This is a genomic window from Pseudorhizobium tarimense (genome assembly GCF_022968135.1).
GTDB classification, from domain to species: Bacteria; Pseudomonadota; Alphaproteobacteria; order Rhizobiales; family Rhizobiaceae; genus Neorhizobium; species Neorhizobium tarimense.
On sequence record NZ_JALJRA010000019.1, the window covers coordinates 1 to 57090 of the forward strand.

At 60.0% G+C, this 57090-nt stretch carries 50 protein-coding genes and 4 pseudogenes (1 of these 54 only partly in view); 28 read left to right on the top strand and 26 right to left on the bottom strand.

Annotated elements, in window-relative coordinates; all coding sequences use genetic code 11:
* Positions 1-246: 246 nt before the first annotated feature.
* Positions 247-384, bottom strand: a complete 138-nt coding sequence (locus MUU54_RS19930) for a hypothetical protein (RefSeq protein ID WP_247245720.1) — start codon at positions 382-384, stop codon at positions 247-249.
* Between the two features lie 615 nt (positions 385-999).
* On the opposite strand from MUU54_RS19930, the pseudogene MUU54_RS19935 reads away from it, so the two are divergent.
* Positions 1000-2657: pseudogene (locus MUU54_RS19935) on the top strand (ISL3 family transposase).
* Between the two features lie 223 nt (positions 2658-2880).
* On the opposite strand, the gene nanR reads toward MUU54_RS19935, so the two are convergent.
* From nanR to MUU54_RS19950, 3 genes are all read right to left on the bottom strand, one after another.
* Positions 2881-3579, bottom strand: a complete 699-nt coding sequence (nanR, locus tag MUU54_RS19940; RefSeq protein WP_247245721.1) for a transcriptional regulator NanR — start codon at positions 3577-3579, stop codon at positions 2881-2883.
* 99 nt (positions 3580-3678) lie between these two features.
* Positions 3679-5064, bottom strand: a complete 1386-nt coding sequence (locus MUU54_RS19945) for a four-carbon acid sugar kinase family protein (RefSeq protein WP_247245722.1) — start codon at positions 5062-5064, stop codon at positions 3679-3681.
* Positions 5061-6314: a ribulose-bisphosphate carboxylase large subunit family protein gene (locus tag MUU54_RS19950; RefSeq protein WP_247245791.1), complete on the bottom strand. Its 1254-nt coding sequence runs from the start codon at positions 6312-6314 to the stop codon at positions 5061-5063. Before MUU54_RS19950 ends, MUU54_RS19945 begins: the two co-directional genes overlap by 4 nt.
* 222 nt (positions 6315-6536) lie before the next feature.
* Between MUU54_RS19950 and MUU54_RS19955 the strand changes: the two genes are divergently transcribed.
* From MUU54_RS19955 to MUU54_RS19985, 7 genes are all read left to right on the top strand, one after another.
* Complete coding sequence (locus MUU54_RS19955) at positions 6537-8174, top strand: D-apionate lactonase family protein (RefSeq protein ID WP_247245723.1); 1638 nt, start codon at positions 6537-6539, stop codon at positions 8172-8174.
* On the top strand, positions 8171-9217 hold the full coding sequence (locus tag MUU54_RS19960) for a Gfo/Idh/MocA family protein (protein ID WP_247245724.1): 1047 nt from the start codon (positions 8171-8173) through the stop codon (positions 9215-9217). The genes MUU54_RS19955 and MUU54_RS19960 overlap by 4 nt, the downstream gene beginning before the upstream one ends.
* 82 nt (positions 9218-9299) lie before the next feature.
* Positions 9300-10304, top strand: a complete 1005-nt coding sequence (locus tag MUU54_RS19965; RefSeq protein ID WP_247245725.1) for a sugar ABC transporter substrate-binding protein — start codon at positions 9300-9302, stop codon at positions 10302-10304.
* 68 nt (positions 10305-10372) lie between these two features.
* Positions 10373-11500 carry an ABC transporter permease gene (locus tag MUU54_RS19970; RefSeq protein ID WP_247245726.1) on the top strand — a complete coding sequence of 376 codons (1128 nt, stop codon included), beginning with the start codon at positions 10373-10375 and terminating at the stop codon, positions 11498-11500.
* Positions 11497-12996: a sugar ABC transporter ATP-binding protein gene (locus MUU54_RS19975; protein ID WP_247245727.1), complete on the top strand. Its 1500-nt coding sequence runs from the start codon at positions 11497-11499 to the stop codon at positions 12994-12996. The genes MUU54_RS19970 and MUU54_RS19975 overlap by 4 nt, the downstream gene beginning before the upstream one ends.
* 8 nt (positions 12997-13004) lie before the next feature.
* A complete protein-coding gene (locus MUU54_RS19980; protein ID WP_247245728.1) occupies positions 13005-13982 on the top strand; it encodes an ABC transporter permease in 978 nt (325 codons plus the stop codon).
* A 169-nt stretch (positions 13983-14151) separates the two neighbouring features.
* Complete coding sequence (locus tag MUU54_RS19985; protein WP_247245792.1) at positions 14152-14994, top strand: phosphogluconate dehydrogenase C-terminal domain-containing protein; 843 nt, start codon at positions 14152-14154, stop codon at positions 14992-14994.
* 341 nt (positions 14995-15335) lie between these two features.
* Here MUU54_RS19985 and MUU54_RS19990 read toward each other — a convergent pair whose 3' ends face one another.
* The 5 genes from MUU54_RS19990 to MUU54_RS20010 form a co-directional block, all read right to left on the bottom strand.
* Positions 15336-16391, bottom strand: coding sequence for a siderophore-interacting protein (locus MUU54_RS19990; protein ID WP_247245729.1), 1056 nt, complete (start codon positions 16389-16391; stop codon positions 15336-15338).
* Positions 16388-17608 carry an MFS transporter gene (locus tag MUU54_RS19995; protein WP_247245730.1) on the bottom strand — a complete coding sequence of 407 codons (1221 nt, stop codon included), beginning with the start codon at positions 17606-17608 and terminating at the stop codon, positions 16388-16390. The genes MUU54_RS19990 and MUU54_RS19995 overlap by 4 nt, the downstream gene beginning before the upstream one ends.
* A complete protein-coding gene (locus tag MUU54_RS20000) occupies positions 17608-19680 on the bottom strand; it encodes a TonB-dependent siderophore receptor (RefSeq protein WP_281433411.1) in 2073 nt (690 codons plus the stop codon). Before MUU54_RS20000 ends, MUU54_RS19995 begins: the two co-directional genes overlap by 1 nt.
* A 530-nt stretch (positions 19681-20210) precedes the next feature.
* On the bottom strand, positions 20211-20507 hold the full coding sequence (locus MUU54_RS20005; RefSeq protein ID WP_247245732.1) for a type II toxin-antitoxin system RelE/ParE family toxin: 297 nt from the start codon (positions 20505-20507) through the stop codon (positions 20211-20213).
* Positions 20504-20770, bottom strand: coding sequence for a type II toxin-antitoxin system ParD family antitoxin (locus MUU54_RS20010; protein ID WP_247245733.1), 267 nt, complete (start codon positions 20768-20770; stop codon positions 20504-20506). The genes MUU54_RS20005 and MUU54_RS20010 overlap by 4 nt, the downstream gene beginning before the upstream one ends.
* 230 nt (positions 20771-21000) lie before the next feature.
* Between MUU54_RS20010 and MUU54_RS20015 the strand changes: the two are divergent.
* A pseudogene (locus tag MUU54_RS20015) lies at positions 21001-21759 on the top strand (IS256 family transposase); the annotation flags it as partial.
* A 17-nt stretch (positions 21760-21776) separates the two neighbouring features.
* Here the strand turns inward: MUU54_RS20015 and MUU54_RS20020 are convergent.
* Entirely contained in the window at positions 21777-23183 is a 1407-nt protein-coding gene (locus MUU54_RS20020; RefSeq protein WP_247245734.1) for a transposase, read from the bottom strand.
* Between the two features lie 68 nt (positions 23184-23251).
* Here MUU54_RS20020 and MUU54_RS20025 point away from each other — a divergent pair.
* The 4 genes and pseudogenes from MUU54_RS20025 to MUU54_RS20040 form a co-directional block, all read left to right on the top strand.
* A pseudogene (locus MUU54_RS20025) lies at positions 23252-23722 on the top strand (transposase); the annotation flags it as partial.
* A gap of 79 nt (positions 23723-23801) precedes the next feature.
* Positions 23802-24476 carry a GNAT family N-acetyltransferase gene (locus MUU54_RS20030; protein WP_247245735.1) on the top strand — a complete coding sequence of 225 codons (675 nt, stop codon included), beginning with the start codon at positions 23802-23804 and terminating at the stop codon, positions 24474-24476.
* A gap of 281 nt (positions 24477-24757) precedes the next feature.
* Positions 24758-26008 (top strand): metallophosphoesterase family protein, encoded by a 1251-nt coding sequence (locus MUU54_RS20035; protein WP_354532459.1) that lies wholly within the window; start codon positions 24758-24760, stop codon positions 26006-26008.
* A gap of 383 nt (positions 26009-26391) precedes the next feature.
* The gene (locus MUU54_RS20040) at positions 26392-28296 is read left to right on the top strand and encodes a HAMP domain-containing methyl-accepting chemotaxis protein (protein ID WP_247245737.1); all 1905 of its coding nucleotides are present in this window, start codon (positions 26392-26394) and stop codon (positions 28294-28296) included.
* Positions 28297-28562: 266 nt separating this feature from the next.
* Here the strand turns inward: MUU54_RS20040 and MUU54_RS24665 are convergent, their stop codons facing one another.
* The 5 genes from MUU54_RS24665 to MUU54_RS20060 form a co-directional block, all read right to left on the bottom strand.
* A complete protein-coding gene (locus MUU54_RS24665; protein WP_281433412.1) occupies positions 28563-28697 on the bottom strand; it encodes a hypothetical protein in 135 nt (44 codons plus the stop codon).
* Between the two features lie 48 nt (positions 28698-28745).
* Positions 28746-29414, bottom strand: coding sequence for a nucleotidyl transferase AbiEii/AbiGii toxin family protein (locus MUU54_RS20045; protein WP_247245738.1), 669 nt, complete (start codon positions 29412-29414; stop codon positions 28746-28748).
* Complete coding sequence (locus MUU54_RS20050; RefSeq protein ID WP_247245739.1) at positions 29405-30496, bottom strand: type IV toxin-antitoxin system AbiEi family antitoxin; 1092 nt, start codon at positions 30494-30496, stop codon at positions 29405-29407. Before MUU54_RS20050 ends, MUU54_RS20045 begins: the two co-directional genes overlap by 10 nt.
* A 430-nt stretch (positions 30497-30926) precedes the next feature.
* Positions 30927-32057, bottom strand: a complete 1131-nt coding sequence (locus MUU54_RS20055; protein ID WP_247245740.1) for a M24 family metallopeptidase — start codon at positions 32055-32057, stop codon at positions 30927-30929.
* Positions 32058-32099: 42 nt separating this feature from the next.
* Positions 32100-32801, bottom strand: a complete 702-nt coding sequence (locus MUU54_RS20060) for a type 1 glutamine amidotransferase (RefSeq protein WP_247245741.1) — start codon at positions 32799-32801, stop codon at positions 32100-32102.
* Between the two features lie 129 nt (positions 32802-32930).
* Between MUU54_RS20060 and MUU54_RS20065 the strand changes: the two genes are divergently transcribed.
* Entirely contained in the window at positions 32931-33695 is a 765-nt protein-coding gene (locus MUU54_RS20065) for a LamB/YcsF family protein (protein ID WP_247245742.1), read from the top strand.
* A gap of 37 nt (positions 33696-33732) precedes the next feature.
* Here MUU54_RS20065 and MUU54_RS20070 read toward each other — a convergent pair whose 3' ends face one another.
* Genes MUU54_RS20070 through MUU54_RS20090 form a run of 5 tightly spaced genes read right to left on the bottom strand, consistent with a single transcriptional unit; the run spans position 33733 to position 38369 of the window.
* A complete protein-coding gene (locus MUU54_RS20070; RefSeq protein WP_247245743.1) occupies positions 33733-34674 on the bottom strand; it encodes a 5-oxoprolinase subunit C family protein in 942 nt (313 codons plus the stop codon).
* Positions 34671-35411, bottom strand: coding sequence for a 5-oxoprolinase subunit PxpB (gene pxpB / locus MUU54_RS20075; RefSeq protein ID WP_247245744.1), 741 nt, complete (start codon positions 35409-35411; stop codon positions 34671-34673). The genes MUU54_RS20070 and pxpB overlap by 4 nt, the downstream gene beginning before the upstream one ends.
* Positions 35412-35443: 32 nt before the next feature.
* On the bottom strand, positions 35444-36397 hold the full coding sequence (locus MUU54_RS20080; RefSeq protein WP_247245745.1) for an NAD(P)-dependent oxidoreductase: 954 nt from the start codon (positions 36395-36397) through the stop codon (positions 35444-35446).
* Positions 36398-36399: 2 nt separating this feature from the next.
* On the bottom strand, positions 36400-37713 hold the full coding sequence (locus tag MUU54_RS20085; RefSeq protein ID WP_247245746.1) for a hydantoinase/carbamoylase family amidase: 1314 nt from the start codon (positions 37711-37713) through the stop codon (positions 36400-36402).
* On the bottom strand, positions 37710-38369 hold the full coding sequence (locus MUU54_RS20090) for a GntR family transcriptional regulator (RefSeq protein WP_247245747.1): 660 nt from the start codon (positions 38367-38369) through the stop codon (positions 37710-37712). The genes MUU54_RS20085 and MUU54_RS20090 overlap by 4 nt, the downstream gene beginning before the upstream one ends.
* 180 nt (positions 38370-38549) lie before the next feature.
* On the opposite strand from MUU54_RS20090, the gene MUU54_RS20095 reads away from it, so the two are divergent.
* From MUU54_RS20095 to MUU54_RS20135, 9 genes are all read left to right on the top strand, one after another.
* A complete protein-coding gene (locus tag MUU54_RS20095) occupies positions 38550-39719 on the top strand; it encodes a M24 family metallopeptidase (RefSeq protein ID WP_247245748.1) in 1170 nt (389 codons plus the stop codon).
* Between the two features lie 79 nt (positions 39720-39798).
* A complete protein-coding gene (locus MUU54_RS20100) occupies positions 39799-41349 on the top strand; it encodes an ABC transporter substrate-binding protein (protein ID WP_247245749.1) in 1551 nt (516 codons plus the stop codon).
* Positions 41350-41353: 4 nt separating this feature from the next.
* Positions 41354-42304 (top strand): ABC transporter permease, encoded by a 951-nt coding sequence (locus MUU54_RS20105; protein WP_247245750.1) that lies wholly within the window; start codon positions 41354-41356, stop codon positions 42302-42304.
* Positions 42297-43118 carry an ABC transporter permease gene (locus MUU54_RS20110; RefSeq protein ID WP_247245751.1) on the top strand — a complete coding sequence of 274 codons (822 nt, stop codon included), beginning with the start codon at positions 42297-42299 and terminating at the stop codon, positions 43116-43118. Before MUU54_RS20105 ends, MUU54_RS20110 begins: the two co-directional genes overlap by 8 nt.
* Positions 43115-44791 (top strand): nickel ABC transporter ATP-binding protein NikE, encoded by a 1677-nt coding sequence (nikE, locus tag MUU54_RS20115; RefSeq protein WP_247245752.1) that lies wholly within the window; start codon positions 43115-43117, stop codon positions 44789-44791. Before MUU54_RS20110 ends, nikE begins: the two co-directional genes overlap by 4 nt.
* A gap of 10 nt (positions 44792-44801) precedes the next feature.
* A complete protein-coding gene (locus MUU54_RS20120; protein WP_247245753.1) occupies positions 44802-46022 on the top strand; it encodes a M20 family metallopeptidase in 1221 nt (406 codons plus the stop codon).
* Positions 46019-47236 (top strand): M24 family metallopeptidase, encoded by a 1218-nt coding sequence (locus tag MUU54_RS20125; RefSeq protein ID WP_247245754.1) that lies wholly within the window; start codon positions 46019-46021, stop codon positions 47234-47236. The genes MUU54_RS20120 and MUU54_RS20125 overlap by 4 nt, the downstream gene beginning before the upstream one ends.
* A gap of 19 nt (positions 47237-47255) precedes the next feature.
* A complete protein-coding gene (locus MUU54_RS20130) occupies positions 47256-48041 on the top strand; it encodes an SDR family oxidoreductase (RefSeq protein WP_247245755.1) in 786 nt (261 codons plus the stop codon).
* Positions 48042-48095: 54 nt separating this feature from the next.
* Complete coding sequence (locus tag MUU54_RS20135; protein ID WP_247245756.1) at positions 48096-49022, top strand: dihydrodipicolinate synthase family protein; 927 nt, start codon at positions 48096-48098, stop codon at positions 49020-49022.
* A gap of 41 nt (positions 49023-49063) precedes the next feature.
* Here MUU54_RS20135 and MUU54_RS20140 read toward each other — a convergent pair whose 3' ends face one another.
* On the bottom strand, positions 49064-49573 hold the full coding sequence (locus MUU54_RS20140; RefSeq protein ID WP_247245793.1) for a YfbK domain-containing protein: 510 nt from the start codon (positions 49571-49573) through the stop codon (positions 49064-49066).
* A gap of 61 nt (positions 49574-49634) precedes the next feature.
* On the opposite strand from MUU54_RS20140, the gene MUU54_RS20145 reads away from it, so the two are divergent.
* Positions 49635-49904, top strand: a complete 270-nt coding sequence (locus tag MUU54_RS20145; RefSeq protein WP_247245757.1) for a hypothetical protein — start codon at positions 49635-49637, stop codon at positions 49902-49904.
* Between the two features lie 167 nt (positions 49905-50071).
* On the opposite strand, the gene MUU54_RS20150 is transcribed toward MUU54_RS20145, so the two are convergent.
* Entirely contained in the window at positions 50072-50944 is an 873-nt protein-coding gene (locus MUU54_RS20150) for a LysR family transcriptional regulator (protein WP_247245758.1), read from the bottom strand.
* Between the two features lie 103 nt (positions 50945-51047).
* Here MUU54_RS20150 and MUU54_RS20155 point away from each other — a divergent pair, with 103 nt between their 5' ends.
* The 3 genes from MUU54_RS20155 (at position 51048) to MUU54_RS20165 (ending at position 53374) form a co-directional block, all read left to right on the top strand.
* Positions 51048-52169 (top strand): alkene reductase, encoded by a 1122-nt coding sequence (locus MUU54_RS20155; protein ID WP_247245759.1) that lies wholly within the window; start codon positions 51048-51050, stop codon positions 52167-52169.
* Positions 52170-52583: 414 nt separating this feature from the next.
* The gene (locus tag MUU54_RS20160) at positions 52584-52880 is read left to right on the top strand and encodes a type II toxin-antitoxin system TacA family antitoxin (RefSeq protein ID WP_118852099.1); all 297 of its coding nucleotides are present in this window, start codon (positions 52584-52586) and stop codon (positions 52878-52880) included.
* Entirely contained in the window at positions 52880-53374 is a 495-nt protein-coding gene (locus MUU54_RS20165) for a GNAT family N-acetyltransferase (protein ID WP_247245794.1), read from the top strand. The genes MUU54_RS20160 and MUU54_RS20165 overlap by 1 nt, the downstream gene beginning before the upstream one ends.
* A 400-nt stretch (positions 53375-53774) precedes the next feature.
* Here MUU54_RS20165 and MUU54_RS20170 read toward each other — a convergent pair.
* The 4 genes and pseudogenes from MUU54_RS20170 to MUU54_RS20190 all read right to left on the bottom strand — a co-directional run.
* A pseudogene (locus MUU54_RS20170) lies at positions 53775-54152 on the bottom strand (SLAC1 family transporter); the annotation flags it as partial.
* Positions 54153-54317: 165 nt separating this feature from the next.
* A complete protein-coding gene (locus MUU54_RS20180; protein WP_247245761.1) occupies positions 54318-55550 on the bottom strand; it encodes an MFS transporter in 1233 nt (410 codons plus the stop codon).
* A 58-nt stretch (positions 55551-55608) separates the two neighbouring features.
* Entirely contained in the window at positions 55609-56367 is a 759-nt protein-coding gene (locus MUU54_RS20185) for an SDR family oxidoreductase (protein WP_247245762.1), read from the bottom strand.
* A 121-nt stretch (positions 56368-56488) separates the two neighbouring features.
* A complete protein-coding gene (locus MUU54_RS20190) occupies positions 56489-56908 on the bottom strand; it encodes a winged helix-turn-helix transcriptional regulator (protein WP_247245763.1) in 420 nt (139 codons plus the stop codon).
* 119 nt (positions 56909-57027) lie between these two features.
* Between MUU54_RS20190 and MUU54_RS20195 the strand changes: the two genes are divergently transcribed.
* Positions 57028-57090, top strand: the 5' portion of a protein-coding gene (locus MUU54_RS20195) for a zinc-binding alcohol dehydrogenase family protein (RefSeq protein WP_247245764.1). 957 nt of this gene lie beyond the right edge of the window; the window shows 63 of its 1020 coding nt (coding positions 1-63); the start codon lies at positions 57028-57030; its stop codon lies beyond the right edge, outside the window.

Genomic DNA, 57090 nt, shown 5'->3' on the forward strand with positions numbered 1-57090 from the left:
TTCCGACAGCCTGAAGCGAACCTGCCAACGCTATTCAAACCAAAACCGCCCCTCCTGCATGCCGCTTAACCCCAGTATAATTACCGCTCTCACAGTGATCGGCATCGGATTTCACTACCGCGCGTCCAGTCATCTAAGAGCGGGGCTCGGCTTACCTACGGATTATTACCCCGTCGTTATCTGTTCTTCCGGAGCCCGGCCAGTTAGATCCGCTGTAGTCTCTGTCAATACGATTTGGACGGTTATCTATGTGGGGGCGGACTTGGTGACGGTCACGGTCTCTCCCTCTGTCGCGCCTCCAGTCGTGGTGGCGGTCTCGATCCCGGTCGGCGCTGCGCCTGTAAGCTGGCCGGTCATAGCGATCATAACGGTCGTAACGGTCATAATCCCGATATCCGCTGTAGTATGTGCCGCTTTCGCTGACGCAACTAGTGAGGGCAAGGCAAGCGAATCCGATTGCAGCGGCAACGCTGAAAGGTCTTAGTTTCATTGGATCCTCCTGGTGCCTTAAGATAAGCCGTAACCCTGAGACCGTGGGAAAGTTCCGCATGACCACCCTCTCGGAACGTGAAGCCGCACGTGGTGCGTTGCTCACGAGCCGCGAGCTTCCCGAAGATCGGGAATGATCCTCCCCCACCGTGCCCCGCCGGTTGGCGTGGTAGGCGGTAATGACATCGGAGTGATTGCGTCTTCGACGCTTCCGTCCGCCGAGCCGTTCCTGTTCTTTATGCCCGGTGGCCCATAAGCTGTTGGACCAGATCGTTAGGAGAAAAGCAGCTACATCTTGAGCGCCTTCGACCGATAGGCTGAGATTCATTCGGCACTTTAACCGCGAGGATGCGGTCGCTTCGGTCCAGCTTGGCATTAACGGGTCTTCCTCGCTTTATGTGGTTAGCCTCGTCAGACCGCATTTTCGATTTGTCGGTTGGCACTTAACCGGGGTCTGCCTCACTTTGTGTGGTTAACAGATCGTTAGCAGGCACTTCGCTATTGGCGGGCATGAGAACAAAATCAAAATGGTCGCCCGGTCCGGGCATTAAGGTGAAAAGCGTTGTCTCCAACGGTGATGGTGATTGGGTCGTGTCTGCTTGCGGACCATCCTCGGGTATTTGCCCGAATTGCAGGAAACAGAGCGGAGTCGGCACGGCTGGTCGTACCGCAGTCTTCAGGACCTGCCAATCTAAGGCAAGGAAGTCACAGTATGGCTTCGGTTGAGCCGCTGGCGTTGCATATATCGGCAGTGCAACGACGAACATTCTCGGACCCGATCCCGAATATTGCCTCGCCCTACGCCCGCAGGACAGCGAGGGTCACAAAGATAGTGGCCCTGCTGGTCACGGCACAGGCGGACGTCCGGGAGAGCGCTTGATGAACCAGCTCGGGATGCCGGTCAGCGACGACACCATCCTTCGGCACTTGAAGCAGAGTGCTTCATGGGCCGACGACGAACCGCCTGCACGGATCATTGGCATTGATGACTGGAGTTGGAGGAAATCGTGGCGCTACGGCACGATCATCGTTGATCTTGAGCGCCGAAAGGTCTTGGACATTCTCGAGGACCGGAGCGTGGCGAGCGTTGCACAATGGTTGAAGCGGCATCCCGCCATTGAGGTGGTCAGTCGAGATCGATGCGGGCTGTACGCGCAGGCTGCTCGCGAAGGTGCCCCTCAAGCATCTCAGGTGGCGGACCGCTTCCATCTCTTCCAGAATCTGCGTCTTGCTATCGAGGAACAGATGAGCCTCTCTGGACGAGCTACAGGCAGGGCACTGCTGCCAGACGACGTCATTGAAATTGATCATTACGATCGAGCTTCGCATGAGCAGGCGCCTGAAACTCCTTGGCGCAATCAGCTTCGACGGACACATAGGCAGTCCCGGAAGGAGGTGTTCGAGACGGTGCACGCCTTGAGCAAAGAAGGCCTGACCTGCTCGGAGATTGCGCGTCGCACGGGATACGGCCGTCGCAGCATCGCGAAGTGGCTGACGTTTGAAACGCCACCCGACCGACGCAGGGGAGCGTTGCAGCCGACATCTCCCCTGTACTTCGAAGCCTTTCTCACCCAATGCTGGAAGGACGGCAACCGCCGTGGGCGGCACCTTTTCATGACATCAAGTACCGCGGGTACACCGGCAGCTTTTCCAATCTTGAACGTCTTCTGGCAACCTGGCGCCGCGCCGAGAGGCCGGAAGCGGATACGGATAACAATGATGCGGCGCCGGCTCGGATTGGCCTCGCCGACAGCAAGTATCACGACGCGCCTGTGCGTGATCCGCACACTGGTCACTTCATCTCACCGGTTGTCGCCGCTGCTCTTTGTATCAAGCCGCGCGGGACGCTGACCGTCAATCAAGAGCGGAAAGTGGACGCCCTTAAACAGGGCTCCCAGACGTTCGCCACCTTGCGCAGCTTCTCCATGCGGTTTAGCGGAATATTTCATAGCCGAAAGTCGGCAAGGCTCGAAGAATGGATTGATGATGCCATTCGTTCTGGCCTAGTTTCCCTGGCCCGTTTTGCCCGCGTCCTTCGCCGCGATGTCGACGCCGTCTGTAAACGCATCGACATGCCCTGGAGCAATGGCCAGGCGGAAGGTCAGATCAACCGACTAAAGACGATCAAACGCTCAATGTACGGTCGAGCGGGTGCAGAGCTTCTCTGAGCACGGATGATGCCGATCAAAATCGGCTGATCTCCAGACAAAGTGAGGCAGACCCCGGTTAACTGCAAAGCGACATAGGGTGCGATCAAGCTTGGTCGCCGGTTCGTATCCGCTCAAGAGCGAGGTAAAGAGAAAGCTTTGCGGATGCGTGCATTGATGAAAGCTTGCTCCTCTTGTGAGTCGTTCTGAAATCCGGTCCACAGGTTTATGAAGTCGCTCTAAATCACGTATAGTTGGAATACAGGGCATTTGCACGCGAGAGGTGACGTTGCATGGCAGCTCCCGCTGCCTCGGCATCATTGTTGCGAATAGCATCCAGAATGAGCTTGTGCTCCTCGATAGTTACTTGTTCCGCGCCTTTTACAACCACCATGTCCTGCTTGAATCGAGTCAGCCAGACAAGCATGCCCGACACCGCGGCGGCTATAAGGGAATTGCTGCTGATGCCGGCGAGGATCTCGTGGAAGCGCATATCGGCTGCCACGAAAGCTGCAGAATCACCCTGCCGGGCTTGCATGTCTTTTATGCACTCATCAAGGAAACGAATGTCGTTGGCTGTTGCGCTCGCTGCGGCCATTCGCGCAAGTCCCACCTCGATCATGATCCGGGCCGACTTGAGATCTTCAAGGCCTTTTGGGTTGTCGGCCAGGAGCATGATCATGGCGGCAGAGATCTGATCGATGATCGCCTCGGGTGTTGGCTTTACGACGCGAGCACGCTCACCGTGCGAAATGCGGATCAACCCCATCTGCTGTAACGTGAGCATGGCCTCGCGGATGGAAGGACGTCCCACGCCGATCATCGCCATCAACTCCCGCTCGGAGGGGAGCTGTGATCCCGGCGGGAATTCCTTCGAGGCAATCGTCTCAATGAGGCGATCCAGTACGGACTGATACAGTTTCTTTTTCTGAATGGGTTCCATTACGGCTCCGGGCGGCGGATCAGCGGCATGATCGGGTCATCATCACCAGTGACCCAGAGGGTCTGTAACTATCAAATTGCAAGGCTGTGCGTCGACGGCTTATCTCAGCATGCCGTCCACGCCACCGCCGGTCCTCACCCAGCTGAAGAAATCGACTGTACCCATCTGCCCGCCTTTGAGAGCGAGCTGCAGTCCGTCAATTTGCGGATCCTCGGAGCGGGCTACGGTGATGGAGGCGCCGGGCACGGTCGGCGCGAGTGCTTCAAGCGCCGTCACCCCCAGTTCCCGTGCTGCATGCCCAGACGTATCGCCGCCCGAGATCACTGCTCTTCGTAAGCCGCTCCGAGTCACAACACTGTGGAGGATCCGGCCCAGAGCCTGGCCAATGTTGCGATTTGCGTCGGCTGCAGCCGTGGCGCTGTCAGCGAGCCAAGTGCGGAACCGATCTACGGCCGGATCGTCAGGTCCCCGCGCCGTCGCAAGCAGCACATCCTGCCCGCGCGAAAGCGCTTCCAGCATCTCGGTCACTACCGCCTCTTCCGCAGCGGATGCATGACTGCTCGCAAGATGACGTGGGTCGCCCTCGATCAAATGGAACCCCCTTGCGGCTGCATCGGCGATCTGCTGCGCCGTCACTGGCGACACGGAAGCGGAAACCACCGCAATGGGACCCACATCTCCGGCCGACGGCCGCGGAGCAATCGGCGGTATCAAGCCTTCAGCGCGCCAATGGGCAACGAGCGCATATTCGATCCCCTGCGAGCCAAAGCACATCATGTCGGTGTTGCGTCGCTGCCAAAGGATGCGCCCGATTTCACGTTGGTCGGCTTCAGAAACGCTGTCCATAGCAATACAAGCTCGACCCCTGCGTTCGGCTGCGGCGAGAACCGCATCTGCCTGTCCCTGGTGCAGTTGATCAAGCCTTAGCGTTTCGATCGGCAGCCGGGTCTGCCGGGCAAGGTGTTGTGCAACATCAGCCTCGTCCATTGGCGTCACCGGGTGGCGCGCCATGACGGGGTGGCGATCCAGCCGAAACACGCCATTGGGGGCCGCGGCAAAGAGGGAGCCGAAGGCCTGAAAGCGTTTCAAGGGGATTGCCGCGGGGTAAATTGGCATCAGCCTTGTCCCCAGTGTGGCGACCGCAATCTCCATAGCAGCGCCGATTGAGCCAATGTCTGGTGCTGAATCGAGGGTCGAGCAGATCTTGTAGTGAAGAAGCGGCGCGCCTGTCTTGCGCAAAGCAGCAAACAGGCCGGGGAGCTCTGCCTGCATCCAGTGTGGGCTTTCAGAGCGGGCAGTCCCTGCGATGCCGATCCCACGCATCTGCCCAAAACGGGTGACCTGCTCGGGGGAGGGCGGCTCGAGAAAAAGAACGGAAGGCAAGCCCGCAAAACTCAGGACTTCCATTACCGCAGCGGCGCCCGTGAAATCGTCGCCATACCAAGCAATCAGTGGGCCCGGCGGCAATTGGTCGACCTTCGTCATTTGTCGAATGCCTTCAAGGCGACGGCCAGCTCGGGATGGTCAAGGGCATAGTCAGCAGCCGGGATGCCCGCCATGGCAGCGCCCCACGCCTGCCGAAGTCCCGCGACCCCTGCGGCAGGGCCGCCGGGATGAGCGATGATGCCTCCGCCCGCTGCATGGATCAGATCCGCGCTGCCAAGGGCACGATAGGTATCGTGTGCCTGATGGACCGTCTGGCCGGAGGAGAAGACTGGCATTGCCACACATGGCTTGCTGTCGAACATCGGCTTCAGACATTCGCGTGCTGACGCAATGACGCTATCATCGGGTTCTGCAAATTTGTTGCGCAGGCCGTTGCAGTGCATGTGGTCGACCCCCGCCAGGCGCCAAAACTTCTGCCAGGCGATATAGGACCATCCCAGCATCGGCGCGCGGCTCAGATAGCCCCAACCGTTACGATGGCCGTGGATCGGCAACTGGCTGTGACGCGCCAGACCCAGTAGCCCCGATAAGCCTACCGAATTCAGGCTTGCCATGACGCAGGTGCCGCCCTCCGCGAGAACGAGATCGTGCCGGCGCCGCATCTGATCGACCTCACCAGTCAGGTTAAAGGCGAACATCGCCTTCCGGCCTGTTCGTTGTGAATGGGATCGGATGACCTGCATCACGGCCCGGACCCGCTCGTCAAAGGGGCAGTACCATCCATCCGCCTGCAATTCGTCGTCCTTGATGAAGTCGATCCCCGCGTCTAAAAGCTCCGCCACGGCCGCCGCGGTTTCGGCAGCTGATAGCCCCACGCTTGGCTTGATAATCGTGCCGATCAGCGGCCCTGCATCCACGCCAGCCAGGCTGCGCGTGCCGGAAACGCCAAATTTGGGCCCGTCATAGGCGGAGGCGAAAGCCTCCGGCAGCCGGATGTCGAGGATCCGCAGGCCTGAGAATTGTTTCAGCTCGAAGAGATTGCCGGAGACGGTGGCCATCAGACCGACAAGATCTGTGCCGACGTTGTCGAGCGGCCATGACAGGGTGACGCGGGCACGACGGCATGCCGTACCGGACGCTGCAGATGATCCCGGAAGGCTGGGGGAAGGGACCGCTTCCAGGAGCTCCAATGCCTCAACGCGCGCTGCCGAGCGTGCCTTCAGTTCCGCCGTTTCCCCGGGTACGGGTGCAAAAGTGCCTGACGATTGTTCGCCGGCCATCACTTCGGCGGCCCTTGCTGGCTCCCCCGGTGTCTCTATCAGGTAATCGGCTTCGATGCGCCCCAGCATCATGTCCTCCAATCGTTCGGTTCCTTAGGTCATTATACCAGTGCGTGGCGCCCATCAAGCGGATCGTCCGCAGGAAGGTCGCTGAAGCAGCATCTATGGGTGTATAGGCGATTTGCAGCGGTGCCTGTCATTGGTGTTGACGATCAACTGATATGATGAGTATATGAGGTTGAGCGGCCGGGGAGGGTGCCAGTGCGGTCAAGGACGACAGCGGGATCCGTAATGGATGAGGGCGTGCAAGCAGTGGCTGACGCCATGGGCTCTGACATCCTTAGATATGGCAAGCTTCAGGCCGCCGCTGTCGCCGGCGAACTGCGCTGCCTCACTTTTGATGGCGTCGAAATCCTGCGCGGGTTGAATGCGCTCCTGCGTGATGAAAACTGGGGTGTAGTTGAAACGGAGGTGGTGCTGGAGGAGGCGATCGGCCATTCCTATCGACGCCGGTTCAGGGGCAAGGACGCACCCGTGGAGGGCAGCTTCAGGGTCGAAATGACCGACGAGCGCGAGCTGCGGGCGCATTTCTCATTGGAGGCGCGTGAGGCGGTCTTCCTCAATCGCGCCGGTTTTACGCTTCTGCATCCGATCAAGGGGTTGGCGGGAAGCCGCCTCAACCTTCGCCATCCGGGGGGTGGATCAACTCAGACGGCTTTCCCTCTCAACGTCGCCGCGGCTCAGCCTGCGTTCAACATCGCCGGAATGGAGCACGCCATCGGCGCTCTGTCCGTGGATGTTCAGTTCGAAGGCGACGTATTCGAGATGGAGGATCAGCGCAATTGGTCAGACGCATCATTCAAGACCTATTGCCGACCACTGGCGCTGCCGCGTCCTTTCGTGCTTGAGCGCGGCCAATCTGTCGACCAGTCCATCGTCATCCGCATTTCCGGTGAGGTTGCCAAGGTTGAAGCGTCTCCGCGCACCGAGGCTGAGCGCGTTCGGCTGCCGCAAGTGCTATTAGCGCATGATGCAGGATCGCTGCCGGTCAGCACGGCTGCGCCGCTTCTGTTGCGGGTCTTCTCCGAGACCACGGAAGATGACTTCGCCAGAATCGAAGGCTTGCCAGTCGGCGGCGTCGAAGTGGTCTTCGATGCGATTTCCGACCTGCAGGCGACCGTCTCGCGCCTGATCGAACACTATCCGCAACTTGATCGGCTGACGGCGCTGCCGCGGCTCTACCTGAAGAGCTATCAACCTGAGGGGCCATGGCCTGAGGGGCCGAGACCATCCGACGCTTTGCCCGTCCTGCGTAGGCTCCTGCCAGGGGTTGCCTTGGGCGGGGGGAGCCTTACCCATTTCACGGAAGCCAATCGCTGCGCGCCTGCCAGTGATGCGGACTTCATCACCTTCGGCAATAGTGCCATTGTTCACGCAGCTGATGATTGCTCCGTCACCCAGACGCTAGAGGCCTTGCCCGACATTTTCACCTCGGCGGCAGCGCTCCTACCGGCCAAGCCGCTTCATCTGGGGCTCTTCTCCATCGCCATGCGGTCCAATCCTTATGGCGATGGGCTAGCGGCCAATCCTCAAGGCCGGTACATGACGATGACCAATGCGGATCCGCGGCAGGAGACAGAATATGCGGCGGCCTATGCAGCTGCAGTCCTCGCGCTCGCCGCTAAGGCAGGTTGTGCAAGCATTGCGCTGGCAATGACTTCGGGACCGCTCGCAGCGGCCGGGCCACTTGCCAGCTTCCTGCAATTCGCTCAGCAAAGTGCCGGCGCCATGGCGGATGTCATCGTCGAGCCCGACAAATGGAGCCTCATGACCGAGCGGGGCGGGTATAGCGTCACTGCTGATGCAAGGGGCAGTCTCAGTCTCGTCTACCATTTTGTTGAAGACGCTAGTGTGGACGATGGTCAATGACGCGCCGCGGTGTTCTCATCGGCTGCGGGTTCTTCGCACGCAACCATATGCTGGCCTGGCGCGACCTTCCGGACGTCACAATTGTCGCTGTGTGCGATCTCGATCCCGCCAAGGCTGCGGCGTTCGCAGAGGAGTTCGGTGCCGGGGCATATGGCAACGCGGCCCAGATGCTCAAGGAGGTCCGCCCCGACTTCGCCGATATCGCCACGACCGTGAGTTCTCATCGGAGCTTGGTCGAGCTGGCAGCCGGCCATGGCTGCGCCGTTATCTGCCAGAAGCCGTTCGCAGAAAACCTGATCGATGCGCAGGCCATGGTCGACGCGTGCACACGCGCGGGCGTGGACTTGCTCATCCATGAGAACTTTCGCTGGCAGGCACCAATCCGTCGCATCGCCGAGCTTATCAATCGTGGTGCCATCGGCCAGCCGCAGTTCCTGCGACTGAACTTCCGCCATGCCTTCGATATTTATGCCAATCAGCCGTATCTGGCGCAAGTTGAGGATCTGGCGCTGTCGGATGTCGGGCTGCATCTATTCGACGTTGCACGTCGACTGTTTGGTGAGGTGACCCGCATCAGTTGCGAGACCCAGCGCCTCAATCCAAACGTCACGGGCCAGGACGCATTTCTGGCACAGATGCGTCATGCCAGCGGGGCTGTTGCCAGTGTCGAATGCAGCTTCTTCAGCCATTATGCACCCGACAGGTTCGTGCAGACACTTGCGCTGGCCGAGGGCGACGAAGGCTCCATCGAGCTTGAAGATGGCTACCGCCTAAGGCTGCACCGCCAGGGTAAATGTCTGGAGGAGGTGGTGGAGCCGCCGATCCCATCTTGGGGTGCACGGCCCTGGAACCTCGTGCAGGACTCCGTCATCGCGTTTCAACAACATGTTCTTGATGTGCTGGCGGGACGTACGAAGGCGCAACCGTCCGGCGCCGACAATCTGGAAACTCTGAAGCTCACTTTCGCGGCCGTGCAGTCCGCCAGAAACGGTGGGCGGCAAGTGAAGCTCACTGCCAGCGGGGAGGAAACGCCGGTAGCCTGATCAGCCTTGCGGAAGGATAAAAGGGCCACCCTCCGCAGGGGCCATCTCGGCCCAATTAACAGTATCTATTGGAGGAGAATACATGAAACGTTTTAGACAAATCAGCTTCGGTCTTGCTCTTGCGGCCTCGACCGTCGGTTTCGGCTCTACGGCCAGTGCGGCCAATATCTGCTTTGCGTTCCAGGATCTGGAAACGGAATTTTGGGTGGCAAGTCACAAGGCAATTGTGGAGACCCTCACTGAGATGGGTCACAGCGTCATCGAGCGCAATGCGACCGAAGATGTCAACCGACAGCTGGAGCAGGTGCGTGACTGCGTCGCTCAAGGCGTCGACGGCATCATCCTCATTCCGCAGGACGGTGAGAGCGCTGTGACCATCGTCAAGGAGGCGACGTCGAATGACGTGCCCATCGTCGTGTTCAATCGGCCGCCGGCCAACAATGATAATGGCGTGATCGTTGTCGCCGACAATGCTGCCATTGCCGAAACGGCTGCAGGGTTCGTGCTGGAGCAGGCAATTGCCGCAGCGCCGTCGGATGCAAAGCTTCATGCAGTGGTGATCGTCGGTGACCTGGGCGATACCAACGCCATCCAGCGCAAGAAGGGCTTCGAGGCAGCAGTTGCCAAGTTCCCGGAGCGGTTCGATGTGACGGAAGTCGCCTCCGACTGGGACGCGGCGACCGCCCTTGCCAATCTGGAGGCCGCGGTCACGGCCAAGCCGAAGATCGACGCCATGTTCACCTCGTCTGATTTCCTTTTCCCCACCATCCGCTCGGTACTGGAGCCGCGTGGCATGTGGAAGAAGAGTGGCGAAGAAGGCCATATCCCGCTGGCCGGTCTGGATGGTGATGCGACGGCGTGCAAGCTCATCAAGGAAGGCTATGTCGACGCAACCGGGGTCCAGGATCTGTATTTCGAGGCCGAGGCTTCCGTGAATGCCATTGTTAAGGCGATCGAGGCCGGCGAAACAGATCCGAACGAAGTGATCGCCGACCCTGGCTTTGCCTTGACGACTGCCAATCTCGCTGAACGCGAGATGGATATGTGGGGCTGCAAGTTGCTTGCAGAAGGCTTCCTCGACAATTGATCTGCTGACAAACGCCATGGGACCCAGCTGGCGATGCCCGGCCGGGTCCAACGGCGAAAAGGTATACTATGTCTTCATCACCGGTGCCGAGGAGAGAACTGAAGGACAAGGCGGTTGATTTGCTGCTCTCCGACCAGTTCGTTCTTTATCTCTCCATCTTCTACGTGCTGCTCTTGGCGCCATTTTTGCCGATGCTGGTCACACCGGCCAATTTGGTGAATGTCCTGTCCAATATGTGGCCGCTGCTCATCGTTGCGATTGGCCAGACCTTCGTGCTTGCGATCGGAGGCATTGATCTGAGCCAAGGGGCAGCCATTGCGTTGACCTCCGTCCTTGGAGCGGTGCTGATCACGGGTGCTGCAGATCCGGCGACCTTTGCCAACACGCCAATCTGGGGGTGGCTGCTCACAGATGCCGGAGGGCCGCTCGCAGGAGTGGACCACGGTGTGGTCCTGGCAATCGCCGCCATGCTTGTCGCTGCCGTGGTCATCGGCCTTATCAATGGAATGGCGGTTGCCATGTTTGCGATGCCGGCCTTCATCGTGACGCTGGTGGCGATGATGATCTTCTCGGCCTTTGCACTCTGGCTCACGCAATCGGGCAATGTGGCAAACCTGCCAGACGATTTTATTCGTCTCGGCCGTGGCGATATCGTCTCTGTCTATTTCGGTGCCAAGGAAGAGGCCAAGATAGCCCGACGCGCTATCTATTCTCTTGTCACCTATCCCATGGTCATCGCCATGTGCGTCGCACTGGCGGCGCACATGCTCCTCAATCGGACGGTGTTTGGCAGCCAGGTGCTGGCCATCGGGATGAACCGCAAGGCCGCCGAAATTTCCGGTGTGCGCGTCAGGCGCATCATCATTGCTGTGTTCGTGCTCTCGGCGGTTTGCGCGATGATCGGCGGGCTGTTGTTTGCCGCCCGCCTTGAAGCCGGGCGACCTACGCTAGGTGGTGGCTCCTTCCTTCTGGATGTCATTGGCGCTGCGGTGATTGGCGGAACGAGCCTGTTCGGTGGCAAGGCAAAGGTCATCTGGACCTTCTTTGGCGTCATGTTCTACGTCATCATGGCAAGTTCGCTCTCGGCGATGAACCTTTCGGCCTTCCAGATCGACATGGTCAAAGGCGGCATCATCCTATGCGCGGCCTTGCTCGATGTTTTGCGCACACGGCTAAAGCGGGAGCGGGTACGATGACGGACCTTCTGTCTCTCCAAGGCCTGTCAAAATCCTGGTTCGGGATCCCGGCCAACCGCGATGTCAGCTTTAGTGTCCGCGAAGCCTCAGTGCTCGGCATCATCGGCCAGAACGGCGCGGGCAAATCGACGCTGATGAACATGATCGGGGGCGTCGTGAAGCCGACCTCAGGTCATATGTTGTGGCGTGGTCTGCCCTATGAGCCGGCAGGAGCCGCTGACGCAACGCGCATCGGCATTGCCTTCATTCACCAGGAGCTCAACCTCTTCACCAATCTTTCGGTGGCGGAGAACCTCTACATTGATGGCTTTCCGAGGCGTATGGGCCTCATTGACTGGAAGCGGATCAACGAGCGAAGTCGGCAAGTCCTCTCTCGCCTCTCTTTGGATTTCGACCCTTCTGTCGAAGTTGGACGACTGTCACCGGGCGAGCGACAACTGGTGGAGATCGCCCGGGCGCTCCACAACGAGGCGAGCCTCCTGATTTTTGATGAACCCACCACGTCGCTGACGCCGCGTGAAACGGAGCGGCTGTTTGCCACAATCGAGAACCTGAAAAGCCAAGGCTGCACGATCATCTACATCTCGCACATATTGTCGGACGTGCAGCGGCTTTGTGATGACATCGTCGTGTTGCGCGACGGCGAACTCGTCTCGAAGGGAACGATCACCGAGTTTCCGATCCCGCTGATGATCCGGAGTATGATTGGTCGCGACATGGGCGGAATGTTCCCGCCGCGCAGCAATCAGCCGCAAGGGGCAACAGTGTTGGAGGCGCGTGGACTCACTCAGCCAGGCGTGATCGAGGATGTCGACCTTACCGTGCATGAGGGGGAAATCCTCGGTCTCTTTGGACTGATGGGCGCCGGCCGATCAGAGCTGGCGCGGGTTCTCTTTGGTCTCGACAAATGCGCAAAAGGCACAATCAGCCTCAAGGGGCGACCGCTTGAGGGGCCGGTTCGGGCGCACATTGAGGCCGGGATGGCGTTCGTGACCGAAAATCGGCGTGAAGAAGGGCTCATGATGGATGCAAGCGTTGCCGAAAACTTGACGCTTGCGTCACTGGCCGCCTTTGGCCGCGGGCCTTTTGCACTGATCGACCGCGATCGCGTCGCGGAGCGAACTGAACGAATGCGCGAAGAGCTCAACATCAAGGCCAGCGACATCCACAGCCAGCCCGCCAAGGCTCTTTCCGGTGGCAATCAGCAGAAGGTCGTGATCGGCAAATGGCAACTGCGCGATCCCGATCTGTTCATCCTCGATGAGCCCACCCGGGGTGTGGATGTCGGCGCCAAATACGAAATCTACAGCCTGATCGACCAGATCGCTGCTCGAGGGGGTGGCATCATGATGATTTCGTCAGAACTTGAGGAATTGATGGGAATGGCGGATCGGATTGTCGTGATGAACCGCGGAGAAATCAAAGGACAGGTCCTGCGTCAAGATTTCGATCGCGAGCGTATCCTCGCACTTGCATTTGGAGAGATCGCAGAATGAAGCGGATCATGAAAAGACTGGTCGGCTTCACGCTCAGCCATTCGACTGCCGTGTTCTTTGTGCTGATCCTTTTGTGGTTTGGAGTTCAGGCACCACAATTCCTGCAGCCAGAGAGCCTCGCCAACATCATTAAGCAATCATCCTTCATCGGCATCGCGGCACTTGGGATGACCGTCGTGTTGATCACGGGGGGCATCGATCTTTCGGTCGGGTCGGTGATGTTCCTCGCGCCGCTGATTGCCGGCATGGCAATGCGTTCCTTCGGGCTCCCGGTTGAGGCTGGTTTCGTCGTGGCCATGGTCGTCGGCGCGGGGCTTGGCGGTCTCAATGCCTTCTTCATCGTCGTGCTTCGGGTCGTACCCTTCATCGTCACCCTTGCGAGCCTCTTTGTCTTCCGAGGCTTCGGGACCTGGCTCACCAGTTCGACCCAGTTCGATTTTCCCGAGCGCATGCGGACGTTCGGATTGTCGAACGTGTTGGGGATTCCCACGCCGATCCTTGTCTTCGCCGTCACCGCCGTGGCCATTCACATCATGTTGCGTCACACAGGCGCCGGTCGTCAGATCTATGCCTTTGGCAATGATCGCGAGGCAGCGCGCAAAGCCGGTTTGGCGGTTGAGCTGATTGAAGCCAGGGCTTACATCATCTCCTCGGTGTGCGCGGCGATCTCAGGCTTCGTGATGATCTCGCAGATCGGTCGCCTCGATGTGGGGTTCGGGCAGGGTCGCGAGTTCGATGTCATTGCAGCGGCGGTTTTGGGTGGAGCGAGCCTTTTCGGGGGTGTCGGCACTGCGCTCGGCGCTGTTGCTGGGGCAACGTTGATCCAGACCGCCAAACTCGGCCTCGTCTTCACGGGGGTCAACCTTTACATGCAGCCGATCATCCTGGGAACGGTCATTTTCGCGGCCATGGTCGCCGACGGAATACGGGGCCGGCGGCTGCGAGACAAACTCGCGCGGACAATTCGCCCTCTAGGATCGTCGTGAGGTGAACCTGACATGGAACACGTCAAACCGCCATAGCGGCAGGTCCGCCAACAACAGAATGATGCCGGATCAACTGTCTCCTGCCAGTGCAACAGCGCGACGGCAATCAAGGTCCTGCGTCTGCATGAGCATCAAGCGTCGTCGCAAAATGCAACGGAAAGGAAAACCAATGACCAATATCGCCCTGCTTGGAGCTGGCGGGAAGATGGGCGTGCGCCTGTCAAAGAACCTGAAGCAGTCCCCCTTTACAGTTTCGCACGTTGAGATTTCAGACGAAGGACGTCGTCGGCTGCGCGAGGAAGTGGGCGTCGAAACCGTGGATCAAAATACGGCTTTGGCGGGCGCCGATGCCGTCATTCTGGCCGTGCCGGATCGCCTCATCGGGAAGATCTCCCACGCCATCGTCGATCATCTGAAACCGGGTGCCGCGGTGATCGTGCTTGATGCGGCTGCCCCTTATGCGGGGGAGATGCCGGAGCGCGCGGATATAACCTATTTCTGTACCCATCCATGCCATCCCGCTTTGTTCGATTTCACGCCTGACGTAGATGCCCAGAAGGACTTCTTTGGTGGCATCAGCGGCCCTCAAGGAATCGTCTGCGCATTAATCCAAGGACCCGAGGAGCACTATCTGCTGTGCGAGGAGATTGCCCGCACGATATATGCGCCCGTTACTCGTGCCTATCGCTGCTCGCTGGAGAGCATTGCCATCCTCGAACCAGCTCTATCAGAGACAGTGGGCGCAACTTTGGCGCTTGCCCTTCGCGATGCGACTGATCGGGCCGTTTCAATGGGTGTTCCTGCTGATGCGGCGCGTGACTTCATGCTTGGTCACCTGAAGATCGAACTCGGGATAGCCTTTGAAGCCTTTCCGGAGGGAAAATTTTCAGACGGGGCTCTTCACGCCATCCGCCAGGCTCGCCCGCTGATTTTCAGGGATGACTGGCTTGACCGCATCTTTTCCCTTGCGGCTGTAAAGCAGTCGGTGAGGGACATCTGCAATCCGCAGTGAAAGCGCTCCAAGGGTTGACGTTCGCTGCCTGCAGACAGTCGATCCTCGAGATGACGGGTCAGCCAGAAACGGTCAGCCGCCGAGGATGAAAAGTCGGCTGCTGGGTCGTCTCTCCCCGACAACCCTTCCGGGTGCACCTGATGCCCGGGAGGATCAGAAAAGCGCATGCTTCGGGCCGACTGTAAACATCAGCAGCTCTGCTGCGATGCCCGCTCTTCCCTTTGAGCGTGGTACAGCTGACCCTTGGCTGTTGGTCGGTCGGTCTAGGAAAGCCCATCTCGATGAAGTATCAGAGCATTGGTTTCTCAGCGACGGATGTCGAAGGTTCATATCCTCTCACATCAGGATTTTTGTCTCCGCCAGTAGGCGACCGCGCTGTATTGGTTGCGCTGCAGATTGAGCTCCTCCCGGACGAGGTGCCGAATGGTTAGATAATCGCTGAACTCGCACCCGGCCCAAATGAACGGCAGTTCATCTTTGCGCCGACTCGTAGCTTCATTAAGGACTTCAGCCAAGGCACCAGTGGCTCCCTCTGGTCGCTCGCACCGGTAGAGGTAGTGCACCTCTACATTGTCAGTTTCCGGGAACTGGTAGTGGTCCTCCACGCTCTCGACTTCTGCAAAGACCTTCGCTCTTGACGTAGCGGGCAGCGCTTCGGCGATGCGTGCCATCGCAGGAAGAGCGGTTTCATCCCCTAACAGAAGGATCGACTTGGCGTTCGGGATTTCGTTGCCGCCAGGTGCAAAAATGCCAATGACGTCGCCGCAACGGGCTTGTTCGGCAAATGCGGTGCCGGGCGCAGCGATATCGCCGGAATCGTGCAAGACAAAGTCTACCTCGACTTCTCCAGTTTGAGCGTCGATGCTGCGAAGCGTGTAGACGCGAGCCACCAAGGCGTCTTCGCCGTCGGGCCAGATAATTCGGCCGTCCGCCGCAATTGTCGGCCACCGGGGATGTCTTCCCTTCGGAGGGAACAGAAGCCTCACATGAAGGCCACCCGCCGCGAAATCTGCAAACCTCTCGCCGCGGAATCGGATACGCTTCATCTTGCGTGTGACCAGGCGCGAGGACAGGACTTCGATGGTCTGAAAGAACGGCGGCCTGGAGGCGTCAGCGTCTGCACCCTCCCAAACGAGCTTGTGGCTGCTGCCAAGGGGATGGCTTGACCAGTGCTCGGCCACAGCCATCTTTACGTAGGAAAGCCGGATCGCATCCTCTGCCTGTGCTGTGATGGCAATCTGCGCCGGCAAAAGTGCCAGCTCCGCCTTCCCATACCGCAGGCGCACGACATGCCTGCCGTCCTTGGAGGAGACATGGGCATATTCACGGAAGCCCCGCAACAGCCCCTCCAATGCCAGTGGCGCGTCGATGTCGGAGAGGACCGCTTTAGACTTCATGCCTGCCTCCTTAACAGCAGATAAATGGGAGCGGCTACCGCAACGCAGAGCGTGCTCGCCCCACCGAAGATGCTGACATAGCCGAAGTGCTCCGCAATCAATCCAGTACCCAAACCGCCTACAATGCTCACGAGACCGTCCATGCACTGAAACACGGTGAAGTCGACCCCTGCCTGGCGGGGGTCCGACCAGTCCATGAACTGAGCATAGAGCGCGACAAAGCCAATCGACATTATGCCGGAGGAACTGGCCACCGCAGTTGCAAGAATCGCTGCAGGCGGAAGCATCCCTCCTTGACCGACATAAGCGAGCAAGAGCAGCAGAAGTGCTTGAACAACCAGCGAACCCGCCATGACCGCACCGGAGCCGAAAGCCCGAACCAAGGCACCGCCAACGAGCGCTCCCGCCAAACCGATGAACATGCTGCCTGTGCCGTTCAGGATCCCGATGGTCGCAAGATCAAATCCTTGGTCAATGAGGAACGCTCCCAGCATTGACAGCCCCCACTTATGCGCCGCGACGAAGAGCGCCGTCGTCACTAGGCCGCGGCGTATCTCCGGCCGCTTCACAGTTGTAACAAGTGAGGGGACGTGGACGCGCTGCGCCACAACTTCTCGCGCCGCCGGCCCTAGCGAGAAGGGCAGGCTGAGTAAGAGGATCATGACAGCCATTCCGAAGCAGGCCGACTGCCAGCCAATCCCATTGACGAGGACAAGAAACAAACCTGCACCAATGGCTGAGCCGAGATAGGAGCCGCCGACCTGGGCAGCATTCCCCCAACCGTGATGCCGCTTTGCAAGCTGTTCGACTGCATAGCCGTCGCAAGCGATGTCGACGGTTGAGGCCACCAATGCGACAAACGCCAAAACGCATATGACAGGAAGAAGCTGCGCGGGCTCAAGCAGCCCGACTATTGCGATGCCCGCGGCAGCGATCAGACTGCCGGTGAGCACGATGATGTTAGACCGGTTGCGCCCGATCGAAGGCAGCCGAAATCTCTCGACCTGCGGAGACCATAAGAACTTCAGCGCCCATGGCAGGACCGTGAGGTAAAGAAGACCGATCTGATCGAGCGGCAAACCTTGGGCTCTCAGGACGGCCGGAAGCCCCAGCATGGTCAGTCCGCCGATCACACTCTGCGCCACGTAGACTCCGCCGATGACGAAGAAGATCGTTATCGGCGAAGGGAGGTGCGGGCTTGCTCCCGTGGTCGCCATCAGAAGCGGTATCGCATGCTGGCGATGACCTTGCGCCCTTCATCAAAGTAGCAGAAGCCGGTGGTGCACACCTGGTTGATCTCGTCCAGGAGGTTGGTCGCGTTCACCTGCAGCTTTACGCCTTCCATTTCTGGGGTGATCTTCCCAAGATCATAGCGAATGGCAGCGTCGACGAAGGTACGAGCGCCATTTTCGAGCACCGGCGTGTGGACGTTGTCCCCGAAACTTGAGCCAACATAGCGAACACCGGCACCGACGCCCAATCCCTCCAAAGCTCCTGTCTGGACCTCATAGTCCGCCCACAGCGAGAACATGTGGTAGGGGCTGGAGTTATGCTGGTTCCCCACCGTCTCCGGTGTAAGCTTGGTGATCTCCACGTCATTGTACGAGTAGCCACCGGTCAAGCTCAGCCCATTGTCGAGCGTGGCGGTGATCTCCAATTCCACGCCGCGCGACCTTAGGTCGAGTTGGCGCAGAAGATTGACCCCCGAAGACGTCTCGTAGACCGACGCATTCTCTTGGTCGATGTTAAAGAAGGCGGTGGAGATCAGGACGTTGTGATCCGGGATCTCATACTTCAGTCCAATCTCATACTGCGTTCCACGCGTCGGCTCCGCTTGAGAGGCACCTGAGCCAAAACTGAGGATGACGCCTGGGTTGGCTACATAGGATGTGCCATAGCTCACATAGGGCATGATGTTCCAAGGCGTAACATAGCCGACGGATGCGCGGCCGGTCGTTTCGCTGTCGTCACGGGAATAGGCGGTTCCACCAGGCGTGTATTCGCTTGAGTGCCAATCATGGCGCAGGCCCATCCCAATGCGCCAGGCGTCGATCTCTATCTGGTCCTGGATGTATAGGCCGATAGAGCTCTGCCTCTGCTTTTCGTAGTAAGTGAGCGTGGGCACATAGGTGTAGGTGTCCGTGAAGAGATCGGGACCGCTGCCCTGGCGCGCCTCGTACTCCATGAAGCTGTAGTCGATCCCACCAATCAGCCTGTGCCGCGCGTTGCCTGTGTCGAACTCGGTCTCGAGATAGGTGTCGGCTGCGACACCACGGTTGTCCTCGAGGCTGAGGCCAGGGAAATCCTCAAACACCCACTCCTGCCTGTTGGACAGTTCCGAGTAGCGCAGCTTGTGGTGGAGGGTCAGGTGATCGCCGAGCGCATGCTCCAGTTCATAGCCAATCCGCCACTGCTCCTGATCAAAATCGTTGAAGCGAGCATCGCCGCCATAGACGGGTGTTGCGCCGATCGATGTTCCGCCGGGGCCATAGTTGTTGATGTAACCCCACGTGCCGCCGGTCGTGGAATCCATATATTCCCCGAGGAGGGTGAATGTTGTGCCGTCGTCAGGCTGCCAGGTGAGTGCCGGCACGATCATCAGCCGGTCGTCCTTGATGGCCTCGATCTCATTGCGGCCATCGCGGACCACACCTGTGAGCCGATAGAGCAGTACGCCGTCATCGGTGACCGGTCCCGAAAAGTCGAAAGCCGCCTGCTTGCGACCATATGAGCCGTATTGCAGCTCCACTTCCCGCAGTTGCTCCTCGGTGGGTCGCTTGGAAATGATATCAACAATGCCACCCGAACTGCTCGCGCCGTAGATAGAGGCTGCGGGCCCCCGCAGAACGGTCAGCGCTTCGACGCCGTAAGGTTCGATCCGGAAGAGGCCGTTCGGACTGCTGATCTGGCGCAAGCCGTCACGAAACACACCGGTATAGGTGAGATCGATGCCGCGTATCTTGAACGAATCGAAACGCGGCTCGGCGCCGAACTGGCCGCCGCGAACTCCGGGGATATAACTGATCGCCTCAGTGACGTTCTGGGGCTGCCGGTCATCGAGTTGCTTTCGGCTGACGATGGAAACGGGTTGGGCTGTCTCGGCAACAGGAGTGCTCGTCTTGGTGGCCGTTCGCGCGGATTTCGCTACGTACCCTTCCGTCTCAGCAACACCTTTCACGCCGTCACCGCTTCCAGTGATAACGATGGGTTCTAATGTTGTCGCACTTCCAGTTGCGGTTTCGCTCGCGGCCTGTCCGTAGGCCGTTGTCGCGAGCGTCAGGCTACACATGATAAGCGCGCCACTGCGCAGCAAGCTTACCCTAAATCTCCCCAGTCCCATATCAACCCTCTCGGCTAACGACAAAACATGATTCAAAAGATCATGTTTTGTCGTTAGCCGAGAGGAAGTTCCCGAGTCAAGAAATACGGTGTGCAGTTATCACTTTGGTGGGAGGTGCTCGCGCTGTTGCCAAAAGGTTAGCTTTCGCCGGATTAGACACACCCCAGTCGCAGCTTAGGATTGTCGTTGGCCGCCCAACGTCATAAACCAGACCAAGTTCAAGGCTTGAAAGCAGGATCTATCAATCGAGAGTATCCATAGCCAGGGTCGTCGGTTCGGATCCCTTCAAGGCGGAGGCTACGACAGCTTCACCCGAAAACAGGTCATCGTGAGCGGCACCCGTTGCCAAGGCCTGAAGAATAACAATGCTGGAACCGCTACTCCACGACGGGGTGCGGGATCGAACCCATTCAACTGCAAAACGATCATTGGATGCCGGGATTCTCTGCGCGAGGTCGCGCCAGATCGACCTATTTGAATTAGTCGCCGAACAGGATGGCGCCATAGTCCGTGGCACCATGCAGGATATGTATGATGACCACCTTCTCAGATTCAACGCGGTAGAAGATCAGGTAGTTGCCATGAACTCGCCGACGGATACCATGGTGCTCGAACCGGGGGACGAAGGCGAAGCTGTTTGGAGCATCGAGGAGACGCTCGCACTTGCTCCGCAACTCTCGGACGAATGACAGGGCGCGTTGAGGATCGTCTTGAGCGATATAATCGGCGATCTGCTCAAGGTCGTTTTCCGCCTCACTGGAAAACTCAAGGATCATGCAGATTTTTCGGCCTTTTCCGCCATCGCACGGTATTTGGCGTCGAGACGATCGAATACATCGCGCGCCGGCTTCGTCCGTCCAGCGTCCGCATCTGCAATGCCGCGCATGATGGAAGCATCCAGCGCGACAAGCCGGGTCTCGCGGTCCTGGACCAGTCGCACACCTTCACGTAGGACTTCGCTTTTGGAGCCATAGCGACCTGTATCGACGAGTTGCTGGATATAGCTTTCGAGCTGCTTTCCTAGATCGGCGCTGATCATGCGGTCCTCCATCTGATGTGATAGGGACAAGATAGGTTTTTTATTAACTATTATCAACAGCGATCATGCACTCCGATAGCGTCCGCGAAGCTGGTGTAATTTCGGGGGCGATTTTCGTGGAGAAAGCGGTTGAGATTTCTCTTTGGTTTTCCGCGAGACGTCAGGTGGGCACCGGGTCCGTCGGAGAAGGTGGAGTTGCGAGACTTCAACCTGACCGAAAGGACGACCCGATGACCGACGACAGATTACCTCTTGCCGAGCTTGCCGCGAAGAGTGGCGATCCGGATTTTCTTCGATTGATTGCCGAAAGCGTGCTGCAAATGATCATGGAGGCCGATGTTGACGGCCTGATCGGAGCTGGACGCTACGAGCGTGGCGAAAGCCGCCAGACCTGGCGCAATGGTTATCGTGACCGGACGCTCGACACGCGGCTCGGCACCTTGAACCTGAAGATCCCGAAGATGCGCTCCGGCAGCTATTTTCCCGGCTTTCTGGAGCCGAGGAAGACAGTGGAGAAAGCGCTGGTGGCCGTCATTCAAGAGGCCTGGATCAATGGTGTATCGACCCGCAAGGTCGATGAACTGGTGCAGGCCATGGGGATGACCGGTATCTCCAAATCCTCCGTTTCCAAGCTGTGCAAGGATATCGACGAGCGTGTGAACGCCTTTCTCAGACGTCCTCTTTCCGGCGCCTGGCCGTATCTCTGGCTGGATGCGACCTATCTGAAGATGCGCGAAGGCGGACGCATCGTTTCGGTCGCGGCAATAATCGCGGTGGCTGTCGACACGGACGGCAAGCGGGAAATCGTCGGCCTGCATATCGGCCCTTCCGAAGCCGAACCGTTCTGGACGAGCTTCCTGCGTGATCTGGTGCGCCGAGGGCTGACCGGCGTCAAGCTCGTCATCTCCGATGCTCATCAGGGATTGAAGGCCGCCATCACCCGTGTGCTCGGCGCGACATGGCAGAGATGCCGGGTGGGGCTGTTGAAGAAGTCGCCGATGGCTGATCAGGCAGCACCTCGCGCGTTAATGAACGTCTGCGGGAGTAGAATGCGGCTGAAAGCGTTCCTCAGCTCGCAAATGGTTGCCTGGGGTGAAGCCACGAGCAAGAACAGTCGCAAAAAGGCTACCGCGAGCCGCTTCAGGTTGATGGCGGCGGCCGTGAGGTAGGATTGGATCTTCATGTTGGAGAGTCCGCGCCGAACGGCGCGGGCGAGTCCGTGCCAGCTCTTCGCCTCGCCATGGAACCCCTCTGAGCGCCAGCGATGCCGCTGGTACAGACGCCGGTCTTCCTCGGTCCATTTCTCACGGCGTCTTCGGGCTCGCAGGAGCGCCGGGTAATCGTCCCCTACAACGACGGCCTTGTTTGCCCGCCCCTTCGAGAGGCACAGCCTTGCCAGACCGCATCCCCGGCAGTCCGCTGCCTTGGAATAGAAGAACCGACCGTGCTTGACCGGTCGGGTCGGTCTGAGGGTCTTTCCACGCGGGCACTTTAGGGTGTCGTTCTTTGCGTCGTAGCGAAATCGGCGCATCGGCACTGGGCTGCGGATCGGCTCCGCCTTCGTTGGGATGACGGCGCTGATGCCCCGCCGCTCGAACCCGCCGAAGACCCTCGCATAGGCATAGCCTGCATCGGCCGTGACGATCTCGACATCTACGCCCGTGGTCTCAATGGTCGCGTCGATGCGCTCGATGATGACCTGGCCTTCGTTGATTTCGCCGGTGGTTACCTCGACGTCGAGAACCACGCCACAGACGTCATCGACGACGGCGTGCTGCTTGAAGGAGGGTTCGAGCCGACGGTTGCGCCCGCTCGTCGCCATCGTCGCATCGGGATCGGTGACGCAGACCTTCTTGAACTTCCCAGTCTTGCGGCTATCGCGTTCAGCGACGGAAGCATCTTCGTTCGCTTCGGCAACCGCCTCAACGTGGCGCACCGCAAGGCTTTCCCAGCTCACATCCGCGCGAATGAGTGAGGCATCGACATGCACCACGTCCCCCTTCGCGATCTTTGCTGCGATGCAGGCCTCCACCGTGCGTTCGAAAATCCTTCGAAAGCGCTCCACCCCCCGTCTCTGCCGTATCCGCGTCAGAAAGGAATGATCAGGCAGTGCCTCGTGCAGGCCATAGCCAATAAACCACCTGATCCCGAGGTTGACCTGTGCCTCCCGCATCAGGCGACGATCGTGAACGATCCCGAGCAGGAAGCCCGCAAGCATTAGCCGGACGGCGACCTCCGGATCGATCCCAGGTCGTCCGTTATGCTCACAGTAGAGATCCGAAACCTCTGCCCTGAGCCACGTGAGGTCGAGGACACGATCCACTTTGGCGAGAATGTAGTCGTCGGGGATGAGCTGTCGAAGCGAACCCGTCATGAACAGCTCGAGCTGACCGCGTTCCTTATGTCCCAACATCCCGGTGCACCCAGAGAATCAATCCAAAATGAATCGAATCACGTGAGGCTGACTTCTTCAACAGCCCCCGGGTTCACGCCATGCGCAATGCACTTGCCTATGTGCCCAAAGGTCAGCACACCATGGTGGCAGCTGCGGTCCGCCAAGCCTTCATCCAGCCGGACCATGACGGAGCCGTTCAGACCTGACGGCATGTCGCCGACCAACTCCGCGTCAGATGGCCGAAGCTTGGGACATTCATGGACGATGCAGAGGCTGACGTGCTCGCCTATATGGGCTTCCCGTCCCAGCATCGCACCAAGCTCCACAGCACGAACCCTCTGGAGCGCTTGAACAAGGAAGTGAAACGCCGCGCTGATGTCGTCGGCATCTTTCCCAACGAGGACAGCATTGTCCGGCTGATCGGAGCGGTGCTCCTCGAAGCCAACGACGAATGGCAGCTTCAGCACCGCTACATGCAGATCGAGGGTATGGCAGAGCTCAACACACCAACAATCGAGGAGGAAAAGCCCCTTCAGATTACACCGAAAGCCGCCTGATCATGACGGCCCGGTCCCACGCCCCAAATTACACCAACTTGACGGACACTATCTGCTCTCCCCCGCTGCGGGCGGGTGGATGCCCTTCGGATACAACATAAAAGGTGGCGGCAACTGCTGGGTCATCGATCCGATTCCTATCAAGAGCGAGGCTATGACCGCGTTGCGCCCGCGAAGCGGTCATGGAACTGTCGTGCCTCCACGATATGGGCTTGCTCTAAATTTGCGGACAGATGAAATGATAGAGACAGAACGTCTGCTTTTGCGCCAGCCCTCTGGCTCTGATTTTGCTGCCTGGGCCACTTTCCTGTCAGATGCCGAAGCCACTAGGTTCATTGGTGGCAGCCGCGATACTGCTGAGGCGTGGAGAAACCTTTGCCTTTTTGCGGGGGCATGGAGCGTTCAGGGGTACAGCAACTTCTCCGTGATCGAGAAGGCAACAGGTCGCTGGGTGGGGCGAGCGGGCGCTTGGTCTCCTCCAGATTGGCCTGGCCAGGAGATCGGCTGGGCATTCAGTCGGGAAGTCTGGGGACGAGGGTATGCTACAGAGGCGGCCACGAGATGCCTGAAATGGGCTTTCGAAGAACTTGGATGGGCAGAGGCAGTGCACGTCATCCATCCTGAAAACTTTGCATCCATCGCCGTTGCAACTAAGCTCGGCGCGGTTCCCCGAGAGACAGGGACTGCCGAGAACTACAGGCTCTACGTCAGTACTAAAGAAGCCTTTGCTCTAAAATTTGTGACAGCGGTATAGGCGAACAGCGCCTCCATCGGGTCGTCGCGGACCTGAATGCCGCTTCGCGCCTAGTACCGGACGTGCGCCCACGCTTCGGTGAAGACCTATCTCGTTGGGGACATTCGCCTTTGGATTGTCTCGACTGCCAGCAACGTAGTACGATTGCGTATGGCAAACACGGCAGAAATTCCGCAACCGATCACATCGCTTACACCATCCGGCAACGGCCATCGTTTCGTCGTATATGGCGATGCTTGTTCCGGCGTTCCCGATGCGCCACACGAAGCCAATTTGAAAGGGTGAATCACGTCATCCAGAGGTTGGACCCACAGCCACAGTTCATCCTTTTCACCGGAGATGAGGTCGCCGGGTATACGCAGGACCCAAATGAATTGCGAGCGCAATGGCGCTATTGGCTTGATGTGGAGATGCGATGGGTGGCTGAACGCGCCATTCCCATATGGCACGCGACCAGCAACCACACCACCTACGACCGCATGAGCGAGGATATCTTCGCGGAAGCCCTCTGCCATTTGCCGCGAAACGGAGCGCCAGGGCAAGAAGGACTGTCCTACTGGCTCCGCCTCGATGACCTGCTTTTAGTTTTCGTTCACACCCTCTGCACTGACCTCGGGGGCGAAGGCTATGTCGAAACAAGCTGGCTGAGAGAGGTGCTTCGACAGAACAAGGACGCCAAGCACAAGATAGTCGTAGGCCATCATCCTGTGTTCTCAGTCAACGGTTTTTCCGGAGCTTATGGGCGTGACGTCGGGCCTGAATGCGGCCCGACCTTTTGGGACACATTGGTAGAGGCGGGCGTACTCGCATACTTCTGTAGTCACATCCTCGCTTTTGACGTCCAAGTTCATCGAGGCGTGCTTCAAGTTTGCACTGCAGGAGCAGGAACTGGACACCGAATGCCTGAAGGCATCGAGTATCTCCATTGCGTGCAAGCGGCCCTTGATGACAACGGCCTCCGCTACCAAGTTCTTGATACCGACGGCGTCGCGCGCGAGGGCTTATCCTGGCCCATTTCTCTCCCGCCCGCAGAAAACTGGCGCGCTCTTCCCCCTGGCAGACATCCAGCACCTTCCGACATTTTGGCTACTGCTGGTCGCCCCATCATCCTGAGGTTTTCTGGAACTGCGGCAACAGACGGCATTGGCACCGAGCAGACCCTGCTTACTGCTTTCGATGAGGGATCGAGGTCGAAGCTATGGATCGGCTTCCGAGGCGCTGCCCAGAGACTCACCGTATTGATGGCTCCGGACAAAGGCCGTTCGCCATTTTACGGACTCGGTCCCTCGGTCCCCGCGGGAAGGCCTTTCGAGTTCACGATCGTCATTCATCCTGGCATGGGTCCCGGAGGCATTCTTGTTCGAGAAGGCGATGAAAGTCTGTGGTCCTCGATGAGTACGACTTCGCCCTGGGGGGCCGAGCGCTTGCGGTGGCCCTCAACGTTCGGCATCGGCTTTGCACAACAAGGTAAGGATGACCGCCCGTTCCGCGGTTGGCTTAACCGGTGTTCTCTTGCCGTTTGCGGCACATAAATTTTCTGCGTTATTTTCTCCGCTGTGCACCGCGAGGCGTCTTCCGCCTTGCGCCACAAGCGGTCATGAGACAGGCAACTTGGATAGACTGATTCGGACCAATTGGAGGAGCGAATACCCTCGGTGATGGCTTCGAAGATATGTGCGTGGAGCAGATCGAACGAATGGGTTCATAGAAGATTATCTCATCCCGCAGAACGTTGTTCACCCAGGCGATGGACTACCAAATCGTTTCCCTCCTTTGGTCATTTTTAATAGAGTCCGGCTAAATTAGCGTTTGGAGATGAACGCAGCCGGTTGCAGCCTTCGTTGAAGAACAGCCAGTTCGTTCACCCTCTACGCTGGCCGAAGATCGCCTTCGGCCTTTTCTCTGGGGGACATGTATGAAATCCTTGAAAGCATTCGGCGTCGTAGGGCGTCTGGCAGCAGGCTTTGCCTTCCTGCTCATATTGATGGTCGGTCTGACGATTTACTCGACCAGGCAAGTCTCCAAGATTGACCAGGACCTCGCAGTTATAAACGACGTCAACAGCGTTAAGCAGCGATACGCGATCAACTACCGCGGCAGCGTCCACGATCGTGCGATCGCCATTAGGGATGTCACACTGGTGACCTCCGAAGAAGAACGCCGCGCAGCAGTCACGCTCATTGATCAGCTAGCTGCCACCTACGCCGAAAACGAGAAGAAGATGTCGGACATCATGGCCTCGGGGGGAGCCGCGGAGGAGACAGTCATTCTTGCGGAGATCGCCGCGATCCAGTCCAAGACCAATCCTTTGGTTGCCGAAATCATCGAACTTCAAGAGAACGGCAATAGTGAAGTGGCTCGCAACGTTTTGCTTGAGCAGGCGCGTCCGCTTTTCGTTGACTGGCTCGGCGCGATCAACAAATTCATCGATTATCAGGAAGCTCTGAATAAGTCGATTGGTTCAGAGGTACGCGAGGCGGCAAGTGGCTTCCGTTCCCTTGCCGTCACGGCACTGGGACTTGCTGTCGTTTTGGCCCTTGGTGTCGCCGCGCTCACGGGGCGTTCGATCGTTGCGCCACTCAGCAAACTGCAGGAATCTCTGAAGTCGATGGCAGGCGGTAACCTTCAAGGCGATCCTTCCCTAGAGCGTCGCCGCGACGAGATCGGGAAGCTGGCGAGGGCTGTCGCAGCGTTGCGTGATACCATTGCTGCAAAAGCACTTCAGGATGCCGATGACGAGGCACGAAGAGCGGCGCAGGAGCGCACGAGGATGGAGACGGAAGCGGTGCAGCGCCAATCGCTCGCGGATCAGACGGATGCGGCGGTCAGGCAGCTTGCGGATGCGCTTCAGGCTCTGGCGAGCGGTGACCTAACTCGTCGAATCACGACGCCTTTCATTCCATCGCTCGACCAGCTTCGCACCGACTTCAACGACGCTGTCGAGAAGCTTAATGCTGCTATGCGAAACGTCGCCGAGAACGCCAATGCCATAGCGTCAGGTGCCCAGGAGATAAGGTCGGCGTCTGACGATCTTGCACGAAGGACGGAACAGCAGGCGGCGTCAGTCGAAGAAACCGCGGCGGCACTGGAGGAAATCACCACTACCGTGGCAGATTCTAGCAATCGTGCGCAGGAAGCAGGTCAACTCGTGCGCCAGACCAAGGAGAATGCCGAACACTCGGGGCGGGTCGTTCGTAATGCAGTCGACGCGATGGGTAAGATCGAGGCCTCCGCTACCGAGATTGGCAACATCATCGGGGTGATCGACGAGATCGCCTTCCAGACGAACCTTCTTGCGCTGAATGCTGGTGTTGAAGCTGCACGTGCAGGCGAGGCCGGAAAGGGATTCGCTGTCGTCGCACAAGAAGTACGCGAACTGGCGCAACGCTCAGCCCAGGCCGCTAAGGAGATCAAAGCGCTAATCAACACGTCAAACGACCATGTGAAGAGTGGCGTGACCCTTGTTGGAGAGACCGGCAAGGCGCTCGAACAGATAGTTGTCCAGGTCCAGCAGGTAGATGGGAACGTGGGCGCTATTGTAGAAGCGTCCAGGGAGCAGTCGCTGGGCCTAAAGGAGATCAACACCTCCGTTAATTCGATGGATCAGGGGACACAGCAGAACGCTGCCATGGTGGAACAGGCAACAGCGGCTGCGCACAAGCTCGCTTCCGAGGCGCAAGCATTGTTCCAGTTGCTCTCGCAGTTCAACATAGACGGCAAATCATCCACGAGCGATACGCCTACGACCCTGAGGTCAGTCGCGTATAGCAAGCAACAGATCGCTCACCCAAGCATCCACAAGATCAGCTTGGTTGGCTAGGTCCAGATACCTCAACCTGCTACTGCGCATCGCTATTGTAAGTTGCGCAGTAGCTCTAAGATAAGGCCCCCTGATTCACAGGTTGTGCGTTACCTCGCCATTGGGCGTATGTCTGCATTGGGCCCGACTCCGGACCAAAGAGGCAGGGCGGTTGGTTCGATTCTCATCAACTGCCATACCGTATGTGGCCCGAGTTTGCAGCCCGTCCGATTACTGTGATGAAGCACGAAGTTCGATGATTGGGGCCTGCGACAGCCGGACAACTTTCATCTGGTCAGCCCGAGCGCGGTCATCCAAGCGTGTACCTGGCCGAAAGCATCAGTCTGCCACTGCTCCGGCGTGCGCTCGCCGATATGGGGCGTTCCCTCGACGAACTGGCGCACCCATACCGGTCCGATCATATCCTTTTTGCGAATTTCTCCGCGATTCCTATATAGCCTTCGAGGGCGTCATCGATGTCGAGCAGCGGACGACAGACCTCCGCAAGCGCCGTCGTAGTTGCGGATACAATAGTATACGTCATAGGCGTCTTTGCGCTTGTGGCGGCGCATGAGTGCATGGCCCTTCATGGCAAGCAGCGCTGGTATCGAGGCGACGGCAATTTGCACTCGATTATGCCCACCGCCAGGCATCTCGCCTTCGATCGCCGTCAGCTGATGAAAGCGCACGGCGAGCTCCGCACCTGAAGCGCGCTGCACCGCGAATTCCGACAAAAGAGGTGGTATGTTCTTCTCGATCTCAGCACCGCGCGGCATCAGGAAGTCGACAATGACGTCAACGGGCAGCCCCCCATCGGCCACGTTAATTGTGCGAACCAGCTGGAACCGCCGGTGCTCCGCGCTCTGCGCGTAACCATGGCCCATGAGGGCTTCGACCAACCGCACATATTCGCCGTCGCCAAGCGCCTCCGCGTCCAGCGTCAGGTCAATGTCGATCGTGCCGACGTGCTGCATGTCGTCGGCTTCCAGAAGCAGCCACGGCACCGCTCCGCCGACAACGGCGAATTTACTCTCGAAGCTCCCAAGGATCTGCCCGATCTCCATGAGCGCGGATTTGACTGCGTCGCTGACGCGGTCGGTGTAGTCGGCAGCGGACTGTGGATCAGGCGCTAATGCCATTTTAGCAACTTTTCTCGCAGATGTTCAGCAGCCTCGCGCCCTCGATCATCGAGATGCGAAAGGTCAAGATAGGTGAGGACCGGTGAAGATACGGGTGGCGCTCCGGGAATCTTGACACGCTCCTTCAGAATGGCCGGATCATCCGGTTCGATGACTTCGACATTGGCGCCGCTCTTCGATGGCTTCAGCTTCAGCGCCTCGATCAGTTCCGGCATGACTACCGGGTCCGCATAAAGCGTCTTCATGCTGCCGCGCAAATATGGAGCGAGCCACTGCGCTGCCGAAAGACCACCAAGCATCGCGTGTCCTGCAATGTGGGGCCGGTCCAACGCTTCGCGAAGCGTCTCCTCCCACTGGCGCCCATGGAGGACACTGTACCAGAACGACCGCTTACCACGGACCGGCTCGTAGGAGTCGCGCCAGGCATCTAGCAAGGCGTCCGGAGCGGTCAGGTGAAGGCCTTCATCATCGACCTTTGCCCACTCCCTATCGCGAAGTGCCGATCGGACATTGCTCACATGGCCGAGGCTGACTTCTGAGGCCCCGGCAAGATCATTGACCTTCCAGGCTCGGGTAGGATCGCGCAAAAGCGTGCGCAGTACCTGTCCCGCCTTCGGCGAGAACACGGCACGGTAGTTGCGCGCCGCCGGCTTCGGTTTCTCAGCTGTTTCCCGCTCGATATAGACGCCGTCGAAGGCTATCCGGCAGTTGCCGGCAAGATCGAGCCAGCTCATTCCCGCCTCGGCGCAGATCTCGCGGGACTCGGGAGATAGCCACGAGGCCGCGACGACGGGCACAACGACATCGGCATCCTCTTGGAGCCGATATCTCGCTATATAGGCATAGAGCTGATCAATCGCGCTTCGGACCTGACGCGGGTATGCTGGCTCTTTCACCTCGCAGACCAGCGTAACTGTACGGTCTGCCATTTTGACATGCGCGAGAACATCAGGGCGCGCCAGCGGCATATAGCGGCTGTTGCTCATGTCCCAGTCGTTGTTGATTGACTCGACTTCAAGTGACGGAATCCGTTCTAGCTGCTGGCGCAGGGCGCCAGCTATCTCGTATTCAATCTCTTTCACTCGTCTGTAGGATTTCATTGGCGAGTGAAATATGCTATTTCGGTGAAATTGACAACTGATTTCAGGATACCACACCATTTCACTGGATAGTGAAATTAGGAGTTTCAGTGAATTGCCGCGGCTGCTCGCCCCATGCTACGTAATAGCCAATGTGTCAAAGGCTTAGCTAAGTAGCGGACATACCAGCGGTTCGCATCCTTTCAAGGCGTTGCAGATAATAATACCACGCCTTTCGGGAGCGGCATTATCCAGCGCGGCCACTTGCGATCCGGCCACGGCACGCTTACGAGCTACAAAAACCGCACAGCCTTCGCCGCAGTGCCGTCAGGTGTCCCAATGGAGTTTGCTGCTAATTGATGCCATGGTGTGAGTTCCTTTCCGATCACTTGCGTACCAGGCGCCTTCCTATGGGAGTAGCCGCCTCCCGCCCTCACTTGACGAAGAGCTGGCGCGGGAAATTGGTCAGCTTTTCGTAGCCGGTTCCGGTGATGGTTATCGTCTCCGACATGCCGAAGCCGCGGGCGAGCACATAGGTATGGAAGGTCTGCCCGGGCTCGAAGGTCCAGCTGCTGCCGGCGGCGGCTTCTAGCGGCTCACCGCCGTTCGGTTGCAGCAGCAGGCCGACCGAATAGAAGGTCTTGTTGGTATAGGTTTCGCGTAGACCGGCGGAAAGAACGCCGTTGCGGTAGATGGCGTCGGGTACGCTGGCCGAGACACCGGGTTTCACCTCGCGCATCGCCATATCTTGGATGGCGATTAACTGCTCCACGACCTTGTAGTCGTCGTCCTGTACGGGTCCGACCCTGATAGGGCGCATGAAGCGGGCGTGGTAATGCTTGACGTTCGGGGTCGTCTCGATCTGGATAATGTCGCCTGCCTCCAGCACGCGATCGGAATAACCACCATGCAGATGGAAGGCGCGCTCACCGGAGGACATGACGCCGGGACCCGGCAGGTCGGAGCCGGCACGGATCATCGCGGCACACACTTCGGCTGCCATTTCGCGCTCGGTGACGCCGACGCCGGCCGAGTCGATCGCGGCCTGCATGCCAGCTTCCGCAGCTCTTGCGGCGCGACGCTGATAGGCGATTTCGGCGGGTGACTTGATGAGGCGCATCTGCGGCGTCATCAGGCTCTCGTCCTGCCAGACGATGCCGGGGAGAGCGGATTTCAGGTATTCGTAGCGACCGGCCGACAGTGGCCAGGCGGAGAGCTCGATGCCGAGTCTGGCCGTCTTGCCGATGCGACTTTCGATGGCTCCGGCTGCCACCGCCATGCGGTCGTCGCTATCCGTCCACATCACCCGGTCGGAAAAGACGCAGGTGCTGTCGAGATAATATTCCTCGACGTCGCGGCAGAACATGGTCGGTTCGCCCTCGGCCGGGATGATGGCGAATTGCAGCGTGCCGTAGGCGCGGGTGAAATAGCCGGTCAGCCAGGTGACGGTTTCCGGCAGGAAGGCGACGAGGCCGTCGAGCTGCTTCCTCTTCAGTTCGGCCTGCACGCGGGACAGGCGGGAGAGAAATTCTTCGCGTTCGAACCAGTAGGCAGGCGTTACCATCGTCATTCCTCGATCGGGTATTCTTGAAGCGGGTCCTTGGGATCAGGCGTTCTGGACGAGTTCGGCAAAGCGGGTCAGCATGGTCTTTGCTTCGGAAGCTTCATGGGCCCGCGCCTTCAGGTCGTCGATATCGGCGCCGTCCTTTTCCATCCGCTCGCGGTTCTCCTCGAACCAGACGACAGCCTGGGCTTTGGTGACTTCCGGGTGGCCCTGAATGCCCCAGATATCCTTGTCCTTGTAGCGCCAGACCTGGTTCGGGCAGTCGTCGGAATAGGCGAGGACCGTCATGTCCGGATGGTCGGCCTTCACCTCGTCATTGTGCCAGACGAACATGTAGGCGTTGTCGACGATGTCGCGGCAGAGCTTGTCGGTCTTGGCCGCTTCCGTGAGCGGCAGGTCCTTGTAACCGATCTCGCAATACGAGCGGCGGAACACCTGGTCGCGACCGCACAGAGCCGAGCCGAGGATCTGGCTGCCGAAGCAGATGCCGAGCATCGGAATTTCCATCTCAGCCGCTTCGCGGATCAGATCGTGCTCGCGCAGGATGAAGGGCACGTCCTCGTAAGCGCCGTGCGGGCTGCCGGAGAAAAAGATGCCGTCATAACCGTTGAGCGAGGAGGGGAACTGGCCGTCATAGGCCCAGTAGCGATCGACCTGCAAGCCCCAGTTCTCGAACCGATCATCCAGTTTGGCAACCGACTGAAACTTGCGCCCGTTGCCGAGATAAAGAAGGCGTCCCGCCATGTCATTCCCCGTTTTCGAAATCTGCGCACCATTGGTATACCAGCGGTCTTTAAGCTGCAATCGGGAATTCGTGGCATTCTGCGGCGGGTCTGCTATGCATCTGTCCGACATGCCGACAAGGGATCAAACATGCGCGTCGACCTCAATTCGGATCTCGGTGAAGGTTATGGCCCGTGGACGATGGGCGATGATGCCGCGATGCTCGATATCGTCAGCACGGCCAATATCGCCTGCGGCTTCCATGCCGGCGATCCCGACATCATGCGTGCCACCGTCCGGCTGGCGAAGGAGCGCGGCGTCGCCTTCGGCGCCCACCCCGGCTACAACGATCTGATCGGTTTCGGCCGCCGGCGCGTGCCGGGTTTGAGCCTTGCAGAGATCGAATCGCTGGTCGCCTATCAGGTGGGGGCGATGGCGGCGATCGCGGCACTGGAAGGCCATCCGATGACCCATGTAAAGACGCATGGCGCGCTCGGCAATGTCTCGGCGGATGACGATGCGACGGCGCTGGCCGTCGGCCGCGCAATCAAGGCCGTCGATCCGAAACTCGCCTTCATGGTGATGCCGGGTACGGCCACCGCGCGGGCTGCAGAGAAACTTGGCCTGACGCCGATCAACGAAATCTACGCCGACCGCACCTATGCCGACAGTTTCAACCTGTCGCCGCGCTCCGAACCCGGTTCGGTAATCCATGATCCGGACCTGCTCGTCGAACGCGTCATCTCCATGGTGTGGGAAGGATGCCTGACATCGACATCCGGCAAGCGGTTGGAAGTGCCGATCGGGTCGATCTGCGTACATGGCGATACGCCCGGCGCCGTCGCAATGGCGCGGCAGCTTCGTGCGGCCCTGGAAAAGGCCGGCTGGACGATCGGCTCGTCGGTGCATCCATAAGCGGGGAAGGCGCGATTGAGGTCGGACATTGTAGCGGTCAGCGCGTCTTGCGTAGGTCGCCAATCACGGCGGCAAGTCGCTGCTGGCTTCCAAGGAAAAGCTCCTCCGCCATGTCCGCTGAGATGGACCGGAACATAAAGCGGCTGCCGGCCGGCATCTGGGCAAGGCGCGTCAGGTCGGACGAGGTTACCGTCGCGATCTTCGGATACCCGCCCGTCGTCTGGCCGTCGGCCGTGAGCACAATCAGCTTACCCGATCCTGGCACCTGGATTGAGCCGAGGACGGTTGCATCGGAGACGATGTCGTGACCCTTGAAGGCTTCCGTCTTGGGGCCGTCGAGCACCATAGCCATTCGGTCGCGCGACTGGGTGACGGTAAACGGCTTAGTCAGGAAGGCACGCCAGGCGTTCTCGTCGAAGTAATCGTCCTGTGGTCCGGGCACGATCTGGATCGGGCCGGATCGGCGCAGATACGGTGTGCCGAGCATGCGGGGCGAAAGGTCGGTCGGGGCGCCGATCGGCAGGGTATCGCCGGCCGCAAGCGCCCCGCCGTCCAGACCGCCGACGCCGGTTCTGAGATGGGTGGACCTGCTGCCGAGCACCGGCGCGATGGTTATGCCGCCGGAAATCGCGATGTAGCCCCATACCGAGCCCTGCATTTCGCCGACCGACAGAGTCTCTCCGACTCCGAGGACATGGCTTTCCCAAGTGGTTACCGGCTTGCCGTCGATCTCGACCGTACAAGCGCCGCCGGTAATGGCGACGAGAACATCCCGGTCTGCGGAAAAGCTGCCGCCCATCAGGGCAAATTCGATCGCGGCGGCTTCAGGATCGTTGCCGACCAATGCATTGCCGATGGCATGTGCGCCGCGGTCGACGGCGCCGGAGGTCGAGACGCCGCGGGAGCGATAGGCGTAGCGGCCGCCGTCCTGCACGGTCATCAGCGGGCCATGCTTGAGAATGGTAAGGAGAGCGGTCATTCGGCGATCTCCTTTACTGCGGCAGTTCCGGCCGTAACCTTTGCGTCCAGTTCCTTTGCCTCATCGGCATCGATGCCGCGGAAACGGATTCTGTCGCCGGCCTTCACGAGGAAGGGTTCCGGCCGGGCGGCGTCGAACAGCCTGAACGGCGTGCGGCCGAGAAAGCGCCAGCCGCTCGGGCCGGGAACGGAATTGATGCTCGACTGCCGCCCGCCGATCCCGATCGCGCCGGCCTCGATCCGCTGACGCGGCACGGCAAGCCGCGGCGTATGCAGGATCTCCGGCAGGCCGCCGAGATAGGCGAAGCCGGGCGCGAAGCCGATCATGTAGACGCGGTATTCGGCAGAAGCATGCATGGCGATAACTTCGGCCACGCTCATATTCTTCATCTTCGCCAGTTCATCGAGATCGGCCTGATGCTCGCCGCCGTAGAAGACCGGAAATTCCAGCAGCCGGCCTTTATGCCCAACGGCTCCGCCACGCGTCGCGAGCTGCATCAGTTCGTCGCCGAGGGCTGCGCCACGGATCTTGCGCGGATCGTAGATCACCGTCAGCGAGCGATAGGTCGGGATGGTTTCGAGAACGCCGTCGACCGGCTCCGCGGCAAGCGAGGCATCGAGCGACAGGACTTCGAGGTTCGCCGTCTCGGTTATCGCATCGGAAAACTCAATGCCGATGGCGCGGTCGCCGCAGCGCAGGATACGGGGATAGGAAATCTCTTTGCCGGGCTGAGGCATGTGGGGCATCACTTCAATTTACCAAGTCGCGATCAGGGCCCGGCTCCCGGAACTCGGCCGATGGCCTTGAGTTCGGCCAGCACCTTGCCGGCGATCTGAAGGCCGGTCTTCTCCAGTGCCTCATTCGTCGAGCCGCCGATGTGGGGAGTTAGCACAAGGTTCGGGCAGTCGAGTAGGGGATGGCCGGAAATAATCGGCTCGACCGTCAGCACGTCAAGGCCGGCGCCGGCGATCATGCCATCCCTCAATGCCGTCGCAAGGGCATCTTCGTCGATCAGCGCGCCGCGGGCGGTGTTGATCAGAATGCCATTCGCTCCGATCAGGGCCAGCCGGCGAGCATCGATTACGGGTGTTGCCTGCGGAATGCCATGCAGAGAGACGATATCCGCCCATGCGCAGAGGCTGTCGAGATCGGGCGAGAAAAGGATGCCCTGCTCCGCCAGTTCCTCGGCCGGCGTGAAGCGGGAGACCGTAGCGACCTCCATACCGAAGGCCCTGGCGATGCCGGCGACCAGTTTCGCGATATGGCCGTAGCCAACCAGCCCGAGCCGCCGGCCGGAAAGTTCGAAGGTCCGGTGCTTCTGGCTGAACAGATGATCGCCGCTGCGGGAAGCCTGATCGGCGGCAACCAGCGAGCGGGCGCAGGTCAGCATGAGGCCGATGGCAAGTTCGGCCACCGACTGGGCATTGGCGCCCGGCGTGTTGGCGAGAGGAATGTCGCGCGCGGCGAGCGATGCCTTGTGCACCTTGTCCGTACCGGTGCCATGCACGCCGACCATCCTGAGATCGGGCGCGGCCGCAATTTCCTCCTCGGAGAGGCCGTGATTGCGGGTGATCACCGCTCGGGCCGTGGCGAGATACGGCTCGAGGTGGGCAAAGGCGGTGGACGCGGCGACATGAACGACGAGCCCCGCATCTTCCAGCAGGCGGACCGCGCTTTGCGCGATCGGCTGGACGATCAGGCAGTCGCAACGAGGCGCGTCCATGGTCAGGCCTTCAAAGGCGGATCGAGGCACAGCGCCGAGACGAGGCGTGCGGCCTCGGCAAAGTCCGCGATATCCATGTGTTCGTCGGGATTATGGCTGCCATTGGCATTGCGGATGAAGACCATGCCGGTCGGCACGCCGGCATCGGCGAATACCGCCGCATCATGGCCGGCGCCGCAGGCCATGGTCTCGGTCTCGATGCCCTGTTCCCTGGCGAAGTCCGACAGCGCCGTGACGATCGAGTCATCCATCTTCGCCGACTTGCTGTCGGTCAGGCGGCCGAGTTCGAATTTGACGCGGTGCTCGGCCTCGATGCGGGCGACGGTTTCGATCACGATCGCCTGCATGCGGGCCAGCGTCTGCGGCTCCTGGCTGCGGACATCCAGCGAGAAGCTGAGCTTGCCGGCGATCTTGCTGAAGGCGGCTTCGGAGGGATCGGTGGAGAACTGGCCGAAGGTGACGACGAGGTCGGCACCCTCCGCCTGCAGTCTGTCCCATGCCTTGTCGAGTTTAGTCACGAGTGCCGAGGCCGCGCGCACCGCGTCGCTGCGATATTCGCGCGGCGTGGCGCCGGAATGGGCATAGACGCCGATGCATTTCGCCTCGCGGTAGCGGAACGATCCGCGGATGCCGGTGACGATGCCGACCGGAATTTGTCTTTCGAGGAGAACCGGGCCCTGTTCGATATGCGGTTCGATGAACATCGCTATATCGGCCGGGTCGAGATAGGATTTGCCGGAGCGGAGGAATTCCGTATCGCCGCCGGCGGCATCGATGGCGGCGCCAAGCGAGATTTGATCGGAGGATCGCTTGACCTGATCGAGTTCCTTGCCCGTCAGGCGCCCGAGCGCCGCGCGGCTGCCGACATAAGAGGCGCCGAACCAGGTGCTTTCCTCGGCGCGAACCGCCATCACGGTGATGTCGCGCGGCGGGCGGATGCCGGCGCGGACATAACCGGAGACAACCGACAGGCCGATGAGCACGCCGGCAGCGCCGTCGAAATTGCCGCCCATCGGCACGGAGTCGAGATGCGATCCGATGAAAATGCCGGGGCGCTTCTCGCGTCCCTTCATCCTCATGTAGAGATTGCAGCCCGGATCGGTCTTCACTTCGAGCCCGAGCTTGCGAGCCTCGCGACGCACCATGTCATGGGCGATCTGTTCACCGAGGCCATAGGAGGTGCGGGTGATGCCGCGGTTGGTTCCCGTGCGTCGCTTCAGCTCGTCGAAAAGACGTTCGGCCAGCTGGATATCCACCGGGGCCGAATCGCTGGTCGCGGACTGATCCATCCCGGCGCTTTCTGCCAAACCTGTCATGCGCGGGTCAGTCTCCCGATAATACTGTCTCTGACGTGGTCGAGGTGGAGGCGCATGGCCTGGGCCGCGTCCTCGCCGCGCCCCTCGCGCAACGCGCCGACAATGTCGAGATGCTCGCGGCAAGTCGTTTCGAACCGTTCCGGCATGCTTCTCAGGTCGAAGATCTGCGTCTGGCGGCGCAGGGTGCGGATGATCTGACCCAGTTGCGGGTTGCCGGCCGCATCGCCAATGCCGCCATGGAGGCGATCATCGACGTCGCGGACCGAACCGCGATCAGGCTTGCCTTCGCCGTCTTCAGGATTGCCGAGAAGGCTTTTCAGGTCCGCCTCGAGTTCGTCGAGTGCAGCAGTCGGCATGCGGCCGGCCGCCAGGCGTGCCGCTTCCGGCTCGAGCAGCTGGCGGATCTGCAGGGCATCCATGTAATCCTCGATGCGCATCTGCTTGACCTGTAGGCCACGGCTGCCCTGGCGGATCAGAAGGCCTTCGCCTTCAAGCATCAGGAGCGCATCGCGGATCGGCGTGCGCGACATGTTCAGCGTGTCGGCCAGGCGGCGCTCGGTCACCATTGCGCCCGGTTGCGCTGCACCGGAAAGGATCAGGTTCAATATCTGTTCGTAGGCCTGCAGCGCCAGCCGCTTATCGGTTTCAACCAGCATAAGTATCCTGTCCCTCCCGTGCGGAGACGGCTTCTAATAATTGTCTGGTGTCACACGCGATGCAGTTGTCACCAATCGGAATTTTTGTATTCCGCTGGTTGACGAGTGGTATACCAAAACGTAGTGTCATGCAACATCGAGCTTTGACGATCTTGTCGAAAGGCCCTTCGCGTGAGTGCAATGCCGCAACCGAACCTTCCTTTCTCCCGGGAAGAGCATCTGCAGCGTCAGGATAAGCTGCGGGCGGAACTTGCGGCGCGGGGCGTAGAGGCAATGCTCGTCTTTGCTCAGGAGAGCATGTACTGGCTGACCGGTTACGACACCGGGGGGTATGTTTATTACCAGTGCCTGGTCGTTCCGACCGACGGTCGCCAGCCGGTTCTTCTGACCCGTCGCCCGGATTTCGTGCAGGCGAAGCAGACCAGCATCATCGAAGATATCCGCATCTGGTGGGATGCCGAGGACGCCAACCCGGCCGCCGACCTCAAGATCATCCTCGATGAGCTCCGCCTCGGCGGCAAGAAGATTGCTATCGAGCTCAATACCCATGGCCTGACCGGCTGGAACCTCTACCGCACCCAGCAGACGATCGGCGACTGGTGCCAGCTGGAAGATGACCGTCACCTGGTCCGCTGGCTGCGCGTCTGCAAGTCGCCGGCCGAAATCGAATATACCCGCAAGGCGGCCCGCATTCTCGACACGTCGCTGAATGCCGTCATTGCCGCTGCCAAGCCCGGCATTCTCGACAGCGATCTGAAGGCCGTCTACCTGACCTCGATCCTGGGGCAGGGCGCCGACATGCCGCCGAATGCGCCGTTATTCAATTCCGGTCCGCGGGCCGTCTACGGCCGCGGCGTTTCCGATCCGCGCCGGCTGGAGGAGCAGGACCAGATCCTCGTCGAATATCCGGTCGCCTACCGCCGCTACAACGTGAAGACCGAGTGGACTATCCTGTTCGGTCAGGCCTCCGATGCGCATCGCAAGATGTACGATGTCGGCATAGAGACGCTTCGCAAGATGACCGAGATCGCCCGCCCGGGCACGACGCTCGGCGAGATCTTCGACGTCTATGCCGACGGTCTCGACAAGGGCGGCTACAAGCGGGCCCGTTACGGCGCCACCGGCTACTCGGTGGGCTGCACCTTCGCGCCCACCAGCATGGACGTGCCGCCGATGATCTATTCCGGAAATCCGACCGTCTGCCAGCCGGGCATGACGCTGTTCTATCACGTGATGAACGGCGATGCCGATACCGGCCTGGCCATGGGCGTCGGCCATACGCTGCTCGTCACCGACGGTGTGCCGGAAGTGCTCACTGGCCTGCCGGACGAACTGACGGTGATCCGCTGACGAACACAAAATCCCGCCGGGAAAATCATAAAAATACTGCCGCCCGGCTCTCTGTCGAACAAACTTTTTAGAGGGCAAAATGACAACTTTCATGATTTCCCGCCGCACCATGGTCATGGGCCTTGCTGCAACGGCACTTCTTCCCGGCATCAACATCACCGACGCGCTGGCGGCTGAAACGCCGAAGGCTGGCGGCACGCTGAAGATCAGCCACTCGACCCGCATCGCGACGCTTAATGTGCTCAACTGCTCCGGCCCGGCCGAATACCCGGTCGTCGACATGCTCTATTCGGGTCTCACCCGCATGGGGCCGGACAACAAGCCGATGGCGGATCTCGCCGAACGTTGGGAAGGCAGCGAGGACGCCAAGACCTTCACCTTCTATCTGCGCCAGGGTATCGTCTTCCATGACGGCACGCCGTGCACGGCCGATGACGTCGTCGCCACTTTCCAGGCGATCCTCAATCCCGACATTCCGGCCGCTGCCCGCTCTGTCCTCAACATGATCGACAAGATCGAGGCAGTGGACCCGTCGACCGTCAAGTTCACGCTAAAGACGCCGTTCGCCGATCTGCCGATCTCGACGGCCCATGCCAATGCCCGCATCATCTCAAAGGCCGCTCTCTCCGGCCCGCGCGAAAAGCTCGACACGACGGCCAACGGCACCGGCCCGTTCAAGCTCGAAACCTATGACAGCGCCCGCTTGGTTCGCCTCGTCAAGAACGAGAACTATTTCATCAAGGGCAAGCCGCATCTCGACGCCGTCGAAATGATGCTGTTCCCTGATCTCGCCGCCGAAAGCGCCAACTTCCTCTCCGGCGCGGTCGATGTCATGCTCGTCGTCCAGCAGGCCGATTTCCAGCGCATCGCCGACGCGACTGGCATCACGGCGCAGCGCATCCCGTCCGGTCGTTTCGTCAACATCACCATGCGCCAGGACCAGAAGCCGTTCGATGACGTGCGCGTCCGTAAGGCGCTCGCCATGGCGGTCGATCGCGAAATGATGGTGGATCTCGTGCTTGAAGGCCTCGGCCGACCTGCCTACGACAATCTCGTCTCGCCGGAATTCCCCTATGCAATCGAGACGCCGCGGATCGCCTACGATCCGGAAGGCGCCAAGAAGCTGCTGGCCGAAGCCGGTTATCCGGATGGCATCAAGATCAAGCTCGTTGCGTCGAACCGCCCGGCCATCCGTGCCCAGGTGGCGATCGCGCTGAAGCAGATGGCGCTGCCTGCCGGCTTCGACATCGAAGTCGAGACCATGCCGCACGATACCTATCTCGCCAATGTGTGGATGAAGGGTCAGTTCTACATGGGCTATTGGGGCATGCAGGCCACCGAGGACGCGACGTTCAACCTGCTCTTGACCTCCAACGCGTCCTATGAGGACACGGCCTGGAAGAACGCCGACTTCGACAAACTCGTTTCCGATGCGCGTGCCACCGTCGATCCGGCCAAGCGCAAGGAGCTTTATGCCAAAGCTCAGCAGCTGCAGCTCGACGAGACGCCTTACATCGTGCCGATCTTCGAAGACATTCTGACCGCCAGCGGCAAGGGCGCGGAAGATTGGACGATCGCGCCGCTGTCGCGCTACTACTATATCGAAAACGTCTGGCTGAATAAGGCCTGATCGCATGAGCTGGGGCTATCTTATCCGCCGCTTGCTGGCCGTTTTTATGGTGCTGGCGATCGTAACCTTCGCCGTGTTCGCAATCACGACGATGCTGCCGGGCAATGCAGCGATCATGATCCTGGGAGAATATGCCACCCCGGACGCGGTCGCGGCACTCGAAAAGCAGCTGCATCTGGATCAGTCCTGGTACATGCAATATTACAGCTGGGTCTCCGGTATTCTACATGGCGACTTCGGCACTTCGCTCCGCCTTTCCTTGCCGGTGACCCAGGTTGTCGGCGAGGCCTTCGCAAACTCTGCCCTGCTGGCGGCGACGGCCCTGGTCGTCGTCACCATCACGGCCATTCCGCTCGGTGCACTGGCCGCAATCAAGCGCGGCACGGCCATGGACCTTGGTCTCGGCCTGTTCAGCTATCTCGGCACGGCGCTGCCGGAATTTGTGACGGCGACCCTGCTTCTGGTGTTCTTTGCGGCCCCGCAGCAGGGTATTTTCCCGGCAGGCGGCTTCGTCGCGCCGTGGGAAAGCCTCGCCGGTTTCGGCGCGCATGTGGTGCTTCCAGCCGCAACGCTCGGCCTTGTCCTGATGGCCCACATTTCCCGCCAGGTGCGGTCGGAAATGTCGGAAGTGCTGCATTCCGACTATATCCGCGCGGCACGGCTGAAGGGGTTGACCGAAAAGCGGGTCATCCGCCGGCATGCGTTGCCTAACTCGCTGGCACCTGCCGTTGCTGTCATCTCGCTCGATATCGGATATCTGCTCGGCGGCATCATCGTCGTCGAGGAGATCTTTGCCTGGCCGGGCCTTGGTCGCCTTCTGATCTACGCACTCGAAAACCGCGACCTTCCCGTCATCCAGGCCGTGACCCTGCTTCTCGCGACGGTCTATGCCCTGTCCAATCTCCTGTCGGACATCGTCATCGCTTTGCTCGATCCGAGGGTTCGCTATGCGTAATTTCTTCTCCACCCCCACCGCCATAGTCGGCACGGCGCTTCTTTCGGTCGTCTGCTTCGCGGCGATCTTCGGACCTTGGATCGCACCTTATGATCCGCAGGCCTTCGATCCGCTGAACCGCCTTCAGGGACCGTCGCCTGCGCATTGGTTCGGAACCGATCAGTTCGGCCGCGACCTCCTGTCCCGCATCCTGAACGGCGCGCCTTCGACCGTCACTTTCGGCGTCGGCGCAACACTGATTGGCGTCGGTATCGGCTCGATAATTGGCGTCGTCGCCGGCGTTTCCGGCGGGTGGGCCGATTCCACCATCATGCGCATCCTCGACGGGTTGCTGGCCGTGCCTGACCTGCTGTTCACGCTGCTGATCGTCACCATCTTCGGCGGCGGCATGGAACATGCCATGCTCGCCGTCGCCATTGCCTTTGCTCCCGGCATGGCCCGTATTGCGCGCAGCGCCGTTCTTTCGGTGCGCACCCGCGACTATGTGCGGGCGGCTGTCGCCCGCGGCGAATCCGGCTTCTATATCGTCGGCGCGGAAGTGCTGCCCAATGCGCTGAGCCCGATCGTCGTCGAAGCGACCATCCGCGTCTCCTTCGCCATCATGATCGGTGCGACGCTCGGCTTCCTCGGCCTCGGCGCCCAGCCGCCGAGCACGGAATGGGGCCTGATGGTGGCGGAAGCCCGCCAGTTCATGTTCCGCAATCCCTGGTGCGTCGCTGTTCCCGGTCTGTCGATCGCCATCGCCGCCCTCGGCTTCAATCTTTTCGGCGACGCCCTGCGTGACAGCCTCGACCCCAAGAGGAGCCACGGATGACAGCGCAGACCTTGACCAAGGACGCTCCTATCGCCGCCGTCGAAAAGTCGGCCCTGTCGATCATTGACTATTCGCTGGCCTACAAGACCGCCAACGGCCTTATTCCGGCCCTGCAGAACATCGACCTGACGATCCCGAAGGGCAAGACGGTCGGCCTCGTCGGCGAATCCGGTTCCGGCAAGTCGTCCATGGCCTGGTCGATCATGCGCTATCTGCCGTCGAATGCGGTCGAGACGGGTGGCGCCATTCGCCTCGCCGGCGAAGAACTCCTCGACTACACGCCGTATCAGATGATGGACATCCGCGGCCGCCGCATGTCGATGGTCTTCCAGGACCCTTCGACCTCGCTCAATCCGACGATCAAGCTCGGCGAGCAAATAGCCGAAGTGCTGATGCGCCATCGCGGCCTCACCAAGGCGCAGGCCTGGGCGGAGGCAGAAGCCGCACTTGGCCGCACCGGCATCACACGCCCGAAGGAAATGCTGCAGCGGTTTCCGCATGAGGCATCCGGCGGCGAAAAGCAGCGTGTGGTCATCGCCACCGCCTTTGCCTGCGAGCCCGAGCTGATCATCTTCGACGAGCCGACCACGGCGCTCGATATCCTGACCGCCCGGCAGATCCTCGACCTGTTCAATCAGCTGCGCGAGGAGACCAATGTCTCGGCGCTCTACATCTCGCACGATCTCGGACTGGTTTCTCGCGTCGTCGATCGGGTGTCGGTTATCCACAAGGGTATCATCGTCGAGAGCGGGTCGGTGCAGGAGGTGTTTCGTCGTCCGAAGGCCGATTATACGCGCCAGCTGATCGGCGCGGTGCCGGACCCGGATCGCTGGGTCGGCGTGGATGCGCCGGGCGAGCCGAAGACGCTGCTCCGAATCGACAAGGTCGGCGTGCGCTACGGTGCGCCGACGAAACTCCAGGCGATGTTCTGGCCGACGGATGCCGAGACAGTGGGCTTCTGGGGCGCGAAGGATATCAGCATCGATGTCCGCAAGGGTGAACTGCTCGGCGTCGTCGGCGAAAGCGGCTCCGGCAAGTCGACCATCGCCAAGGTGCTGGCCGGCCTTCAGGATTTCGAAGGCAAGCTCGATTTCGACGGCAAGGCGATCACGTCACGCAACGCGATCGACCGTGCCTATCGCCGCCGTGTCCAGATCGTCTTCCAGCATCCCGATGCCTCGCTCAATCCGCGCCACAGGATCGGCACGATCATCGCCCGGCCGCTGAAGCTCTACGGCATCGTGCCGAAGCATGAGATCAAGGCGCGCGTCGCCGAACTTCTGGAAATGGTGCGCCTGCCGGCAAGCTATGCCGACCGCCTGCCGCACCAGCTGTCCGGCGGCGAGAAGCAGCGCGTCGCGATCGCCCGCGCCTTTGCCGCCGAGCCGGAACTGGTCATCTGCGACGAGGTGACGGCCGCACTCGACGTCTCGGTGCAGGCGGCGGTCGCCGAGCTGCTGGTCAAACTGCAGAGAAATACGGGGGCGGCCTGCGTCTTCATCACCCACGACCTCAATCTGATCCGGCAGCTCGCCCACCGCATCGCGGTCATGCATCACGGCAAGCTGGTCGACTTCTTCGACCGCGTCGATGCGCGCTCGGTGGACCGCGATCCCTATGCCAAGGCGTTGCTCGATGCCGTCCCGGTCCATGCCGGCGAGCCCGAAGCCTGAGGAACATCCTATGACGAGTGTAACGGAACTGGTCGGCAAGGTGGATGAAAAGGCCTGCCTGGATATCCTCGCCGACATGGTGCGCCACAAGAGCTACTCGGAAACGCCCGGCGAGCGTGTGCTGGCCGAGCATATGGCGAATGTGATGCGGGGCATGGGGCTTGAGGTCGAGCTCCAGCCGGTCGTCGGCGAGCGGGTCAACGCGATCGGCATTTGGCGCGGCACGGGCGGCGGCAAAAGCGTGCTGTTCAACGGCCACCTCGACACCAATCCGGCGACCGAGGGTTGGACCGTCGATCCGTGGGGCAGCGTGGTGGACGACGAGTTCATCTACGGCATCGGCGTTTCTAACATGAAGGCCGGCGATGCCTCGTCGCTGTGCGCCGTCAAGACGCTGATCGACAACGGCATCCGCCTCAAGGGCGATGTCATCCTGACTTATGTCATCGGCGAGCTGCAGGGCGGCATTGGTACACTGCAGGCGGTGCGCGCCGGCACGCGGGCCGACTACTTCATCAATTCGGAACCGACCGATCTGCAGGCGATCACCATGCATGCGGCGGCCTTCACCTTCATCATCGAGCTGGAAGGCGTCACCCGGCATCTGTCCAAGCGCGAGGCTGCCGTCGATGCAATCCGCGCCGCCTGCGAGCTGATCCCCGAACTCGGCGACATGACTTTTTCCGACGCGCCAACCGCGGAGCACCGGTCGGTCAACCGCGTCCATGTCGGCGTCATGCATGGTGCGCTCGGACGCGACCTGCATGAATGGCGCCCGCCGCAGGTGGCCGATTTCGTCCGCCTCAAAGGCTCCGGCCGCTATGGACCGGGCCAGACGCGCGAAAATGCGCTGGCCGACATCCAGAAGGTGCTGGATGGGCTTTGTGAACGCCATCCCGGCATGAAGGCGAAGGTTTTTGCCGAGACGCGCAATGACCAGCCCACCATGCCGGCCTTCGCCGTCGACAAGGATGCCAGGATCGTTAAGTCGATCAACGCGGCTTACGAGGCCGTGCGCGGTGAAAAGCAGCCGACCGGCGCCATCGCGCCGCCGGCCTTCTTCGGTACCGATGCCGGGCATCTCTGGGCCGAGGGCGGCATGGAGGGCATCGTCTGCGGCCCCGGCGGTCGTTACAACACCATGCCGGATGAGCGGGTCGATATCGTCGATTATCTCGACATGATCCGCATCTATCTGATCACTATGACCGATATCTGCGAGATCGCATGACCCTTTACGTCCCCCAGGAATTTTCCGCCCGCACCCGCGGCGGCCGCGACGTTCTACTGAAATTCGAAGCAGCCGAGTTTGCCGGCCGGCTGGCCGCCACCCGCCGCCGCATGCGCGAACGGGGTCTCGATGCCTTGATCGTCTTCGCCCAGGAAAGCCACTATTGGCTGACGAGCTACGACACCGCCGGCTACGTCTTCTTCCAGGCAGGCCTCGTGCTCGCGGACGATGGCAGTGATACCGTGCTGCTGACCCGCACGCCGGACCTGAGGCAAGCGAACGTCGCCTCGCTTTATGAGGAGGTTCGCGTCTGGCTAAACTCCGAGGATGCCAACCCTGCCAACGACCTGCGGGCCATCATGGCGGAGAAGGGCCTCGCCGGTAAAAAGGTCGGCGTCGAATATGCGACCTATGGCCTGACCGGCGCAAATGCCCGCATTGTCGACACGGCGTTGGACGGCTTCTGCGCCACCGAGGATGCCTCCGACATCGTGCGCACCGGCCGGCTGGTAAAATCCGCCGCCGAGCTGCAGCATGTGCGGATGGCCGGCAAGCTTGCAGACGCTGCGGTGCGCGCGGCGATCGATGTGACCAAGCCCGGCATCCCGGACACCGTTCTTTCCGGTGCTGCGCTCACTTCGATGCTGGCCGGAGGCGGCGATATTCCCTCCGGCGGCCCGCTGGTCAATTCCGGCCCGCGCGCGCTCTACGGCCGCGGCATCGGCGGCCCGAGGCTGATCGAGGAGCAGGACCAGATCCTGCTCGAGCTCGCCGGCTCCCATTGTCGCTACCACGTCGTGATCGAGCATACGCTGGTGACCGGCAAGCCGGACCCGCGCCAGCTCTCCATGCTCTCCGTCGCCAAGGAAGCGCTCGATCGGATCAAGGATGCCGCGAGGGCAGGGGCAGCACTTGGTACGTTGGACGATATCCACCGGAAGGTGCTCGACAACGCCGGCTTCGCCAAGGCGCGCTATGCAGCCTGCGGCTATGCGCTGGGTTGCACCTTCAAGCCAACCTGGATGGAAGTGCCGCCGATGATCTATTCCGGCAATCCCTTGATCATCACGCCGGGCATGGTGTTCTTCGTCCACATCATGATCCCTGACGCCGAGACTGGACTGACCGCCGGCGTCGGCCAGACATTCGCGATCACCGAGAGCGGCGCTCCGGAAGTCTTCAGCGACCTTCCGGTCGAACTCTACTGCTGCTAAACTTAGAGGGCATGCCCCCATGGATCTGAAACTGAACGGCAAGACGGCGCTGGTGTTCGGCGCCGGCGGTGGCTTGGGCGGAGCGATCGCCCGCTCGATGGCGGCTGAAGGCGCCAATGTCGTGGCCGCAGACATCGACGAGGTCGCGGCCTGCAAGACCGCCGATGCCATTTCCGAAGTTGGCCAGAGCGCCGTCGCTCTGCAATGGGATATCGGCGATCTTTCCGTACTGGAAGCCCGGCTGGCGAAGGTTGCCTCGGTCTTCGGCCCGGCAGACATCCTCGTCAACAACACCGGCGGCCCGCCGCCGACGCCGGCCGTAGGGCAATCGGCAGAAACCTGGTCGAAGTATTTCGACAGCATGGTGCGCTCGGTGATCGCGGTGACCGATGCCGTACTGCCCGGCATGCGCGAGCGCGGCTGGGGCCGCGTCATCACCTCGACCTCGTCGGGTGTCGTCGCCCCCATCGCCAACCTCAGCATTTCCAACAGCCTGCGCATGGCGCTGGTCGGCTGGTCGAAAACGCTTGCTCGCGAAGTGGGACGTGACGGTATCACTACCAATATCGTGTTGCCGGGCCGCATCGCCACCGGACGCATCCTGTTCCTCGACGAGCAGAAGGCCAAGCGCGAGAACCGCAGCGGCGAGGAGGTGTCTGCCGATAGCACCGCTTCGATCCCGGTCGGACGATATGGCGAACCGCAGGAATATGGCGATATGGTCACCTTCCTCGCAAGCCCGCGCGCATCCTACATCACCGGCTCGGTCATCCGCATCGATGGCGGCCTGATCGCCAGCATCTGAACGACAAGACCACCCGGCACACTGCCGGGAGAATTTTGCCCAGGAGGGGAAACCATGACTTTCTCGACACAATCGAAAGGCGTCTACGCCATTGCCGCCACCCCGTTCCACGACGACGGCACGATCGATTTCACCTCAGTCGACAAACTGACAGATTTCTACCAGGAGAGCGGCTGCACCGGCATCACCATCCTCGGCATCATGGGCGAGGCGCCGAAGCTGGAGCCGGATGAAAGCCGGGCGATCATCAAGCGGGTGGTCGAACGCGCAAAAGTGCCGGTCATCGTCGGCATCTCAGCTCCCGGCTTCGCCGCCATGCGCTCGCTTGCGAAAAGCTCGATGGACATGGGTGCTGCCGGCGTCATGGTCGCACCGACCCCTGCGCTCAGGACCGACGACCAGATCGTCAATTACTTCGCCAGCGCCGTCGAGGCGATCGGTGACGACGTGCCCTGGGTCTTGCAGGACTATCCGCTGACGCTCAACGTCGTCATCTCGCCGGGCGTGATCGCCAAAATCATCAGCGACCACCCGTCCTGCCTGATGCTAAAGCATGAGGACTGGCCGGGTCTCGAAAAGATCTCGAAGCTCCGCGCCATGCAGAAGTCTGGCGAGCTTCGTGAGTTCTCGATCCTCTGCGGCAATGGCGGCATGTTCCTTGACTTTGAACCGGAGCGTGGCGCAGACGGCGCGATGACCGGCTACGGCTTCCCGGACATGCTGACCGAGCTCGTCAACCTTTCCGCAGCCGGCAAGCGCGACGAGGCGCACGACCTCTTCGATTCGCATCTGCCGCTGATCCGATATGAACAGCAGCTCGGTGTCGGCCTGGCCGTGCGCAAGCACGTGCTGAAACGCCGCGGCGTCATTGCCTCGGACGCCCAGCGCAAGCCGGCGCAGATGCCGACGCAGACAGCGCGCGCCGAGGTCGATTACCTACTGGAGCGTCTGGCAAAGCACGACAAGCGCGCCGCCATCTGAGGCAATCGCCGAAACCCGACGGTAACGGAGAAAATCACCCTTTACCGTCGGAATACTACTTGTGGTCGACGCTGACCAACGTTTCGAAGCCGGCGCGGTATCCGAAGAGTGCGATCCCCCGGGCATTGCAGGCGATGCCCAGGATGCGTCATAGGGAAAGCCGTCATAGGGAAAGCCGTCGGAGGGGTAGCCGTCCCGCGGAGCTTCTGGCCGAAAGCCGCGACGGCCTTAGCAAAGCGGACTTCTTGCGTTGCCGCACTGAAATCGGAAGTGGCATTGGCTTTGGTCACCGGCGTGGTGATGAACTTGCTGGTGCCGGCATCCCGCTGCTTGTAGCGGATATTAATGAAGGCGAGTTTGCCGGAGGGTGATGCAGACGGCGCGGCTGATCGCGCCGAGTGGTAGCCAACCGGGTCGTTGAGCACGGCCTGATTGCCCTTCGGCGTCACCTCGTAGAACGCCGCCACGGTATAGCCGGAGCCGATATCGCCAGCATCGAGGCGGTCGTTGTTGAAATCCTCACGTTTGGGTGCCCGCGTCTCATATCCGATTAGGCGATCTTCTCCGGACTGAACTCGACGTGAATCTTCACGTCCTAGGCGATCGAAAACAGTGCCGACCCGGCTTCATCCACCCGAGCCTTCGGGCTTCGACAAGCATGTCGATATGGGGCGCCGTACCGTTGCCGTTCTGGGCAAGAATCTGCATCAGGATGTCGTTCAGATCGCCCAGGCCAAAGCCGAGCACCGAAAGATAGATCCCATTGCGGCGGCGGGCCTTGATCATCCGCTTCAGATCCTCGTTGCTGGACGGCCCGAGGTTGAAATCGCCATCGGCCGCCAAGCATTTGCACTGCGAACTTATGGATTTTCATTAGTTTAACGAGAACGAAGGGCAACGGAGCCAATAGACTGCGAAGGGAAGCGTGACCCGCGAGAACGATCAGGCCAACCACCATGAGAAAAGAGCCTGACCCAAATGCCCGATTAGGGAAGCAGACATTCTGCAATTGATCGTCCATTGTATTGCAATCCGGCCTTCAGGTAATCTCAGACTAGACTTCTCTGAAATCTGTCGAGAAATACCCGAAGCTTGGGCAGGACCTGTCGCCGCGACGGGAATACGGCCCAAATCGCCAGATCGCGTGGTGAGACACCGTGGATGTGGACTGGTACAAGACTGCCGTTGGCAAGCTCCTCCTTAACGTCCCAAGCCGAAAGTTGGGCAAGCCCCAAGCCCGATACGCAGGCCGACAGAAAACCATCGACACCGCTCGAAGAGAATCGGCAGCCCACACGAATCGAGCGCTCTTTCCCGTTCAAAAGGAACTGCCAATGGGTGAAGTTCGTGAACGTCAGGCATTCATGATGTTCGAGATCGTCGATGGTCTCGGGTGTTCCATTTCTTTCGAGATAAGATGGCGCGGCATAGATCAGCTTGGGATTGTCCACGAGCCGCCGTGCGATCAGCCCAGAATCTTTCAGCGGCGCGATTCTGATAGCAAGATCGACCCCTGAGGCAACGATATCGACTATCGAATCATTGAGATCGAGGTCGATCTTCAGCCCAGGATTCTCGTGAAGCAGATCGCCGATGATCGGCATGATGCGCTTCCGCCCCAATGTCACAGGCGCTGTGACACGGAGCAATCCTGTTGCTCCTCCTTCACTTGGAGTAAGTGTCGCTCGCGCAGCTTCCTGAGTATCGATGATTTCGCAGGCAAACGGAAGAAAGGCCTCACCTTCCGGCGTCAGCGCCAAGGACCGTGACGTGCGGTGAAACAAGCGAACGCCCAGTTCCTCCTCAAGAGCCGCTAGTCGCCTCGTTGTGGACATGGGGGTTAGCTTGAGATGCTTGGCTGCTCCAGCCAGGCTGCCCGTGCGCGCCGCGCTCAGGAAAACTTCAAGCTCTTCGGAATCCATCGACACCTAACGATATACGTTATCATGCATCACATTTCGCACGGATAGTAACAAATACCGCGAGCCACTACGTTTTGTCTATAGCAACCCTAACGAGGTCCTGATGACGAACGATCCTCTTTTTAATCCCTTGAAGCTCGGAGCTCTTAATCTCTCACATCGGGTAGTCATGGCTCCCCTGACCCGGATGCGGTCAATGCAGCCGGGCAATGTTCCTTATGATCTAAACGCGGAATACTACGGTCAGCGCGCCAGCGAAGGCGGCCTTCTGATCACCGAGGCCACTGACATCAATCCCCAGGCGCACGGATATAACTCGGTTCCTGGCATCTACACGCCGGAACAGATTGACGGCTGGAAGGGTGTGACGGCTGCGGTTCACGCCAAAGGCGGGATGATTGTGAACCAGATTTGGCACGTTGGTCGTGTGTCCCATACCTCACTTCAGCCCGAAGGGGCGTTACCTGTGTCCCCTTCTGCAATCGCAGCCCCGGGCGAAATCTTCACCTCCGAAGGCCAGTCTGTTCCCTTCGAAACACCGCGTGCACTGGAACTGGCAGAGATTGAGGCTATTAAGGTTGACTTCGTTCAGGCCGCAATGAACGCCCGCTCGGCAGGATTTGATGGTGTCGAAATCCATGGCGCGAACGGCTATCTGATAGACCAGTTTCTGAACGACGGTAGCAACAAGCGCACTGACCATTATGGCGGTCCACTGGAGAACCGCGCTAGGTTCCTTTTCGAAGTCGTTGACGCGGTTGGAGCGACGATCGGTAGCGAGAGGATCGGCGTTCGACTATCGCCATGGTCAAACATCCTCGGTATGACGGACAGCGATGGGGTCCGACTCTGGGAATACGTTATCCGGGAACTTGGCAAGCGCGGCATTGCCTATCTCCACCTGATTGAACCGCGCGCAGACTTCACAGACGATGAGAAGCCGCTCAACATGGATGCCCCGGACGTGGCCTATCTCTTCAAGAAGGCATTCGGTGGTCCAATCATCTCGGCGGGCGGTTTCCAGCCGGAAACGGCACGCGCGGCAGTCTTGGCGGGAAATTCCGATGCGATCGCCTTCGGCCGCCCGTTCATCGCCAATCCGGACCTGCCGGAACGGCTACGTCTCGAAGCGCCGTTGAACAAGCATATTCGTGCGACATTCTACGGTGGCGGCGCTGAGGGTTACACGGACTATCCATACATGAGCCGCGCGGCCGCCGAATAGGCTTTCGGGTAGACAATATGCCCACCGGCACACCAGGCGCGTGAAGGTGGGCATGTCTTCCGACCGAAGCTCGTAGACGACCGCCTCGGGCCGGGAGCGGCCCCATCCGGAGCGGCACTTGTTGCCCTTGATTTTACTGAGTTCCAGCGAGACGAAAATTGCTCCAAGATCATTGGGGGTAGCGGTCTGTGCTTGAGTTTGATCTGCTGTCATCGGCATGATTGGCCTCCAGAGCGTTTTCTAGCGACCTCACTCTGCCACGGTGCCGGCCGCTACTCACCCCTGATGGGATCTCAAGAGCAAGAATGACTAGGTTTGATGCGCCGACAAATACATTCGTAACGACACCATCGTTACGGCTCTTGTAACGATGGTGTCGTTACGCTACATAGCGTTAGCACACAGGAGTTGCCCATGCCGACGTCACACACCAGCAAGAATGTGAACGCAAGTGTTCCATTGAACATCCGTATCAAGCCCGCGACGCGCAATCTTATTGACCGCGCGGCTGAGTTGCTCGGCAAGACGCGCACGGATTTCATGTTGGAAGCCTCTGAACGGCGAGCTGAGGAAGTGCTGCTAGACCGCACCGTCTTCACAGTAAGCCCCGAGGTTTATACCGAATACCTTGCTCGCCTCGATGCGCCCGCCCAGTCGAATGAGCGGTTGAAGCGCACAATGTCGACCAAAGCGCCGTGGGACGAGGCGTGATACTAACTGCGCCTGCTCCTTTAGCCGATAATCATGAACTGGACGACTTTGATTCCGGCGTTCCACAACTGGACGATTGGTTGCGTCGACGAGCCCGTGCCAATCAGGCAGGTGGGGCATCTCGTACGTTTGTGGCCTGCGAGGGAAATCGCGTTGTTGCCTACTACGCCCTCGCCTCCGGCGCAGTGAAGCCGCCAGAGGCACCAGGCCGTTTCAGGCGAAACATGCCAGACCCGATCCCAGTTGCAGTACTTGGTCGACTGGCTATTGATCTATCTTACCAGGGCCGAGGTCTAGGTCGGGCGTTGGTCCGTGATGCAGGCCTGCGCCTGCTTAATGCCGCCGAGATACTCGGTATCCGAGGCGTACTGGTGCATGCGATTTCGGATGACGCGCGTGCCTTCTATGAAGCTGTCGGATTTCTGCCTTCTCCGTCCGATCCGATGATGCTGATGATCGGATTGAAAGATCTCAGCAACGCACTGAACGCGTAGACGCTATCGTCGAGCGTCGTCCAGGTGGGAAGAGCAGGTCGAGAGCGCAAAGAGCCGACATTCGCTTGAAAGCTCGGTGAACCGCCGATGCCTCGCAGCGGCGACGCTTGATCCAAAGGTCGGCGCGATCTGTCATGCGTCAGTGAAAACTTAATGAAGGCGCCGGCTTATGAATTCCGAATAGCAGGTCACAGGTTCATATCTCATCAAGGCGAAGACGCTGATCAGGCATGCCGTCCGCACCACCGACGGCTTGCGCCCGACAACCGGCAGCCCGATGTTTAACGTGCTTTGGTATGTTCCCAAACCAGCTCATGCCTTTCGCACTCGCAGTTGAGCCAGAGCGCAAGTGCCAGCGCGATACAAGTCACTCAAGCTCGTGTGGCCGGCGGACCTGCTGTTAGCAGTTGTCCCTTTGTCGCAAACGAATTGTTGCCATAGCAATGATCAGCACGGCTAAATTGGCAAAGATGAAGAGCACAGGTGCAAGAACGGTGGTAGCGCCGTGATCGCCTTTGACAGCCAGTATCGTGCTGGCGGCGGCCAGTGCAGTCGAGCCGAAGGTGAAGGCCCAGAACGATGGTGAGAAACCTTTTTCCATAATCCACGGTAGCATCCGCACGAGCAAGATCGCCTGCAGCATCGCATAGCCGAGCAACGCGTGCGCGAAGATGTCTGTAAGCCCGCCGCCGACGGAAAGGTAGGCAACAGCGCCAACGGCTGGAGGTGCTAGTTGGATACCAAGTGTGGCACGGACACTTGCTGGCATCATCTGTCCAGAATATAGGCGACGTCGTCTTCGTGTTGGACTGCCTGACGCGGATACCGATTGTCGCGAACATCCGCTCGAGTTCTGTGCTCAGTCAGGTCAAATATACGACGCCGCTACCGACATGACATCTGCGGTAGCGCCGTTTTCTGACCTTGATGCAAGAGACGCGGATTAGGTTCCGTTCCGCTTCCAGATCACGTTCAGAGCCAAGGCGATCAATTCCATCACTGCGGCCGCCGCACCAATCATCCAGACATCACCCGCCGCGATGATCCCGGCGCCGATGGCGCTGCCTATGGAAAAGCCGAGATACATGGTGGATGTGTTGAGGGAAAGCGCGACCGAAGCCTGACTCTGGCCACCCGCGACGAGCAAACGGGCCATCTGGGCCGGAAAGAAGGACCAGACGCTGAAGCCCCATCCCGCGACGGCGAGAAGTGCCAGAAAAGCGGCAGCCTTGCCCGGCAGTGCCGGGGTTACCGCCAGAGCTGCGAAGGAGAGGGCGAGCACGACAAGTGAGAGGCTCGCAACCTTGAGCGATCCGAACCGGTCGTTGAATGCGCCCCCAGTGAAAACGCCGAGTGCCGCGAATATGCCCCAGAGCGTGACTGTTGCCGCAATGCCCCTGTCGGCGAAGCCCAGTGTCTGGGAGAGATAAGGGGCGATATAGGGATAGGCCGTGTAGGCGCCCATCGACCAGAACAGTGTCACCGAGAGGAGTTTCAGAACGGGAGCCTGGCGGATGACGCCGATACGGTCAGCAATGCTTACGATGGCCATATGCGCACCGGCATTGCGTCCAACGCCTGTCAGGATGCCGATAATCGCGACAGCCCCCATCGCGGCAACCATGAGGAATGTCGAGCGCCAACCGAATGCATGACCGATGATCGAACCAAGCGGCAGGCCAAGTGCAATCGCAATTGTCATGCCGCCGCTGACGATGGCAAGCGCACGCCCCCGTTTTTCTGTCGGTACAATCATGCCGGCAAGAGCATTGGCGTTCGGCGCATAGAGACCGGCGGCGACAGCCATTAGGATACGAGCAAACATCAGCGTGCCGAACCCGGGCGCGAAAGCCGCAATCAGATTGCCGACTGTGAATATCGTCATGGCAAGCAGCAATGTGTCCCGCCGGCGCAGCCCGCCGGTAATGACCGTTGCGATAGGAGAGCTGAGCGCTAGCACGAGGGTAAAGACAACGACAAGCATGGCCGTCTCGGAAAGGCTCATGCCCAGATCGGCAGCGATGGTCGGCAACAGGGGGGCTATCATAAAACCCTCGGTACCGATTGCGAAAGTACCGAGTGCCAGGAACCATGCCGGCAGCATGGATGGCTCGGGCTGCCCCAAATGCTCGCCCTTCAAGGGAATGGCGGATTTCAGATCATGTTTCTGCAGCATGTAAACCTCCACCAAATGCCCGGCTGCCTTGCGGGCAACCGGGTGACGGCCTGCCCTGTCAGACGGGGATCGGGTTGGCAGCGAGAGACCCGTTGAAGGCGTTGAAGAGCGCGTGCTCCCCGCTGCCCGGATTGTCGCGGATGGCCTTGATTTCCTCGACATAGATTTCTTCCGATTCCGTGCCGAGGCCCTTCATGGTCTTCTCGATGAAGATGTCGAGCGGCATGGCGCGAGGATCGCCGCTCTTCTTGACGAGGTCGGTATCGACCCACGGCGGCGCGATTTCCTGGACGCGGACATTGGTGCCGCGCAGCTGGAAGCGTTGCGATAGCGCATAAGAATGCAGCGCTGCCTTGCTGGCGGAGTAGACAGCGGTGGAGGCCAGCGGAAGGTAGGCCAGAACGGACGTGTTGTGAATGATCGTGGCCTTCGGCTGAGCCTTGAGATGATCGATCAAGGCCGAGGTCAGGCGGATCGGTCCGAGCAGATTTGTGTCAATGATGCGGCGCGACTGGTCGTCGTCGATCCTTGCGCTCGCATCGTCAAAGGGCATGATGCCGGCATTGTTGATCAGTACGTTCAGCGACGGGTAGTTCTCGATCAGCCGGGCTGCCACGCGTTCGATATCGGCAGGATCAGCGATGTCGAGCTCGATGCCCTCCATCCCCGGATTGGCAGCGGTGACCTCGTCAAGAAGTGCCTTGCGTCGCCCGGCAATGATGACCTTGTTGCCGAGCTGGTGAAAACGCTCTGCCAGGGCGCGGCCAATGCCGGACGTTCCGCCGGTGATGAAGATCGTGTTGTTCGTGAGTTGCATGGGGTCTCTCCTTCTGGTCATGCGGCCAACGACCGCGCTTCGATGGAGAGATCATGCCGCATCCCGCCGGCGACTGAAATGACATGTAAACGTCAATTTCGGACGCAGCTACTTTCGTCATTCATAAGGGCGCTCGGGCATCTGTTTGTTCGGTGCGGGTCTCAGCAGCAGCCGACTCCCGCGGATCAAGGCCACGCGGCTTGCCGTACAGGCTGATATTGGCGTCACCCCAGTGTTTGAGTGCGAGCAGGATCGGCTCCATGCTACGGCCAAGCTCAGAGAGACTATATTCCACCTTTGGCGGTACCTGAGCATAGACCTTACGCTCTATCAGTCCATCGTCTTCGAGCTCACGCAACTGGTTGGTCAGCATGCGCGGCGTCACGTTGGCGATATGTTTCCGCAGCTCGTTGAACCGCAACGTTCCTGACAGCAGGTGAAAGAGCACAACAGATTTCCATTTACCGTCGATGAGGCCGATGGCGGCTTCTACCGAACAGCCGGGAGAACAATCGAAGCGAGAATGGCGGGCTTTGGCCATAACAGTATACTTTCCGACACTACGTGTAAACTTTGTGCGTATTGCGTCTCAATGATAATAGCTCATTTTAGCTCCACATCAATCGACAAGGAAGTCGATCATCATCGAAGGAGCAGATCATGAAGGCCATTGGTTACAGGACGCCCGGCGCAATCGAACGCGAAGACGCGCTGCAGGACATT

What these genes read in the sequence shown, in the direction of transcription:
- MUU54_RS20060 (WP_247245741.1), bottom strand. Translation starts at nt 32,801, where the DNA reads ATGGCGGGACGCCTTCTTTATCTCGGCAACGGGCGCAAGTTTCAGTCG.
- MUU54_RS20030 (WP_247245735.1), top strand. Translation starts at nt 23,802, where the DNA reads ATGCCCTTCGGATACAACATAAAAGGTGGCGGCAACTGCTGGGTCATC.
- MUU54_RS20090 (WP_247245747.1), bottom strand. Translation starts at nt 38,369, where the DNA reads ATGCTGGTTGAAACCGATAAGCGGCTGGCGCTGCAGGCCTACGAACAG.
- nikE (WP_247245752.1), top strand. Translation starts at nt 43,115, where the DNA reads ATGACAGCGCAGACCTTGACCAAGGACGCTCCTATCGCCGCCGTCGAA.
- MUU54_RS20055 (WP_247245740.1), bottom strand. Translation starts at nt 32,057, where the DNA reads ATGGTAACGCCTGCCTACTGGTTCGAACGCGAAGAATTTCTCTCCCGC.
- MUU54_RS19950 (WP_247245791.1), bottom strand. Translation starts at nt 6,314, where the DNA reads ATGCTGGGGCGCATCGAAGCCGATTACCTGATAGAGACACCGGGGGAG.
- MUU54_RS20155 (WP_247245759.1), top strand. Translation starts at nt 51,048, where the DNA reads ATGACGAACGATCCTCTTTTTAATCCCTTGAAGCTCGGAGCTCTTAAT.
- MUU54_RS19930 (WP_247245720.1), bottom strand. Translation starts at nt 384, where the DNA reads ATGACCGTTACGACCGTTATGATCGCTATGACCGGCCAGCTTACAGGC.
- MUU54_RS20000 (WP_281433411.1), bottom strand. Translation starts at nt 19,680, where the DNA reads ATGTGTAGCCTGACGCTCGCGACAACGGCCTACGGACAGGCCGCGAGC.
- MUU54_RS20135 (WP_247245756.1), top strand. Translation starts at nt 48,096, where the DNA reads ATGACTTTCTCGACACAATCGAAAGGCGTCTACGCCATTGCCGCCACC.
- MUU54_RS19960 (WP_247245724.1), top strand. Translation starts at nt 8,171, where the DNA reads ATGACGCGCCGCGGTGTTCTCATCGGCTGCGGGTTCTTCGCACGCAAC.
- MUU54_RS20185 (WP_247245762.1), bottom strand. Translation starts at nt 56,367, where the DNA reads ATGCAACTCACGAACAACACGATCTTCATCACCGGCGGAACGTCCGGC.
- MUU54_RS20065 (WP_247245742.1), top strand. Translation starts at nt 32,931, where the DNA reads ATGCGCGTCGACCTCAATTCGGATCTCGGTGAAGGTTATGGCCCGTGG.
- MUU54_RS20100 (WP_247245749.1), top strand. Translation starts at nt 39,799, where the DNA reads ATGACAACTTTCATGATTTCCCGCCGCACCATGGTCATGGGCCTTGCT.
- MUU54_RS20070 (WP_247245743.1), bottom strand. Translation starts at nt 34,674, where the DNA reads ATGACCGCTCTCCTTACCATTCTCAAGCATGGCCCGCTGATGACCGTG.
- MUU54_RS20125 (WP_247245754.1), top strand. Translation starts at nt 46,019, where the DNA reads ATGACCCTTTACGTCCCCCAGGAATTTTCCGCCCGCACCCGCGGCGGC.
- MUU54_RS19990 (WP_247245729.1), bottom strand. Translation starts at nt 16,391, where the DNA reads ATGAAGTCTAAAGCGGTCCTCTCCGACATCGACGCGCCACTGGCATTG.
- MUU54_RS19970 (WP_247245726.1), top strand. Translation starts at nt 10,373, where the DNA reads ATGTCTTCATCACCGGTGCCGAGGAGAGAACTGAAGGACAAGGCGGTT.
- nanR (WP_247245721.1), bottom strand. Translation starts at nt 3,579, where the DNA reads ATGGAACCCATTCAGAAAAAGAAACTGTATCAGTCCGTACTGGATCGC.
- MUU54_RS20130 (WP_247245755.1), top strand. Translation starts at nt 47,256, where the DNA reads ATGGATCTGAAACTGAACGGCAAGACGGCGCTGGTGTTCGGCGCCGGC.
- MUU54_RS20040 (WP_247245737.1), top strand. Translation starts at nt 26,392, where the DNA reads ATGAAATCCTTGAAAGCATTCGGCGTCGTAGGGCGTCTGGCAGCAGGC.
- MUU54_RS20190 (WP_247245763.1), bottom strand. Translation starts at nt 56,908, where the DNA reads ATGGCCAAAGCCCGCCATTCTCGCTTCGATTGTTCTCCCGGCTGTTCG.
- MUU54_RS20095 (WP_247245748.1), top strand. Translation starts at nt 38,550, where the DNA reads ATGCCGCAACCGAACCTTCCTTTCTCCCGGGAAGAGCATCTGCAGCGT.
- MUU54_RS20180 (WP_247245761.1), bottom strand. Translation starts at nt 55,550, where the DNA reads ATGCTGCAGAAACATGATCTGAAATCCGCCATTCCCTTGAAGGGCGAG.
- MUU54_RS19975 (WP_247245727.1), top strand. Translation starts at nt 11,497, where the DNA reads ATGACGGACCTTCTGTCTCTCCAAGGCCTGTCAAAATCCTGGTTCGGG.
- MUU54_RS19980 (WP_247245728.1), top strand. Translation starts at nt 13,005, where the DNA reads ATGAAAAGACTGGTCGGCTTCACGCTCAGCCATTCGACTGCCGTGTTC.
- MUU54_RS20105 (WP_247245750.1), top strand. Translation starts at nt 41,354, where the DNA reads ATGAGCTGGGGCTATCTTATCCGCCGCTTGCTGGCCGTTTTTATGGTG.
- MUU54_RS20045 (WP_247245738.1), bottom strand. Translation starts at nt 29,414, where the DNA reads ATGGCATTAGCGCCTGATCCACAGTCCGCTGCCGACTACACCGACCGC.
- MUU54_RS20010 (WP_247245733.1), bottom strand. Translation starts at nt 20,770, where the DNA reads ATGATCAGCGCCGATCTAGGAAAGCAGCTCGAAAGCTATATCCAGCAA.
- MUU54_RS19995 (WP_247245730.1), bottom strand. Translation starts at nt 17,608, where the DNA reads ATGGCGACCACGGGAGCAAGCCCGCACCTCCCTTCGCCGATAACGATC.
- MUU54_RS19945 (WP_247245722.1), bottom strand. Translation starts at nt 5,064, where the DNA reads ATGACGAAGGTCGACCAATTGCCGCCGGGCCCACTGATTGCTTGGTAT.
- MUU54_RS20150 (WP_247245758.1), bottom strand. Translation starts at nt 50,944, where the DNA reads ATGGATTCCGAAGAGCTTGAAGTTTTCCTGAGCGCGGCGCGCACGGGC.
- MUU54_RS19965 (WP_247245725.1), top strand. Translation starts at nt 9,300, where the DNA reads ATGAAACGTTTTAGACAAATCAGCTTCGGTCTTGCTCTTGCGGCCTCG.
- MUU54_RS24665 (WP_281433412.1), bottom strand. Translation starts at nt 28,697, where the DNA reads ATGATCGGACCGGTATGGGTGCGCCAGTTCGTCGAGGGAACGCCCCAT.
- pxpB (WP_247245744.1), bottom strand. Translation starts at nt 35,411, where the DNA reads ATGCCTCAGCCCGGCAAAGAGATTTCCTATCCCCGTATCCTGCGCTGC.
- MUU54_RS19985 (WP_247245792.1), top strand. Translation starts at nt 14,152, where the DNA reads ATGACCAATATCGCCCTGCTTGGAGCTGGCGGGAAGATGGGCGTGCGC.
- MUU54_RS19955 (WP_247245723.1), top strand. Translation starts at nt 6,537, where the DNA reads ATGGATGAGGGCGTGCAAGCAGTGGCTGACGCCATGGGCTCTGACATC.
- MUU54_RS20080 (WP_247245745.1), bottom strand. Translation starts at nt 36,397, where the DNA reads ATGGACGCGCCTCGTTGCGACTGCCTGATCGTCCAGCCGATCGCGCAA.
- MUU54_RS20085 (WP_247245746.1), bottom strand. Translation starts at nt 37,713, where the DNA reads ATGACAGGTTTGGCAGAAAGCGCCGGGATGGATCAGTCCGCGACCAGC.
- MUU54_RS20020 (WP_247245734.1), bottom strand. Translation starts at nt 23,183, where the DNA reads ATGTTGGGACATAAGGAACGCGGTCAGCTCGAGCTGTTCATGACGGGT.
- MUU54_RS20110 (WP_247245751.1), top strand. Translation starts at nt 42,297, where the DNA reads ATGCGTAATTTCTTCTCCACCCCCACCGCCATAGTCGGCACGGCGCTT.
- MUU54_RS20005 (WP_247245732.1), bottom strand. Translation starts at nt 20,507, where the DNA reads ATGATCCTTGAGTTTTCCAGTGAGGCGGAAAACGACCTTGAGCAGATC.
- MUU54_RS20120 (WP_247245753.1), top strand. Translation starts at nt 44,802, where the DNA reads ATGACGAGTGTAACGGAACTGGTCGGCAAGGTGGATGAAAAGGCCTGC.
- MUU54_RS20160 (WP_118852099.1), top strand. Translation starts at nt 52,584, where the DNA reads ATGCCGACGTCACACACCAGCAAGAATGTGAACGCAAGTGTTCCATTG.